Origin of the sequence: Streptomyces sp. NPDC059080, assembly GCF_042739975.1 — a bacterium.
Classification (GTDB): Bacteria; Actinomycetota; Actinomycetes; order Streptomycetales; family Streptomycetaceae; genus Streptomyces; species Streptomyces benahoarensis.
Map to the genome: position 1 here is coordinate 20,675 of NZ_JBHYGX010000030.1, position 47,009 is coordinate 67,683.

At 72.5% G+C, this 47,009-nt stretch carries 44 protein-coding genes; 18 read left to right on the plus strand and 26 right to left on the minus strand.

Going from position 1 to position 47,009, the window contains the following annotated elements; genetic code table 11:
* Nucleotides 1-3: 3 nt before the first annotated feature.
* The 4 genes from ACFWWQ_RS21785 to ACFWWQ_RS21800 form a co-directional block, all read right to left on the minus strand.
* Nucleotides 4-321: a hypothetical protein gene (locus ACFWWQ_RS21785; protein WP_384598566.1), complete on the minus strand. Its 318-nt coding sequence runs from the start codon at nucleotides 319-321 to the stop codon at nucleotides 4-6.
* Between the two features lie 191 nt (nucleotides 322-512).
* Nucleotides 513-698, minus strand: coding sequence for a hypothetical protein (locus tag ACFWWQ_RS21790; protein WP_384598568.1), 186 nt, complete (start codon nucleotides 696-698; stop codon nucleotides 513-515).
* Nucleotides 699-700: 2 nt separating this feature from the next.
* Entirely contained in the window at nucleotides 701-1,165 is a 465-nt protein-coding gene (locus ACFWWQ_RS21795) for a hypothetical protein (RefSeq protein ID WP_384598570.1), read from the minus strand.
* Nucleotides 1,162-1,419, minus strand: a complete 258-nt coding sequence (locus ACFWWQ_RS21800; RefSeq protein ID WP_384598572.1) for a hypothetical protein — start codon at nucleotides 1,417-1,419, stop codon at nucleotides 1,162-1,164. Before ACFWWQ_RS21800 ends, ACFWWQ_RS21795 begins: the two co-directional genes overlap by 4 nt.
* 105 nt (nucleotides 1,420-1,524) lie before the next feature.
* Here ACFWWQ_RS21800 and ACFWWQ_RS21805 point away from each other — a divergent pair, with 105 nt between their 5' ends.
* The 3 genes from ACFWWQ_RS21805 to ACFWWQ_RS21815 all read left to right on the plus strand — a co-directional run bounded on the left by ACFWWQ_RS21805 (nucleotide 1,525) and on the right by ACFWWQ_RS21815 (nucleotide 2,918).
* The gene (locus ACFWWQ_RS21805; protein WP_384598574.1) at nucleotides 1,525-2,355 is read left to right on the plus strand and encodes a helix-turn-helix domain-containing protein; all 831 of its coding nucleotides are present in this window, start codon (nucleotides 1,525-1,527) and stop codon (nucleotides 2,353-2,355) included.
* Complete coding sequence (locus ACFWWQ_RS21810) at nucleotides 2,352-2,564, plus strand: DUF397 domain-containing protein (protein WP_384598576.1); 213 nt, start codon at nucleotides 2,352-2,354, stop codon at nucleotides 2,562-2,564. The genes ACFWWQ_RS21805 and ACFWWQ_RS21810 overlap by 4 nt, the downstream gene beginning before the upstream one ends.
* Nucleotides 2,565-2,711: 147 nt before the next feature.
* On the plus strand, nucleotides 2,712-2,918 hold the full coding sequence (locus ACFWWQ_RS21815; protein ID WP_384598578.1) for a DUF397 domain-containing protein: 207 nt from the start codon (nucleotides 2,712-2,714) through the stop codon (nucleotides 2,916-2,918).
* 192 nt (nucleotides 2,919-3,110) lie between these two features.
* Here ACFWWQ_RS21815 and ACFWWQ_RS21820 read toward each other — a convergent pair whose 3' ends face one another.
* The 6 genes from ACFWWQ_RS21820 to ACFWWQ_RS21845 all read right to left on the minus strand — a co-directional run bounded on the left by ACFWWQ_RS21820 (nucleotide 3,111) and on the right by ACFWWQ_RS21845 (nucleotide 9,887).
* Nucleotides 3,111-5,411 carry an NACHT domain-containing protein gene (locus ACFWWQ_RS21820; RefSeq protein ID WP_384598580.1) on the minus strand — a complete coding sequence of 767 codons (2,301 nt, stop codon included), beginning with the start codon at nucleotides 5,409-5,411 and terminating at the stop codon, nucleotides 3,111-3,113.
* A 49-nt stretch (nucleotides 5,412-5,460) separates the two neighbouring features.
* On the minus strand, nucleotides 5,461-6,555 hold the full coding sequence (locus ACFWWQ_RS21825; RefSeq protein WP_384598582.1) for an alpha/beta hydrolase: 1,095 nt from the start codon (nucleotides 6,553-6,555) through the stop codon (nucleotides 5,461-5,463).
* 411 nt (nucleotides 6,556-6,966) lie between these two features.
* Nucleotides 6,967-7,317, minus strand: coding sequence for a hypothetical protein (locus tag ACFWWQ_RS21830; RefSeq protein WP_384598584.1), 351 nt, complete (start codon nucleotides 7,315-7,317; stop codon nucleotides 6,967-6,969).
* Nucleotides 7,318-7,586: 269 nt separating this feature from the next.
* On the minus strand, nucleotides 7,587-8,159 hold the full coding sequence (locus tag ACFWWQ_RS21835) for a PadR family transcriptional regulator (RefSeq protein WP_384598586.1): 573 nt from the start codon (nucleotides 8,157-8,159) through the stop codon (nucleotides 7,587-7,589).
* Between the two features lie 58 nt (nucleotides 8,160-8,217).
* Entirely contained in the window at nucleotides 8,218-8,427 is a 210-nt protein-coding gene (locus ACFWWQ_RS21840; RefSeq protein ID WP_384598587.1) for a ferredoxin, read from the minus strand.
* Nucleotides 8,428-8,636: 209 nt separating this feature from the next.
* The gene (locus ACFWWQ_RS21845; protein ID WP_384598589.1) at nucleotides 8,637-9,887 is read right to left on the minus strand and encodes a cytochrome P450; all 1,251 of its coding nucleotides are present in this window, start codon (nucleotides 9,885-9,887) and stop codon (nucleotides 8,637-8,639) included.
* Between the two features lie 317 nt (nucleotides 9,888-10,204).
* On the opposite strand from ACFWWQ_RS21845, the gene ACFWWQ_RS21850 reads away from it, so the two are divergent.
* Complete coding sequence (locus tag ACFWWQ_RS21850) at nucleotides 10,205-10,681, plus strand: MarR family winged helix-turn-helix transcriptional regulator (protein ID WP_384598591.1); 477 nt, start codon at nucleotides 10,205-10,207, stop codon at nucleotides 10,679-10,681.
* 195 nt (nucleotides 10,682-10,876) lie between these two features.
* Here the strand turns inward: ACFWWQ_RS21850 and ACFWWQ_RS21855 are convergent, their stop codons facing one another.
* From ACFWWQ_RS21855 to ACFWWQ_RS21875, 5 genes are all read right to left on the minus strand, one after another.
* The gene (locus tag ACFWWQ_RS21855; RefSeq protein WP_384598593.1) at nucleotides 10,877-12,055 is read right to left on the minus strand and encodes a flotillin family protein; all 1,179 of its coding nucleotides are present in this window, start codon (nucleotides 12,053-12,055) and stop codon (nucleotides 10,877-10,879) included.
* 75 nt (nucleotides 12,056-12,130) lie between these two features.
* The gene (locus ACFWWQ_RS21860; RefSeq protein WP_143944886.1) at nucleotides 12,131-12,364 is read right to left on the minus strand and encodes a hypothetical protein; all 234 of its coding nucleotides are present in this window, start codon (nucleotides 12,362-12,364) and stop codon (nucleotides 12,131-12,133) included.
* A gap of 324 nt (nucleotides 12,365-12,688) precedes the next feature.
* Nucleotides 12,689-13,927: an ornithine--oxo-acid transaminase gene (gene rocD, locus ACFWWQ_RS21865; protein WP_384598596.1), complete on the minus strand. Its 1,239-nt coding sequence runs from the start codon at nucleotides 13,925-13,927 to the stop codon at nucleotides 12,689-12,691.
* Nucleotides 13,924-14,697, minus strand: a complete 774-nt coding sequence (ddaH, locus tag ACFWWQ_RS21870; protein ID WP_384598650.1) for a dimethylargininase — start codon at nucleotides 14,695-14,697, stop codon at nucleotides 13,924-13,926. The genes rocD and ddaH overlap by 4 nt, the downstream gene beginning before the upstream one ends.
* 459 nt (nucleotides 14,698-15,156) lie before the next feature.
* Nucleotides 15,157-15,798 (minus strand): Lrp/AsnC family transcriptional regulator, encoded by a 642-nt coding sequence (locus ACFWWQ_RS21875; RefSeq protein WP_384598598.1) that lies wholly within the window; start codon nucleotides 15,796-15,798, stop codon nucleotides 15,157-15,159.
* Nucleotides 15,799-16,438: 640 nt separating this feature from the next.
* Here ACFWWQ_RS21875 and ACFWWQ_RS21880 point away from each other — a divergent pair.
* Nucleotides 16,439-17,239, plus strand: coding sequence for a RimK family alpha-L-glutamate ligase (locus ACFWWQ_RS21880; RefSeq protein WP_384598600.1), 801 nt, complete (start codon nucleotides 16,439-16,441; stop codon nucleotides 17,237-17,239).
* Between the two features lie 57 nt (nucleotides 17,240-17,296).
* On the opposite strand, the gene ACFWWQ_RS21885 is transcribed toward ACFWWQ_RS21880, so the two are convergent.
* Nucleotides 17,297-18,583 (minus strand): MFS transporter, encoded by a 1,287-nt coding sequence (locus ACFWWQ_RS21885; RefSeq protein WP_384598602.1) that lies wholly within the window; start codon nucleotides 18,581-18,583, stop codon nucleotides 17,297-17,299.
* A 66-nt stretch (nucleotides 18,584-18,649) separates the two neighbouring features.
* On the opposite strand from ACFWWQ_RS21885, the gene ACFWWQ_RS21890 reads away from it, so the two are divergent.
* Nucleotides 18,650-19,603 (plus strand): LysR family transcriptional regulator, encoded by a 954-nt coding sequence (locus ACFWWQ_RS21890; protein WP_384598604.1) that lies wholly within the window; start codon nucleotides 18,650-18,652, stop codon nucleotides 19,601-19,603.
* Between the two features lie 311 nt (nucleotides 19,604-19,914).
* On the opposite strand, the gene ACFWWQ_RS21895 is transcribed toward ACFWWQ_RS21890, so the two are convergent.
* The 6 genes from ACFWWQ_RS21895 to ACFWWQ_RS21920 form a co-directional block, all read right to left on the minus strand.
* Nucleotides 19,915-20,907, minus strand: coding sequence for an NUDIX domain-containing protein (locus tag ACFWWQ_RS21895; RefSeq protein ID WP_384598606.1), 993 nt, complete (start codon nucleotides 20,905-20,907; stop codon nucleotides 19,915-19,917).
* Nucleotides 20,907-21,485 (minus strand): hypothetical protein, encoded by a 579-nt coding sequence (locus tag ACFWWQ_RS21900; RefSeq protein WP_384598608.1) that lies wholly within the window; start codon nucleotides 21,483-21,485, stop codon nucleotides 20,907-20,909. The genes ACFWWQ_RS21895 and ACFWWQ_RS21900 overlap by 1 nt, the downstream gene beginning before the upstream one ends.
* Nucleotides 21,486-21,507: 22 nt before the next feature.
* Nucleotides 21,508-21,951 carry a hypothetical protein gene (locus tag ACFWWQ_RS21905; protein WP_384598610.1) on the minus strand — a complete coding sequence of 148 codons (444 nt, stop codon included), beginning with the start codon at nucleotides 21,949-21,951 and terminating at the stop codon, nucleotides 21,508-21,510.
* Nucleotides 21,942-22,466 carry a DUF6415 family natural product biosynthesis protein gene (locus ACFWWQ_RS21910; RefSeq protein ID WP_384598612.1) on the minus strand — a complete coding sequence of 175 codons (525 nt, stop codon included), beginning with the start codon at nucleotides 22,464-22,466 and terminating at the stop codon, nucleotides 21,942-21,944. The genes ACFWWQ_RS21905 and ACFWWQ_RS21910 overlap by 10 nt, the downstream gene beginning before the upstream one ends.
* A gap of 157 nt (nucleotides 22,467-22,623) precedes the next feature.
* The gene (locus ACFWWQ_RS21915) at nucleotides 22,624-23,880 is read right to left on the minus strand and encodes a multiprotein-bridging factor 1 family protein (RefSeq protein WP_384598614.1); all 1,257 of its coding nucleotides are present in this window, start codon (nucleotides 23,878-23,880) and stop codon (nucleotides 22,624-22,626) included.
* 528 nt (nucleotides 23,881-24,408) lie between these two features.
* Nucleotides 24,409-26,811 (minus strand): SpoIIE family protein phosphatase, encoded by a 2,403-nt coding sequence (locus ACFWWQ_RS21920; protein ID WP_384598616.1) that lies wholly within the window; start codon nucleotides 26,809-26,811, stop codon nucleotides 24,409-24,411.
* Nucleotides 26,812-27,096: 285 nt separating this feature from the next.
* Between ACFWWQ_RS21920 and ACFWWQ_RS21925 the strand changes: the two genes are divergently transcribed.
* Nucleotides 27,097-29,175, plus strand: a complete 2,079-nt coding sequence (locus ACFWWQ_RS21925) for an APC family permease (protein ID WP_384598618.1) — start codon at nucleotides 27,097-27,099, stop codon at nucleotides 29,173-29,175.
* On the opposite strand, the gene ACFWWQ_RS21930 is transcribed toward ACFWWQ_RS21925, so the two are convergent.
* Entirely contained in the window at nucleotides 29,153-29,713 is a 561-nt protein-coding gene (locus ACFWWQ_RS21930) for a hypothetical protein (protein ID WP_384598620.1), read from the minus strand. The genes ACFWWQ_RS21925 and ACFWWQ_RS21930 overlap by 23 nt on opposite strands.
* 355 nt (nucleotides 29,714-30,068) lie before the next feature.
* Between ACFWWQ_RS21930 and ACFWWQ_RS21935 the strand changes: the two genes are divergently transcribed.
* From ACFWWQ_RS21935 to ACFWWQ_RS21965, 7 genes are all read left to right on the plus strand, one after another.
* On the plus strand, nucleotides 30,069-30,242 hold the full coding sequence (locus ACFWWQ_RS21935; protein ID WP_384598622.1) for a hypothetical protein: 174 nt from the start codon (nucleotides 30,069-30,071) through the stop codon (nucleotides 30,240-30,242).
* Nucleotides 30,239-30,337 carry a K(+)-transporting ATPase subunit F gene (gene kdpF, locus ACFWWQ_RS21940; protein WP_384598624.1) on the plus strand — a complete coding sequence of 33 codons (99 nt, stop codon included), beginning with the start codon at nucleotides 30,239-30,241 and terminating at the stop codon, nucleotides 30,335-30,337. The genes ACFWWQ_RS21935 and kdpF overlap by 4 nt, the downstream gene beginning before the upstream one ends.
* Before the next feature lie 32 nt (nucleotides 30,338-30,369).
* Nucleotides 30,370-32,034, plus strand: coding sequence for a potassium-transporting ATPase subunit KdpA (gene kdpA / locus ACFWWQ_RS21945; protein WP_384598652.1), 1,665 nt, complete (start codon nucleotides 30,370-30,372; stop codon nucleotides 32,032-32,034).
* 104 nt (nucleotides 32,035-32,138) lie between these two features.
* Complete coding sequence (gene kdpB / locus ACFWWQ_RS21950) at nucleotides 32,139-34,259, plus strand: potassium-transporting ATPase subunit KdpB (RefSeq protein ID WP_384598654.1); 2,121 nt, start codon at nucleotides 32,139-32,141, stop codon at nucleotides 34,257-34,259.
* An 8-nt stretch (nucleotides 34,260-34,267) separates the two neighbouring features.
* Nucleotides 34,268-34,936 (plus strand): potassium-transporting ATPase subunit C, encoded by a 669-nt coding sequence (locus tag ACFWWQ_RS21955; RefSeq protein ID WP_384598626.1) that lies wholly within the window; start codon nucleotides 34,268-34,270, stop codon nucleotides 34,934-34,936.
* A 214-nt stretch (nucleotides 34,937-35,150) separates the two neighbouring features.
* The gene (locus ACFWWQ_RS21960; protein ID WP_384598629.1) at nucleotides 35,151-36,776 is read left to right on the plus strand and encodes a TIR domain-containing protein; all 1,626 of its coding nucleotides are present in this window, start codon (nucleotides 35,151-35,153) and stop codon (nucleotides 36,774-36,776) included.
* A gap of 269 nt (nucleotides 36,777-37,045) precedes the next feature.
* Entirely contained in the window at nucleotides 37,046-39,268 is a 2,223-nt protein-coding gene (locus ACFWWQ_RS21965) for a transporter substrate-binding domain-containing protein (RefSeq protein WP_384598631.1), read from the plus strand.
* Nucleotides 39,269-39,347: 79 nt separating this feature from the next.
* Here ACFWWQ_RS21965 and ACFWWQ_RS21970 read toward each other — a convergent pair whose 3' ends face one another.
* Entirely contained in the window at nucleotides 39,348-39,986 is a 639-nt protein-coding gene (locus ACFWWQ_RS21970) for an HD domain-containing protein (protein ID WP_384598633.1), read from the minus strand.
* A gap of 195 nt (nucleotides 39,987-40,181) precedes the next feature.
* On the opposite strand from ACFWWQ_RS21970, the gene ACFWWQ_RS21975 reads away from it, so the two are divergent.
* Together ACFWWQ_RS21975 and ACFWWQ_RS21980 are read left to right on the plus strand one after the other, a co-directional pair.
* The gene (locus ACFWWQ_RS21975; protein WP_384598635.1) at nucleotides 40,182-41,231 is read left to right on the plus strand and encodes a GlxA family transcriptional regulator; all 1,050 of its coding nucleotides are present in this window, start codon (nucleotides 40,182-40,184) and stop codon (nucleotides 41,229-41,231) included.
* A 234-nt stretch (nucleotides 41,232-41,465) separates the two neighbouring features.
* Complete coding sequence (locus tag ACFWWQ_RS21980) at nucleotides 41,466-42,152, plus strand: hypothetical protein (protein ID WP_384598637.1); 687 nt, start codon at nucleotides 41,466-41,468, stop codon at nucleotides 42,150-42,152.
* Nucleotides 42,153-42,269: 117 nt separating this feature from the next.
* Here ACFWWQ_RS21980 and ACFWWQ_RS21985 read toward each other — a convergent pair whose 3' ends face one another.
* Together ACFWWQ_RS21985 and ACFWWQ_RS21990 are read right to left on the minus strand one after the other, a co-directional pair.
* On the minus strand, nucleotides 42,270-42,911 hold the full coding sequence (locus ACFWWQ_RS21985) for a response regulator (protein WP_384598656.1): 642 nt from the start codon (nucleotides 42,909-42,911) through the stop codon (nucleotides 42,270-42,272).
* Between the two features lie 152 nt (nucleotides 42,912-43,063).
* Nucleotides 43,064-44,305, minus strand: a complete 1,242-nt coding sequence (locus tag ACFWWQ_RS21990) for a sensor histidine kinase (protein WP_384598639.1) — start codon at nucleotides 44,303-44,305, stop codon at nucleotides 43,064-43,066.
* A gap of 139 nt (nucleotides 44,306-44,444) precedes the next feature.
* Here ACFWWQ_RS21990 and ACFWWQ_RS21995 point away from each other — a divergent pair, with 139 nt between their 5' ends.
* Both ACFWWQ_RS21995 and ACFWWQ_RS22000 read left to right on the plus strand, forming a co-directional pair.
* On the plus strand, nucleotides 44,445-45,644 hold the full coding sequence (locus ACFWWQ_RS21995) for a serine hydrolase domain-containing protein (protein WP_384598641.1): 1,200 nt from the start codon (nucleotides 44,445-44,447) through the stop codon (nucleotides 45,642-45,644).
* A 62-nt stretch (nucleotides 45,645-45,706) separates the two neighbouring features.
* Nucleotides 45,707-46,876 carry a serine hydrolase domain-containing protein gene (locus tag ACFWWQ_RS22000; protein ID WP_384598658.1) on the plus strand — a complete coding sequence of 390 codons (1,170 nt, stop codon included), beginning with the start codon at nucleotides 45,707-45,709 and terminating at the stop codon, nucleotides 46,874-46,876.
* The last annotated feature ends 133 nt before the right edge of the window (nucleotides 46,877-47,009 follow it).

Below are 47,009 nucleotides of genomic sequence, written 5' to 3' on the forward strand. Positions count from 1 at the left end.
GTGTCACCCGCGGGTGGGGGTGGTGGCTTGGACAGGGGGGGTTTGGGTGCTGCCCGGGGGGGGGGGTGGCGGTAGGGGCGCGTCCGCGTCGCGACCGGGCATCGAGGGCACGGCGGTGGGCCGGTGGTCGCTCGGCGCGGTGACAGTGGGCTCGGGGCGGGTGGTCCGCGTGGAGTCGGTGTCGTCGGCGTACGCGGAACCGGCCGTGGAGAGGGCGGTGATCGCGCAGGCGGCCAGCAGCCCGGCGGTGGCGGCGCCGCGTATCCGGCGGCGCGCGGCAGGGGCGGGGGACTGCGTGGGGGCGGTGCGGAAGAGGTTCACGGGTACTGCTCCACGGTCGACGGGCGGCGCCCTGTGGCGCCCTCACCCTTCACGACGTGCGGCGGGGGTGGGGGTTGCCGGGGGTGGAGAAGTTTTTTTCGGAGCCGGGGAGATCGTGGTGCGCGCGGCCGTGCCGGGAGCGTCGGGGCTGGGGTCGGGGCCGGTCTCCCGGGGCACGCGCCGCCCGCTTGCTACCGGCAGTCCGGGTAGTTGACCGCCCGCAGCCATTCGTCGACAGGTTCGCCTTCTCCGGCGCCGCATTTGGGGCGGGGGTTGTCGGTGCCGACGAGTGCGTGGACGCGTAGGACGTCCTCGCCGACGGTGCCGGAGCGGGGTGGTGTGCGCGGAGTATCCCTGTGCTCAGGAAGGTCGTCCACGGCTACCTCCACGGGTCTTCGGCGAGGATGTGGAGCGGGTGGCCGAGTCCGCCGATGCGGTGCCGGAACGGCTCCGGTGGTGCCTGACCTGCGTCGCCGGGCGGCTGGCCGGGCCAGATGCTCAGCGTGTGGGTGCGGTCGGCGTCCGGGACGGTGACGAACAGCGCGTGCCCGCGCTTGATGTGCTCCCGCGCCGCCCGTTCCTCACCCGCGTCCCACGCCCACGCCCTCACCTTCGCGGCGTGATCCAGTACGTCGCCATCTGCTGCCCCGCGCGTCAGCCATGCCCACGGCGACCGCACCGGCTCGGGCTCGACCCGCTCCGCCAGGCGCAACGCCTGCCCACGCAGCCACCGCACGGCCAGGACGGGAGAGACGGTCCACAGCGCGCCGACGGCGTGTGCCGCCCCGCCCCCGGACGCCGACGTCCGCTTTTCGAGGCGGACTTCGGCGAGGTAACCGGTCACAGGATCTCCCCCCGGCTGCGCGCGTTGACCAGGGCGATCCCGGCGATCAGACGCTCGGCACGGGAGGCGCGGCGGATGTGCGCGGCGTCGGCGACCCACTCCACGCCACCCGTCACCGACCGCAGGGACCACGCCCCGCACCACTCCCCCTTGACGACGCCGAGACAGCGGCGGTCGGCATCCCCGACGAGTTCCCCGACCTCCGGCCGGTAAGGGACCTGATCGCGCGCCTCGGACCCACGTTCGACAGACACGATCGTTCCTCTCTGTAGCCATTCCACTACCAGGGGGATGCAGCGTGGCTTAGGCTGTGGCACATCTTCAACTTGCGTGATGTGAGCGGGGAGTTGAACTTCTGCATGGTGAACCGCAAGGACTTGGACCCCGAGAAGTCGCCCGGCGCGGCGTTCGGGCAGCGTTTGCGCATGTTGCGCGACGAGCGCGGCTGGACGCAGGACGAACTGGGCCAGCGGATGGGGTACTCGGGGACGCACGTATCCGCCGTGGAAACTGGTCGCAGATCTCCAACTACTCACTTTTCGCACAGTGCTGACAAGGTGTTTGGCACTGGTGATCTGCTTGAGCGGCAGGGGCGAGCGGTTCGACACACTGCGCTGCTGGAGGGGTTTCCGGAGTACGTCGGGTTCGAGGGGCGTGCGGTCGAGCTTCGACTGTTCCAGATCGGGATCGTTCCCGGTTTGCTTCAGACGCCGGAGTACGCCGAGGCCATCACGATGGGTGCAGTGCGACGTGGAGCGATCACGGAGCTGCAAGCCGAGGAGCGGCTGACGCTCCTCGCGCGGCGTCAGGAGTCCCTGAGGCGGGATCCTGTGCCGCTGATCTACGCCGTCCTCGATGAGAGCTGCATACGGCGTGTGGTCGGTGGCCCCGATGTCATGGCGGCGCAGCTGGACCAGCTCAAGGAGTTCGCTGCACTGCCTTCTAGTGTGCTTCAACTGGCCCCGTACGACCTCGGGGAGCGACGGGCATTCGACCTGCCCGTAACGCTGTTGATCCTCGCCGATCGGTCTCACATAGCGTATGCAGAGTCCGCCCAGCAGGGGCGGCTGGAGCGTGATACGCGGTACGTTCAGCCGATGATGACGGCCTACCATCAATTGCAGGCCGAAGCGCTGTCTCAAGCGGCGTCAGTGGCGATGATCGAGCAGTTGCGAAAGGGCTCCCCGTGACGACCGACTCCCTCCCCCTCACCTGGTTCAAGTCCTCGTACAGCAGCAACGGCGGCGACTGCATCGAGGTCGCCGCGAACCTCGTCGCCTCGCGCGGCACCGTGCCCGTCCGCGACTCGAAGGACCCGCAGGGCCCGGCGCTGAGCGTCGACGCCGCCGCATTCGAGTCCTTCGTGGCGGGCGTCAAGGCGGACACGTTCCGCGCCTGAGCTGGTCTGCGTACGGCGAAAGCCCCGTCCGTTCTTCCGCGTGGGAGGACGGGCGGGGCTTTTCCGGCCCTCTCGCCGTGCCACCGCCAGGGTCCTACCCTCGGACGGAACCATGAGCGCGCTGACAAGCCTGCGAAAGGGTATGCCGTGACGACCGAATCCCCCCGCTGGATCAAGTCCTCGTACAGCGACAACGGCGGCAACTGCATCGAGGTGACCGCCGTCCTCGTCGCCTCGCACGGCGTCGTGCCCGTCCGCGACTCCAAGGACCCCCACGGCCCCGCTCTGAGCGTTCCCGCCACCGCGTTCGCGTCCTTCGTGGCGGGCGTCAAGGCCGGCGAGTTCCGCGCCTGAGCCGGTTGTAGGTTCCCCAACGCTGTCCCCTCCACGGCCACCCCGGGCGAGCCGGGGGTGCGGGCGTTGGAACAGTGCGGCGGTCAGGCGGTCGACCTGGTCGATGTCTGAGGACCAGCAGGAGGGCATGACCTCGTCGGCGCCGATGCCGATGAAGGCGTCGCGGATGTTGTGCGGGCCTGCCACGCTGCCTCACGGAGGCGTCCGGAAGGCGCGGGTGAGGTGATCCTGGAGCCGGGCGTGGCGGAACTGGTAGACCGCGCCGGCCTGGCGCAGCACGCCTCGCCGATGGGCGTCCTTCAGGAAGGCGCTCACCGCCCAGGGCAGCCGCCCCGTCAGCGGCAGCCAGATGCGGGACAGAGCCACCCATTGCCCCCAGGCGGTCAGGCTGAGCCCGTACGCAAGCCCGCCTCCCAGCCCGCCCACGACGGCGATCGCGATCCAGTCAACGATCCTGGCCCGCTGCATCAGGCACAGAATCCCGCCCGCGGCTCCGACGGCGAGCCCGAACACGAACAGCTGGAAAAGCACAGTCGTGCGGTTGGTACTCAACAGCTCAGAGGGACTGACGGCGGTTTCGATGTCGATGGGGGCTTCGAGCCCGGCCATGAGCGCGTACACGAGCCCGGCAATGGGACCGATGCCGAGCGCGCCGAGGAGCCCCTGCTGCAGCCCGACATCGAGCCACGCCATGAAGCCAGGCTGGGCCCCCGAGGCGAGTCCGGCCACGACGGTGGATACGGCAGTGGCCAGGAACGTGAAGCCGAATCCGCCCACGAGTCCGACCACCAGTCTGGGGACGAACTTTCTGCGTATCTCCTTTGGGCTGCCGAGGAGTCGTACGCGGACGCGTGACGGCTCACCTGCTGCGTCCCCGTATCTGAGCCCGTACACGAGCGCGAAGACCAGCCCGGACGCGGATCCGAACGCGAGCCCGTTCACGAGGCCGTTGACGAGCCCGTTCCAAAGTCCTGACCCGAACCAGAGCCAGTTCATGAAGCACATGAAAAGCCCGTCCACGAGTCCGAAGGCCAGACCGGTCAGGAGCCCGATCACGCGCATGCGCGACGAACGGCGAAGCGTGCTGCCCAGCTGCCACCAGGCGAGGTCGCGGGTGCCGAGCTGGTTCAGGTGCTGGGCGAGGTAGCCGAGCCGGTGCGGGATGCGTTCGCGGAGAGCGGGGGGCTGGTCCCGGTAGACCGTGGAGACGAAGTTGTCCAGGAGGTGGTCTTCGAGAGCGTCGGGGGTGCTGAACCGGTCGGTGTCCAGCAGAGCCGACGGGTCGCGGTCCGAAGTGTCGCTGTAAATGGTGCGGACGAGCGCGACCATCAGCGGAGTCGTCAGCACTGTGGAGAGCTGGATGCTGGCCGGGTGCAGAGGACGGTCACGCAGGTGCTTCAGGACGGGGCTCCACACGGTCGCGCGGGTGGTGCCCGTGTCCTTGCCTTCGGAGGCCGCCTTGCGCGTGGTGGTGCGCGGCAGGTAGCTCTCCAGGTCGGTCAGGGAGAGGTTGGCCAGCTCAATACAAGCGGCGGAGGTCAGGACACGGGTGCACGGCACGGCGGCGGCGTATTCGGCGCGGCGGCTGGTCAGCAGCAGCGGCCTGGTGAAGTCGTTGAGCTTGTCCAGCGCGCCGCGGTGCAGGCCGTCGGCGATCTCGTCGAACCCGTCCAGGACGGGCAGGATGCGGTTGCCGTGTACCAGCGCCGCAGCCAGTGTCGGCCCATCGGGGCCGGGCTCCGCCAGGCCGGGATGGTCTCGCTCGAGTTGGCTGACCAGCCAGGCGCGCAGGGGGGTGGCAGGGTTCCACGATCCGAGACTGAAGATCACCGGCACGAGGGAGACGGAGGCGGTGGGAGGTCCCAGCAGGTCCAGCACGAACCGCATGGCCAGGACCGACTTTCCCGACCCCGCCCGGCCCAGCACCACCAGCCGTCCGGACGGTATCCGCAGGTAGACGTCCGCGATCTCGTCCAGCCGGCCGGCCAGGGCCGGCGGGCGGGAGACGGCCCCGTCCTGAGAGCGGCAGATGTTGGACCAGTGGTCCGTCAGGTCATCGGGCGCCGATTGCCAGCGGACCGGCAGCGGGATCGGGTCCTGTGTCCTCCGCTGTTCTTCCTCACACAGCCACTGCTTGCGGACCGACTCCGCAAGCCGTTGTGCGGCATCGTCCACCGTGTCCTTGAGACGTGGGGGAGCTCGGACCCCGATGTTCACTTGGCCGATCTTCCCAGCCTGGACCACCGAGCCGGTCGTACTGTCGCTCACCGTGTTGTACGTCGAGCCCGCGCGCAGCGTCCGTCCCCCGCCGGATCGGAGACGGTGCACCCCAACGATGACGACCGCCGTCGCCAGCCCGATGACCACGCCCCGGGCCCACGGTGCGTACCCGCCCGGTACCAGACCGCCGCCCGTCGCCGCACCACTGGCCAGCACCAGCACGACGGGGACGATCTTGCCGAGGGCCGTCCTGACCGACGACGGCCGCCTCACGCCGCGGCTCCTCCGTCATCGAGCGCCGCCGGGCTGCCTGCCGTCACGGTCATGGGTGCCGCAGCCGCTTCATGATCAACTTCACGAAGTCGTTCATGTCGGCCTGCAGGCAGACGTCCTGGCTGTGTTTGCCATGACAGCCCTTGGCCCACGTGCTGCCGTCGCCGTAGTCGGCGAAGCGGTACGGAATGCCTGCCGTCCTGAGATGGTCCGCGGTCGTCACGGCCGTCTGGCGGTCCAACCTCTCGGCCACCGCCAGGACCGGGTCGACCGTCAGATCGCCGCCGTTACCGGCATACATCGCGACGCCCATGCCGCGCAGCGTTCCAACGTTTTGGGCGGGGCTCGCCTTGTTCCATGCCTGATCCAGGGGCCACACCGGCGGCCCGAAGATCGCGTCGGGCGCGGCGAGCGGCGTACCGATCGTCGGCAGGAGCCCGCTGCCGACAACGGCGGCGCGCATCAGCGGATTCTGGAGGTCGAGGACGCCGGAGAAGCTGCCCACGTAGCTGAAGAGGCCCGGCCGGTCCTCGGCGTAGTGGAACGCGCCGAAGCCGCCCATCGAGTGGCCGGTGATCGCCCGGCCCGCCCTGGCCGGGATGGTCTTCAGGTTGGTGTCGATGAACGGGATCAGCTCATCGAGGTGGAACGTCTCCCAGTTCTGGCGGCCCCGGGAGTCGGGGTGCACCCAATTGGTGTACCAGCCGTGCCCGCTGCCGTTCGGCGCCACGGTGATCAGCGGGACGCCCTTGGTCGACCGCTCGGCGAGGGTCTGGTTCCGGGGGGAGTTCGGGTACTCCGGGCTGCCGTGCAGGTAGTAGAGCACCGGGTAGCGGGTGCCGGCGGTGCCGTCGTACCCCCTCGGCAGGGTGACCATGATGACGTGCTCGTCGGAGACCTGGTCCTGCATCACATCGTAGGCCGGGACCTGAGCGGACTTCACGGTGACGACGAACGTGCGCTCGTTGACGTCCGCCCACTTCGGCTGGCTGACTACGGTGAGGCCGAAACCGTTGGTGAAGTGCGGTGGTGCGGTCGCGGCATGCGCGGCGGTCGCGGCCGGTCCAAGCATTCCGAGCGTTGCGACAAGGCCGACGAGTGTGGCGGCCCAGCCGCGTAACACGGCCCTGGGCAGGATCTTCATCTGACTTCTCCCCGTTTTCGGCGTCGGGCCCACTGTGATCTGAGCGAGCGGGTTACGGCTGAACGCACGCTCCAGCGTGGAGCGTCCGTAAACGCCGGCGGTGCGGCGTTGTGCGGTAGTCCGGTGGCCGACGCGACCTGGCTTCAGAGCGTGAAGCGACCGGTTGGGGGTGTCAACACCGCCTTGTCTGCGGGGGTGGCCTTAGCGACGGCGGCGTGGTGTCTCGCAGAGTGGAAGATCTTGCTCGTCGGCCGCCCGAACGCCTGGAATAACCACAGGTCACTTGAGGCCCACTGGACTCGACCTGGGAGAACCTGCACCGGTCCGCGTACGGCGAAAGCCCCGTCTGTTCCTCAGTGTTGGGGCCGGGCGGGGCTTTCGCGTCGTAAGGCACCGGTGGCGGCGTCCGCCTCAGTGGAAGAAGAGCACCGAGCGGAGCTTCAGCCGGTCGGTGGCGTGGCCGCCGTCCGGGCGGAGGGTGAAGGAGTCGCCGTCGCAGCCCGGGCCGGTGAACGCCGTCACGAAGTCGCCGGTGTCGTTGCGCGGGGTGTGCGCGGGCGCCACCCAGTCCTGCGCCACCTCGGGCAGCGTCATGCAGATGCCGCTCGGCGGATCTGCCAGGGTCCCTACGTGTACGGCGCCGTCCTGGGCGTCGATGAGGTACGTGAACGAGCCGGTGGCCGCCTGGGCGGACGAGGCGGGCAGGGCGACGGCGAGCGCGAGGGCACCGAGAGCGGCGGCCACGGTGTGGCGAAGGCGCATGGGTGTTTCCTTCCAGGAGCGAAACGCGCCCCGTAGCGGGGCCCGTGCCGGGAGGAACTGCCCATCCCGTACGGCGTGATGTGCGCCGCCGGGGCGCATCACACGAAGGAGTGCGGGGGGCGGAAGGCCGTACGGGGGCGGGCCCGGCCGGTGGGGCGAGGGCGCCCGGCGGCCCGTACAGCGGCGGGCCCGGCCCGTACGGCGGCGGGCCCGGCAGCTCGTACGGTGGCGGCGCCCCGACTGCGGGGCGGGACGCCGTCGTTCCGTCCTCACGTCACCGACCGCGCCGCCGTCTCCCGGCTGCGCAGCACCGCCGCGATCCGTTCGCACCAGGCGCGGGTCTCGCGTTCGAAGGTGAGGCCGCGCAGGCAGGTCAGATACGGGCCGATGCGGGTGGAGCGGACGAGGAAGGTGGCCTCGTCGAGGTCGCCGCGGAGCCGTTCCAGGACCCGGCCGAAGATCTCGGTTCGCCCGTCGGCGATCCGGGCCCGCTCGGTGAGCTGGGCGATCACCGGGGCGGCCGGGAGTTGGTCCACGGCCTGCACCTTGACCAGCAGGTCGTCGCGGAGGAACGACGGCCGGACGGTGGCGGCGGCGAACCGCTGGAGCTCGCCGATGCCCGCCTCGGTGACCGTGAACAGCCGCTTGTTGGGGCGCATCTCCTGCACCACCTGGCGGCCGGTGACCAGTCCGTCCCGCTCCAGCCCGGACAGTTCGGTGTAGAGCTGCTGCGGGCGGGCGTACCAGAAGTTGGCGACGCGGGCGTCGAACTCCTTGGCCAGTTCGTAGCCGCTGCACTCCCCGTCCAGCAGCGCGGCGAGCACGGCGTGCCGCAGGGTCATCGCGACTCCTCTCCGATGCGGCGGGGCGGGCCGAGGCCGTGCGGCCCGCCCCGCCCGGTCAGACGCGTTCGGTGGCCTCCTCCAGGGCGATGGCGGCCGCGGGGCAGACGGAGGCGGCCTCGCGGACCGCCTCGTGCAGCTCGGCGGGCGGCCGGGCGTCGAGGAGGACCACGATGCCGTCCTCGTCGCGCTGGTCGAAGACGTCCGGTGCGGACAGCACACAGCTGCCGGCGCCGCAGCACTTGTCCTGGTCGACGGTGACTCGCATGACATTGCTCCTCGGGTGGGGCCGGGCGGCGGGCCGCCCGGTGCCGGTGATGGCGCGGCGTCTCGGACCGGCCGCCGTGCCGGTGGGTGGATCGGTGGTACGACGAGCCGAAGTGCCGTACGCGGTCGCGGGGTTGGCGGGGCATGGGGCCTCGGCCGGGACGGGTGGGGCGGCCGGTACCGGAGGCCGGTGCGGGGGAGGTGGGCCGGTCACCAGCCGACCGGGAGGGCGTGGACACCGTAGATGCCCATGTCGTGGCGGAACGGGACCTCCTCGAAGGGGACCGCGAGGTGCAGGTCCGGCAGGCGGCGCAGCAGCGTCTCCAGGGCGATCTGCATCTCGATCCGGGCCAGCGGCTGGCCCAGGCACTGGTGGATGCCGAAGCCGAACGCGACATGGCGGCGGGCGTCCCGGGTCACGTCGAGGGCGTCGCCACTGGGGAAGACGGCCTCGTCGCGGTTGGCGGCGTTCAGGGTGCAGAGCACGCCCTCGCCCGCCCGGATGGTGGTCCCGCCGACCGTGACGTCTTCGGTGGCGGCGCGCGGTACACCGTTGTGGACGATCGTCAGGTAGCGCAGCAACTCTTCCACCGCGCCCTTGATCAGGGAGGGTTCGGCGCGCAGCCGCTCCAGTTGGGACGGGTTGCGCAGCAGCGCGAGGGTGCCGAGGGCCGTCATGTTCGCGGTGGTCTCGTGCCCGGCGATCAGCAGCAGCCGGCCCATCCCGGCGATGTCCTCGTCGGAGAGTTCGCCGCGCGCGGCCAGGCGGCTGATGATCCCGTCGTCCGGCTCCCGGCGCTTCTTCGCCGCCAGCCGCTCCAGGTAGTCGAGGAGTTCGTTCTGCGAGGCGCGGACCTCCTCGGGGGTGGAGCGGAGGGAGAGCAGGACGCGGCTGCGGTCCTGGAAGAAGGTGTGGTCCTCGTACGGGACGCCGAGCAGCAGGCAGATCACCAGGGACGGCAGCGGCAGCGCGAACTCCGCGACGAGGTCGGCGGAGGCGCGGCCGTCGGTCATCCGGTCCAGGAGGCCGTCGGCGATCTCCTGTACCTGCGGCCGCATCGCCTCCACCTTTTTGATCATGAAGTCGGCGGTCAGCATGCGGCGCAGCCGGGCGTGCTCCGGATCGTCCTTGCGGATGAAGCTGAACGAACGGTCCTCGGCGAGGACCCGGGCACCGGCGGTGAGGAACGGGAACCCGGGGCGCCGGGCGTCGGCGCTGAACCGCGGGTCGCCCAGCACGTCCCGGACGTCCTGGTACCGGGTGACCAGCCAGACGGGCGAGCCGTCCCACAGGGTGGCCCGCACGACCGGCGCCTCCTCGCGGGCGCGGTCGACGGCGGGCGCCGGGTCGAAGGGGCAGCCGGGCGCGCGGGTGGCGGGGACGGCGACGGGGTGCGGTGCGGTGGTTGTGGGGTCGGTGTGCGGTGCGGTGTGCGGTGCGGTGTGCGGTGCGGTCGTCATGGCGGGTCCTTCCACGTTCGGGCACGGGGCGCCGCGGTGAACGGTGCGGGTGACGCCGTCGGCGCGCGGGCGGTACCGGGTGACCGGTATCCGACTGCCGACTGCCGACTGTTCTCTGACGTGAGTTACCTGGCTCGGCTCTTACCGGCTGCCTGGCTCGGCTCTTACCGGCTCGACTGTTACCTGACTAAAGCAACTATCGGGGCTCACGCTAACTCTCCCTCGTCGGGGGCGTAAGGGCACATTCCGGCCGCTTCGGCGGTGGCCGATTCCCGTTCCGTAAGGGGTCGTTGGCGGGGGACGGTTAGGGTTCCTGCATGTCGGAGCCCGTGCCGGACCAGGAGCCCATCGTCGCGCTGCAACGGGCGCTGGTCACGCTGTCCTACCTGCTCACCCGCTCGCAGGCGCACGAACGCCTCGCCGAGCGGGCCGGGGTCTCGGCCCGGCGGTCGGACCTGTGGCTGCTGATGGCGCTGGAGGGCGTCGGGGGCGTCAGCCGGGTCGGCGATCTGGCGGAGCACCTGATGGTCGAGCCGTCCCACGTCACCCGCCAGATCGGCCGGCTGGCGGCGGAACGCCTCGTCGAACGCACCCCGGACCCGCGCGACCGGCGGGCCCGCCAGGTGGCCATCACCCCGCACGGCCGCACCGTCCTCGGCCGCCTCCAGGACGCCCGCCAACTCACCCTCCACCAGGCCCTCGAAGGCTTCGACGCCCGCGATGTGGCGATCACGGCCGAGCTGCTGAACCGGCTGACGGAGCATGTGCGGGAGCGGGAGGCGGGGGAGGGGTGAGGGCGCCCCCCCGGGCGGGCCCGTTCCCGTACGGGGCGGGGTCTGCGCGAGGCCCGTTCCCGTACGGGGCGGGGTCCGTACGAGGCCCGTTCCCGTACGGGCCCCGTAAGCGGACCGGCCCCGCCCAGCCTCCGTCGAACGGGGCCGGACGGGGCCGAACGGGGCCGGACGAGGCCGAACAGGGCAGGTCGGCGGCTACTCGACCCCGATCCGGCCGTCGTCCCCCGGACGCCGGGAGTCGGCCGACGCGCCCGTCCGGGGCTCGGCGTCCCCGGCCTGCTCCCCGGTGGCGTCGGACGCGCCCAGGTTGCGGCGGACCGAGTCGAGGATGGTCAGGCCCTGGCCGACCAGACCGGCGGCGATCTCGCCGAGGCCGTCCGCGCCGTTGAGGACGTTGACGTTGGCGCCGGACAGGCCCGCCGACGCCTCCTTCACGATCTGCGGCAGCTGGTCGATCAGCATCCGGTCCAGCGCCACCCGGTCGTACGACGCCGCCGCCTCCGCCTGGATCTTCATCCGCTCCGCATCGGCCAGCGCCAGCAGCCGGATCCGCTCGGCCTCCGCCTCGGCGGGCCTGACGACCTCCGCGACCAGCTCCTGCCGGCGCAGCGACGCGGCCCGCTCGGCCAGCTCCGTACGGGCGGCCAAAACCTCCTGCTGGGCGTGGGCATTGGCCAGCGGACCCGCCTGCGCGGCCTGCGCCTGGGCCCGGTCGACCTCGGCGCTGTACTGCGCCTGGACCACCGCCGTCTGCCGCGAGTACTCGGCCTGGTTCCGCGCCGCCTCCTGCTGCGCCTCGGCCGACGCCTGGGTGGCCCGCGCCTGTGCGATCTGCGCCTGCCGCTGGATGGCGGCCTTGTGCGGCGCGGACATCGCCTCGATGTAGCCGGTGTCGCCGTCGTCGATCGACTGGATCTGCAACGAGTCGACGATCAGGCCGATCTTCGCCATCTCCGTCTTGGAGGTCTCCAGCACCTCGGTGGCGAGTTTCTGCCGTTCGGTGACGATCTCCTCGACGGTCATCGAGCCGATGATGGACCGCAGATGACCGGCGAAGATCCGCCCGGTCAGCACGGACATCTGGTCTTGGTCGGACAGGAAGCGCTGTCCGGCGTTGACGATCGACTCGGTGTCGTTGCCGACCTTGAACGCGATCACGGCGCGCACGGTCAGCGCGATGCCCTGCTTCGTCACGCAGGTCTCCGCGACCTCCGACTCGCACATCGCCAACGTCAGGAACCGGGTCTTGCGGAAGACCGGCAGCACGAACTTGCCGTGGCCGATCACCACGCGGAACGGGGCGTCGCCGTGCCCCCGCCGGCCGCCCGAGATCAACATGGCCTCATCCGGGGCCGGTACGCGGTAACCGAACATCTCTCGTCTCCTCAACCGGCGCCGCCGGTCCAAGGGGTGGTTCGCGGCGCGTGGCGCACGCGAAGGGAGGCCCCTCTAACCGTTCAGCGCGTCCAACGGATCGGACCAGGCGAGGACGTCCACCTGCCGGGTGCCGCGCGAGGCGATCACCAGCACCTCCGTGCCGGTCGCCAGCGGCTCCGCCGACCAGGCCAGAAACGTCTCGGACCCGCCCCTGACCCGCACCTGGACCTCGCCGGGCCCGGCCTCGCCCCGGGTGCCGATGAGCAGCACCCCGGTGCAGCCGATCACGGCCTCGTCCCGCGCCATCGACGGCTTCCCCCTCGCCTTGGTGGTTCTGCTGCCGACCTTAGCCTCCGGCCAGGGGCTTCACCCATGGGGGAGCGGGGCGCGGGGCGGGCATTACCTGACTGTGACGTGGGAGGGGCGGGTGTGCGGCGTCAGGGCGGCGGCTCCGTCACTGCCCGGTCAGATGCCCACGCGGCCTGAGCGCCGGAACGCCCGCGCCACGGAGCGCCACGGAGTGCTGCGGGGGGGGGCTGAACGCGGCTCCGGCGCCAGGCCGGGGCGCGGGAGCCGGTACGGCCCGGCGGAGATCACCCGCCGGGCCGCGTCCGTTCGTACGAACCGGGGTCAGCCCAGCACCTTCCCCAGCGACGCCAGCGCCCCCTCCAGGTCCTCCCGGGTGATCGTCAGGGGTGGGGCGAGGCGGATGGTGGAGCCGTGGGTGTCCTTGACGAGGATGCCTTCGGCCATGAGGAGTTCGCTGATGTGGCGGCCGGTGCCGAGGGACGGGTCGATGTCGATGCCCGCCCACAGGCCGCGGGAGCGGAACGCGACGACGCCGCGGCCGGTGAGGGCGGACAGCCCTTCGCGCAGCACCTCGCCCAGTTCCGCGGCGCGGCGCTGGTACTCGCCGGTGGCCAGCAGGTCCACAACGGCCGAACCGACCGCGGCGGCCAGCGGGTTGCCGCCGAACGTCGAGCCGTGTTCGCCGGGGCGCAGCACCTCCATCACGTCGCGGCGGGCGACGACGGCGGAGACCGGGACGATGCCGCCGCCGAGCGCCTTGCCCAGCAGCAGCACGTCGGGGACGACGTCCTCGTGGTCGACGGCGAGGGTGCGGCCGGTGCGGCCGAGGCCGGACTGGATCTCGTCGGCGATGAAGAGGCACCCGGCGCGGCGGGTCGCCTCACGGACGCCGGTGAGGTAGCCGTCGTCGGGGATCACGACGCCCGCCTCGCCCTGGATCGGCTCGATCAGCACGGCGGCGGTGGTCTCGTCGATCGCCGCTTCGAGGGCGGGGAGGTCGTTGTACGGGACGATGCGGAAGCCCGGCGTGAACGGGCCGAAGCCGTCGCGGGCGACCGGGTCGGTGGAGAAGCTGACCAGGGTGGTGGTGCGGCCGTGGAAGTTGTCCGCGGCCACCACGATCGTCGCCCGGTCCGCCGGGACGCCCTTGACCTCGTACGCCCACTTGCGGGCCAGTTTGATGCCGCTCTCCACCGCCTCGGCGCCGGTGTTCATCGGCAGGACCATGTCCAGGCCGGTGAGGCGGGCCAGCCCGGCGGCGAAGGAGGCGAGCTTGTCGTGGTGGAAGGCGCGGGAGGTCAGCGTCAGCGCGTCGAGCTGGCGGTGGGCGGCCGCGGTCAGCACCGGGTGGCGGTGGCCGAAGTTGAGGGCGGAATAACCGGCCAGCATGTCGAGGTACCGGCGGCCCTCGACGTCCTCGACCCAGACGTCCTCCGCACGCGCCACGACCACCGGCAGCGGGTGGTAGTTGTGGGCGAGGACGGGCGTCTCGGCGGCGATGACGGACGCCGAAGAGGGGGCGGCACCGGACGCGGGGCCGGTCTGTGCGGGAGCGGTCATGAGCGGATCTCCTGGGTGCAGCATTTGATGCCGCCGCCGGCCTTGTGGAACTCCGACAGGTCGACGGGGACGGGGACATAGCCCTCCTGGGCCAGCCGGCCGATGAGCCCGGTGGCCTGCGGGGCGACGAAGACATGACGGCCGTCGGAGACGGAGTTGAGGCCGAACGCCAGCGCGTCGTCGCGGGTGGCGTGCACCGCCCGCGGGAACAGCCGCTCCAGCACCTGACGGCTGCCCGCCGAGAACGCCTCCGGGTGGTACGCGACGTTCTCGTCGTCGAGGGCGAACAGTGCGGTGTCGAGGTGGTAGAAGTACGGGTCGGTCAGGTGCAGGGCGATCGTCGGGACGCCGAAGAACTCCTGGATCTCGGCGTGCGCCGCGCGGCTGGTGCGGAAGCCCGTACCGGCCAGGATCAGGCCGCCGACCGGCACCAGATCGCCCTCGCCCTCGCACGACGACTCCGGGCGGCGCACCGCGTGGCCGTCCGCCGCGAACCACTTCTCGTACGCGGCGGACTCCGGGCGGCGCTCCGGGGCGTGGAACGACGAGCCGAAGACCTTGCCGTGCAGGCAGAGCGCCGCGTTGGCGGCGAAGACCATGTCCGGCAGGTCCGGTTCGGGCGCCACGGTCTCGACGGTGTGGCCGCGCGCCCGGTAGGCGGCGGCCAGTGCCTCCCACTGCCGGGCGGCGCGCGCGGCGTCGACGGGCGCGTCGCCGCTCATCCAGGGGTTGATGGCGTAGCGGACGTCGAAGTGCTCGGGCGGGCACATCAGGAAGCGGCGCGGGCGGGCGGTGCGGCGGGGGGCGGGGAGCGCGTCCACGGTGGCGCGCAGCGTGGCGTCACCGGACAGTGCGGTGTCACCGCGCAACGTGGCGTCACCGGACAGCGTGGTGCCACTGCGCAACGTGGTGTCACCGGCCGGGCCGAGGGTGCTGGTGGGGCCGGTGCCGGTGGGACCAGTGCTGGTGGGGCCGGTAAGGCTGGTGGGGCCGGTGGGGTGCGTCGCCACGGCCATCCCGGTGGCGGGGTCGGGCGGTGCGGGCTCGTGGCTCTTCGGGGCGGGCGCATGACTCGTCGGCACGGCAGGAACCTCCGCTTCCTACGGGGCACAGCCGGTCGGCCCGCGGCGGGCGGCCGCGGGACTGCCGGATACGTCTCCACGGTAGGGAGCGCCCGACGCGCGGGACAAGCCGAACATGCTGCGCAACGACGCAGCATCGCTGCGTGATCAGGCCCCTCTGGGCAGGATCGTTGCGTCGGCCGGCGGGTCGTCGGGGGCGGCCTGCCGGGCGCCCGCCTCCGGGGAGTCGGGCAGCAGATGGGACAGCACGAGGTAGCTGATCGTCTTCCGGATGAAGGGTTCGTCGCGGATCCGCTCCAGCACCTCCTCGAAGTGCGCGACGTCGGTGGCCCGGACGTGCAGCAGCGCGTCGGCGGCGCCGGTGACGGTCATCGCGGCGGCGATCTCGGGGTGGTTGCGGACCACCTCGGCCAGCCGTCGGGGCGGCGCGGCGCTGTCGCAGTACACCTCGACGTACGCCTCGGTCCGCCAGCCCAGCGCCGAGGGCCGCACGGTCGCGGTGAACCCGGTGATCACCTCGGCGTCACGGAGCCGGTCTACGCGCCGCTTGACCGCGGTGGCGGAGAGGCCGATCGCCGTACCGATCTCCGCGAAGCTGGTCCGGGCGTTGTCGATGAGGGCGGCGACGATCTTCCGGTCGAGCTCGTCGAAGGAGGCGGGGCGGGGGGTGGCGCCTGGGGGCTTCCTGGCGCTCGTGGCGGCGCCGCGTGTGGCGTCGCGTGTGGTGCCGTGTGTGGTGTCGTGTGTGGTGGTGTGGGGCGTGCCGTTTCTTGTGGGCTTGCTGGTCACGGGGCCTCCCGGTGGGTGGTGTCGGGGCACGGTATCGAGAGGGGCGGGGCGGGGCCTTGCGCGGAGGGTTCGTACAGGGAAGCTTCCTGTGCATTCCGCGGCGTGCGGCCTTCCGGGACGCTGCGTGGGCGGCTTCGTACAGGAAGGCTTCCTGTACGTTCCGCGGCGTGGATGCGTGAGGACGAGGAGACGGGCCGGCGCGCTGCGTGGCGGCGGGTTTCGGAGGGATGAGGTGCGGGATGGGGCGGGGCTTGCGGGTGGCGGGGCGGGTTCGGCGTGACGGCATGCCGTGGGGCGCGGTGCGGCGATCGGGCGAGGGGCGCCGCCGGGGGGACGTTGTCCGGCCGGGCCGGCCGTGGAGGCGGCGGCGGGTGGCCGGGCCCGCGCCCGTAGGGGGTGCCCGGTGAGGGTCTGTCTGCTCACGGATAAGCCGGGCCATCCGTTGTTGGCGGCGGCGTCGGCGTTGTGGGCCGAGCGGGGCACGGTGGTGGCGTACGACCCGGATGCGGAGGCCGTATCCGTACCTGTCCCCGTATCCGTCCCCGCACCCGAACCCGTAGCCGTACCTGGCCCCGTACCCGTACCCGTACTCGTACCGGATGAGGGCGCCGCGAGGTCGGGGGCGTCGGAGGGGGCGAAGGTGGACGGCGAGGTCCCGGTGGCGGACGGGGTGCCCGCCGCCGACGTCTACCTCCTCAAGGCCCACACGCCCCGTGCGCTGGCGCTCGCCGCGCGGCTGGAGGAGGGCGGCGCCGCGGTGGTCAACTCCGCGGCGGCGACCGCGTTGTGCCAGGACCGTACGGAGATGGCGGCGGTGGCGCGGACGGCGGGGCTGCCGTTCGCGGCCACCCGGACGCTGGACCGGCTCGGGCCGTTGGCGGCGGCCGGGGAGCCATCCGTTCCGCTGGTCGTCAAGAGCCGCCGCAGCCGTCGCGGCGACCTCGTCGCCCGCGCCGATACCGCCGCCGACCTGCGTGCGCTCGCCGCGGCCTGGCCCGATGAGCCCGTCGTCGTCCAGGAGTTCACGCCGAACGGCGGCTGGGACCACAAGCTGTGGGCGATCGACGGGCAGCTCTTCGCCGCCGTCCGCCGCTCCGAGCTGGCACCTGGCGGCCGCGGCGGCACCACCACCGTCGGTCTGAGCGAACTGCCCGCCGGCTGGGCCGAGTTGGTGCACCGGGTCGGTGAGGTCTTCGCCCTCGACGTCTACGGCGTCGACCTCCTGGACGCGGGCGACGGGACCCCGGTCATCGTGGACATCAACGCCTTCCCTGGTGTCCGCGGCCAGGCGGGTGCCCCGGAGGCGTTGGCGGCGCTGGCGCTACGGGCGGCGGCGGGAGCGCGGGCGGTGCGGGCACCGGGGCGCGCGGCTCGTGGACCGGCGACGACCGGTACGCGACCCCCAAGTGCGACCGCTGACGCCCGCGCCCGCCATGGCTGAACGCCGTCCGCATCTCGCCTCCCTCGACGGGCGCGCGGCTTCGCGAAGCGCGGCCCCTCAGGCGCCCCGCCCCGCCTCCGGTTCCGTCGTCGCGGCCGTCCCGGGTGCCGCCCGCTCCCCGGCGGGCTCCGGCCCGGCGGCCGGCCGGAGGCGCCGCAGCGTGACCGCGCTGACCAGGGCCAGCGTGATCAGGGCGAGGCAGTACAGCGTGACGCCCGGCCAGGCGGCGGCCGCATAGGCGACGCCGCCGACCGTGCCGCCGACGGCGCTGCCGATGTAATAGAAGAAGAGATAGACGGCGGCGCCCTGCGCGCCCAGGGCGGTGGCCCGGCCGCCGACCCAGCCGCTGGCCACCGCGTGCGCCGCGAAGAACCCGACGGTGAAGACCACCAGCCCCGGGACGACCGCGCCCAGCTGCGGTACGAGCATCACCACCAGCCCCGCGACGGTGGTCAGCAGCGCCGGGATCAGCACCCGCGGGCGGCCGAACCGGTCGACGAGACGGCCCGCCGCCGCCGACGAGAACGACCCGGCCGCATACGCCACGAAGAGCAGTCCGGCGGCGGTCTGGGAGAGGTGGAACGGCGCCGCGATGAGGCGGAAGCCCAGGTAGTTGTAGACGGTGACGAACGCGGCCATGGCGACGAAACCGATGAGGTACAGGCGCAGCAGTCCGCTGTCCGGCAGCGCCCGGCCGATCCCGGCGGCCAGCGTGCGCGGGCGCGGCTCGCGGCGGACGAAGCGGACCGACGCCGGGATGGTCAGCCGGAAGACGACCGCGCAGACCGCCGCGGCCACCCCGACCGCGCCGATCGCCCATCGCCAGCTGCCGGTCACCTCCAGCACCCCGTCGGCGACGAGCCGCCCCGCCATGCCGCCGATGCCGTTGCCCGCGACGTACAGGCCCATCGCCTGGCCCAGCGACGCGCGGTCCACCTCCTCGGCGAGGTACGACATCGCGGTGGCCTGGAGCCCGGCGAGGGAGAGGCCCTGGAGGACGCGGATCACCAGCAGCGCCGGGAAGGTGGGGGCGAAGGCGGCGGCGATGCCGAGGAGGGCGGCGCAGCTCAGCGCGAGCGTCATCATGCCCGTACGGCTCCAGGCGTCGGAGACCGCGGTCAGCGGCACCACGGCGAGCGCCATCGACGCGGTCGAGACGGAGACGGTCAGCGACGACGCGGCGGGGGAGAGGTGCAGGTCGAAGGAGAGGGCGGGCAGCAGCGCCTGGACGCAGTAGAGCGTCATGAAGGTGGTCAGCCCGGCCGCGAAGAGCGCACCGGTGGCGCGCCGGAAGCCGGGGGTGCCTCGGGTGTGTGCGGCGGGTATCGGGGCGGCGTCGGTCACCCGGCGACGGTAGGCACGGGGTAAATGATGCGTCCAATGCATGGATCGGCGAGGTATGTTCCGGATATGGAACAGATGAGCGAGTGGGGTGGCGGGGTGTCGGCCGGGCCGCTGGCGGCGGTCTGCCCGGACCTCGTGCGGTTCGTGGCGGTCGCCCGGCTGGAACATCTCTCGGCCGCCGCCGACGAGCTGGACGCGCCGCAGTCGACGGTCAGCCGCGGCATCGCCCGGCTGGAGGCGGCCGTCGGCACCCCGCTCTTCGACCGCGAGGGGCGCGGGCTGCGGCTGACCCGGCACGGCCGGGCGTTCCTCGCCCGTGTCCAGCGGGGCCTGGCGGAGATCGCCACCGGCTGCGAGGAGTTGCGGCTCGCCACCGACGTGCCCGGCACCGTCGCCCTCGGCTTCCTGCCCGCGCTCGGCGCCGCGCCCGTTCCGCTGCTGGTCAGCTGGTTTCGGGAGCGGCATCCGCAGGCCCGGTTCCAGCTGGTGCAGGACAACGCCGAGGGGCTGCTGGCGCGGCTGCGCGCCGGTGAGGTCGATCTCTGCCTGACGTCACCGCTGCCCGACGAGGCGGGCATCACCACCCTCCCGGTCGCCCGCGAACCGCTCCGCCTGGTCGTCCCCGCCGGTCACCGCCTGGCCGCGCGCGAACGGGTCCGCCTCACCGACGCCGCCGACGAGGATTTCGTCATGGCCACCTCGGGCTACGGCCTGCGCCGCCTGGTCAACGGCCTCTGCGCGGACGCCGGGTTCACGCCCCGGGTGGCGTTCGAGGGCGCCGAGATCGCCACCATCCGCGGCTTCGTCGCGGCGGGCCTGGGCGTCGCGGTGCTGCCGCCGTCCCCGGTGCCCGTGCCCGGCCTCGTCGACCTCCCGATGGACGAACCGTCCGCGCACCGCACCGTCGGCCTGACCCGCGTCACGGCCCGTACGCCGACGCCCGCCGTCGCGGACTTCATCGCGCTGCTGGAGGCGCGGGCGCAGGAGTGTTTCGGGGTGGGGGCGGGCGTACAGGGGTGAGGGTGGCCCGGGTGTCCTCGGCCTGGAGACACCAGTGGCGCACCGTGACCGGCCGGTCGGCACTCAGCTCGCGGCCCGGCCGGACGCTCCGGGTGCCCGGCGGTCCCGAGCTGCTGGGCAAGGCCGTAAGGCGGTGGCCGTGGTGGCTGCGCGTCCGACCAGGAGGTTCAGCCGTCGCATCTGGTCCGTCGCCTCCGTCGTCGGCGCACAGGGCGATCAGCCACGCCACCGGGTGGTGAGGGGAGTGATGAGGCGGCGTGCGGGGCGCAGCCCTACGCGCGCGGTGCGCGTATCACCGTGCCCCGCTGGTGTCAGGCGGGGCCTTGCCAGCCGTGTTCTGACAGCGGGGCTGCGTCGGCGAGGTACCCGTCGATGCCTTCCTTGGGGTACTCGATGATGTCGTCGGGCAGCTCGTGCACGGAGAACCATTCGAGGCTCATGCACTTCTCGGGCTCCCGGTTCACCGGCTCTCCGATCCACGCTGTGGCCTCGAAGAAGAACCCGATGCGCTCGACGGTGGCGCTCTGCTTGTGGTGCACCACCTGCACGAGGCGCAGGTCCCCGGGGCCGACGTGGATACCGGTTTCCGCGAACAGCTCGCGAACGGCTCCGACGGTCAGCGGTTCACCCTTGTCGAGCTTGCCCGACGGAACGTGCCACCGGCCGTGGCCGTAGGGCCCGCCGCGCTGGGAGAAGAGGATCTTGTCACCGTCCCGGAGGATGACGTGGGTGTCGATCACGGGCTGCGCTGGTTCGGGGCTCATGGTTCCTGCTGTGTCGTCGGTGCGTCGGGGCTTGACGGTACAGGCGGCTCGGGCAGGGCGTCGCGATGGCGGGAGGGGCGAACGGGTAGGGGGGAGCCCGCGGTGGTAGCGGATGTTCAGCTGCCGGGCGCGGGTGATGAGGTGCGCGGCGGAGGCGGCGCCGGTGGACTCGCACAGTGCGCGGATGTCCTGCTCGACCTTGATGACCGGCACGTGGGAGCGTTTCGATATGCCCGAGGCGGTCGCCCCCAGGGAGATCAACCAGATCAATGCGACCTGAGAGGTGGAGATCCGCAGGGCGACCTGGCGTGAGGCCGGTTCCGGCATGGGGTTGGGCAGGGCACCGGTGACGTAGGCACGCTCGACGGCCGCGGCATCCGTCATAGCGCGGCAGGTCAGCTTGTCCTTGGCGCTGGACAGCAGGACTCGGACCGTCTTGAGCCGCATGGCGGCCTGCGTCGCGACCTCCTCCACGGACATGCCGTAGGCGACGCCCAGCAGGACCTTCACCTCCAGGCCCGACAACTCGACCCCGGCCATCAGGCGTCGCCTCCCGCGGGCTTCGCCCTGCGGATCAGGGCCCCGGTGAGACGGCGTACGACGTCGGGTTCCAGCGGCAGGTAGCGCAGTCCGGCGTCTCGGTCACAACCGACGCAGTACGGGATCAGATCGCCGCGGATCCCGTGGCCGATGGCGTCCTTGCTCGCCGCTTCGAGGCGGCGGCACACGTCATGTGCTTCGGGCCATCCCGGGTAGTCGGTGTCGACCAGGCCCGGCTGCGCAGGCGCGCCCAGGGCGAGGGCGAGAGCGTCGACCTGCGCGAGGGACCACTCGCCGAGACGGACCCGCCCGTACTCCACGACGGGCCTGGTACGGATCCCATGAGCCGTCAGCGCCACGCACAGCTCCTCCACCACCGAAACGAGGCCGTCGTGCAGGCGGTTGGCGAGCAACTGCACGTCGTCCAGGGTCAGACGGCTCAGCGTGATCTCGCCATCCGCGCTGATGGACGCCTCCGCGGGGATGCCCGCGGCGCGGAGCCCGTCGGTCAGCAGGTCGGTGGCGAGAGACGGGAGGGGCGCCGCAATGTTAGCCAGGTTGAAGGCGGGCTTCGGCATCAGAAGATCCGTTCAAAGTGGGTTAGTTGGTCACGGTCGAGGGAAGAACGCGGCGCCGTACCGGGCCCGCCGAGTCGCAGCAGTGGGAGGACGGCAGTGAAGCGGGGCACCGCCCGGCGAGGGGCAGGAGAGCGCCGACCGGCGCGGCGCTCCAGGACCAGCGGCCGGACGGTGTCGTCACGGCGAAGCGCACGGGGCGCCCCTGGAAGAGACCGGCCGCGGAGGCGTCGGCGGCACGGTGATTCCCCAGCCATCCCCACGCGCAGTCGAAACCGGCGCGGTCGAGGTCGAGCAGGGCCCCGCGGACGGATTCGCGCATCCACTCCAGGGCCACGTCGGGGCTCGACGCCACGAAGCTGTGCGGGGCGGGCCGACCCTCGGAGTCGATGCCGACGGCCTGGCCGTCGGCATCGATGTGGTCCAGGTGCGCCCAGTAGGCGGGCGGCAGCGGCGGAATCATGCGCACCGCAGCTCCCGGGGGAGTGGCTCGAACGTGGGCAACGGCGCGGCGTCGTCCGGCTCCAGGTGGTCGAGGAGGTCTTGGGCCGCCATCGCCATCCGACGGACGTGCGCCTCATCGGTGCTGACAGCAGCGGCTGTGCCGGTGCGGAGGCGGTCGGCGCGGTCGATGGCCGTGGAGAACCCCGGTCCGGGGCGGCCACCGGCCCGTGCGCGAGCGATGTTGATGAGCTGCGCCAGGAGGCGGTCCAACCGCCTCGCGCGTCCGGAGATCGCCACCACGTCGAGGGACGGTGCCTGACTGGGCGGAGAGCCGAGGGGGCGACGACGAAGTCCCGGAAGCAGTCGCCTCCGCTGGGGAGGGCGAGCTCCCGCGATGCCCTCCGGCCCTGCGGCAGCCCCGAGTACGGCGTCCAGGTCGTCGTCGTACTCCCCGAGATAGGCGTCGTGGAGCCTCCCCAGGAGCTGCCGCATCGTCGCCGCGCTGCTGTCGACGTCGATGGGTGGGAACGCGCTGCTCATGCCCTTACCTTCTGAGCAGGGGGCGCAACGGCAGCGGTCAGGATCTGCAGGAGCGCGTCGGCAGTGACGCGCGCCTTTACCAGTGCACGCTCGATGTCCATGAGAAGACGGTAGGAGCGTGTTCAGAGAAAGTGGGACACAGATTGTGTCCCCTTGCTCAGGTCCTCAAGAGGCCAATTCGGGCGGCGAGTTCGCACGCACGTCGGCGACGCGCCGGGGCCTTGGCTTCGGTCTCCTCCAGGACGATCCGGCGGGCGTAGCCGTTGTACTGGATGGTCTCCGGTGCTGCCTCGTACGCGTGGGCCAGCGTGGCGAGGGCGACGTCGGGTTGGCCGTCGAGGTGGTATCCACGGGCTTGCTCGATGCGGTGTCGTGCTCGGCGGGGCCTTGACGGGATCGCTGCGGCTTCAGCTTGTGCCGCTTGTCGCACGGATTCGGTGCCGGAGTGCAGCTCGACGGCGATCGTGACGGCGTGTGCACCCATGATTGCTCGGGAGAACGAGGTCACGGGATGGTAGTAGTCGGCGGGTAGAGCTTCGGCGATCTCGCGGGCCGAATCCCAATAGCGCCATGCGGTCCCGGTTTCCCCGCGACGTGCCGCCGTGTATCCCACCTCAAATTGAAGTGCGCCCGTGATGGCGCGAACGTCGTCTGCCGCTTCGTTCAACATGGGTTCGAGGAACCGGAGCGTGGCCAGGTTCACTTCGTCGGCGGCGTCGTAGTGGTGCGGTCCGGAATCCCGGTGCGCTTGGCCCGTGAGCCAGGCCGCTACCCCGATGGTGTGGGGGTCTTCGGATTCCTGGGCCGCGACGATCCCTCTCTCGGCCACCCTCCACAGGAGGGACGCGTCCGGTTGGTAAGCGAGGAAGAACTGACTGAGGCTGTACACCTCGGACAGGCTTGCCTGCGCGGCGCGGCGTTGGACGGCGGAGTTCGCCTGCCTGACGGAGAGTTGGGCGTCGGTGATGAGGCCCGGAAGCAAGGACCCGATGACTTCCCTGTGGTTGGGGGCTGAATGCCGTGCCGCCCATGCTCGCGCGAGTCGGGCACGGATGTGCGTGGGGGACGGGGCAGGAGCGGACTGTGAGCCCACAGGGAAACGGTTCACGGCGTCGGCTACGGCTGCGAGTCGTGGGTGGCCAGGGCCCGTGAACAGGGCGATGGGCATGGATTTGCGTCCTGTGAGTTCCGCGAGGTTGCTTACGCGCAAGACCTCGGCGATTTGGAGGATCATGTCCAGGCCGGGGGTCTGAAGCTGCCCGTTCTCCACCCGTTTCACCCAGGATGCTGACATGGCGACCAGCCCTGCGAGCACCTGTCGTGACATGCCTCTGCGCTCCCGGAGGATTTGCAGCCTCTGGCCGAAAACCAATGGTGTGGCGTACGGGTCCGGGGCGGCATCTTCACTGGACACGGCCTTGTCCCTCCCTACGACTCGACATGGTCAGAGTATGGGCAAGGGCGATTCCGTGACCACCGTTCCGTTGTTAAATCCCCTGTTCGGTAACGGTCTTGGCCTCGGATGCAGTGCGCAGCTTCGGCGCAGTCGCCATACCTGTGTACGCGGCTGTCCCTGATCTGGGAGCCGCCGCCGGGCGGTGCCGGCCACGCCAGGCCAGGGTCACTCCCTATGTATCCGGTCAGCCGTTGTGGTAGCCGTGTGGAGTTGCGAGAACTCACGGACCGCGATGTTGACGCGGTGTGCGCGATCCATGGAAGCGGCAAGGCGTTGGCTTTGGGGTCGGCGGCGTCCTCGGATTGCATCGAATCTGGGACGCCGGATAACCGCTAAGAATTCTCGAATACGAGTGGAGTGGTATGAGCAGCGGAGAGTGAGTGGATTCCGAATTCCCTGGAAGGATCGGGGAGGATCTCGGAACTGCCCACGGTGCCTTCCTGGCCTTCCGCCACCCGGCCCGTGTCGATGCCGTCCCCGGCCCGCTCACCCCTCCACCCCTTCGAGCGCCTGCTCCGTCCACACCGTCTTGCCGGTCTGCCCGTAGCGGCTGCCCCAGCGGGTGGTGAGCTGGGCGACGAGGAAGAGGCCGCGGCCGCCCTCGTCGGTGTCGCGGGCCTGGCGGAGCCGCGGCTGACTGTTGGACGAGTCGGTGACCTCGCAGACCAGCACCTGGTCGCGGACCAGCCGGACACCGATCGGGCCGCGCGCGTACCGCAGCGCGTTGGTGACCAGTTCGCTGATGACCAGTTCGGTGCTGAACACCAGCGCGTCCAGGCCCCACTCCTGCAACTGCTCGGTGGCCAGCTCCCGGGCGAGCGCCACTGCCGTGGGCCGGGCGGGGAACTGCCAGGCGGCCACCGAGGTCGCCGGGATCGCGCGGGTGCGGGCCAGCAGCACCGTGATGTCGTCCGGCCGGTGCGGCGCCGCCCGGACCGATGCCACCAGCTCCTCCCCGATGGCGTCCAGCGACCGCTCGGGGCCCGCCGCCTCGGCCAGCCGCCGCAGCACCGCCGCCTCCGCCTCCTCGTGCGACGCGGACGTGCCCCGGCGCTCCGCCTCGATCAGCCCGTTGGTGTACAGCGCCAGCACACTGCCCGGCGGGATCTCCACCTCCGTCACCTCGAACGGCATCCCGCCGACGCCCAGCCCGGGCCCCGTCGCCACATCGATGAACCGGGCCGTGCCGTCCGGATGCACCACCGCGGGCATCAGATGCCCGGCGCTCGCCACCCGGCACCGGCGGTCCACCGGGTCGTACACCGTGTACAGGCACGATGCGCCCATCGTGTCCGGATGCTCGGCCTCCTCCGCCATCCGGTGCACCAGGTCGTCCAGCCGGGTCAGCAGCTCGTCCGGGCCCAGATCGAGGTCGGAGAGGGTATGCACGGCGGTGCGCAGCCGCGCCATGGTGGCGGTCGCGCTCAGCCCGTGGCCGATGACGTCGCCGACCACCAGCGCGGTCCGCAGTGACGACAGCGGTACCGCGTCGAACCAGTCGCCGCCCACCCCGGCGTCGCCCTCCGCCGACAGGTAGATGCCCGCGGACTCCGCCGCCGCCGTGGAGCGTGACACCGGCGGCAGCAGGCTGTTCTGCAGCATCACCGACATCCGGTGCTCGCGGGTGTAGCGGCGGGCGTTGTCCATGCCGAGCGCGACGCGGCTGACGATCTCCTGGAGCAGCTTGGCGTCCTGCCCGTCGAACGGGGCGCTCTGCCGGGCGCGGTACACCTGGACGTAGCCGAGCACCAGGCCCCGGGCGACCAGCGCCGCCCCGATGGACGCGCTCAGCCCCTCCGGCACCATCCGCGCCGCCGCCGGGCCGGCGCCGAGGATCGCCGCGTACGCGTCCGGGTCGTTGACGACCAGCACCTTGCCCCGCTCCAGATCGCGGAAGCCGGGCCCGTTGGGGATGTCGGGCAGCATCTCGCCCGCCTGGATCAGCCCCTCCGGCCAGGGACCGTGCGCATGCTTGACGGCCAGCCGCCGGAAGTCACCGTGCACGCCCTCCACGCTGCGCGGCGGCTCGCCCCCGCGCAGCGTCGCCTCCGCGATCTCCACCGACGCCAGGTCGCCCATCGACGGCACCAGCAGATCGACGAGGTCCTGCGCGGTGCGCTCCACCTCCAGGCTGCCGCTGATGGACCGCGTCGCCCGGTAGACGAGGTCGAGGCGGCGCGCGGAGCGGTACCGCTCGGTGACGTCGACGAGCGAGGTCAGCGCGCCGTTCGGGCGGCCCCACAGGTCGTGCAGCGGCGCCGCGGTCAGCGAATACACCAGGTCGTGGCGCCCGGGCGACGCGGCGCGCAGCACCCCCGACGCGTCCACCACCGGCTCGCCGCTCTCCATCACGTGCCGCAGCAGCTCCGCGCCGGTCCGGCCACCCTCCAGGCCCGGCATCGCGCACAGCGGATCGTGGCCGTCGGCGGTCAGCCGCCCGGCCCGGCCGACCGCCGGGCTGGCCTGCCGGATGCGCAGGTCCAAGCCGTGCACGGCCAGCTGCCACAGGTCCTGGGAGAGCAGCGCCCGGCCCACCGCCGTCTCGTCGTCCCACGCCGCGAGCGCCGCCGCGGGCAGCCCCAGGGCGAGCACCCCCGCACCGGCCAGCGGCAGCAGCCGCACCCATACGGGGACGGCGTGTCCGTCACGGTGGCGCAGCGGGAGGACGCGGCCGCCGGGGGCGCCGGACAGTTCGCCCGTACGGGGGACGGGCCGCGCGGACCGCGGCATGACCAGCGCGCGGGCGGGCGTGCCGAGCACCGCGTCCGGCTCATGGCCCAGCAGCTGCGCGGCGGACCGCGTCCAGTGCGTGACCAGGCCGTTCTCGTCGATCACGACCGCGACGACGCCATTCATCGGCGCCGGCGGCTCCGGTCGTGGCACGGCCATGGGGACACTCCGTACGTCGAACGGACCGATCACCTCAGTGTGCCCTCCTCCCACGGATCGAACGAGTGCTGGCAGCCGGTCGGGAACGCGCCGGGGCCCGGCGGGCTGCCGCCCGCCCCCGGCGCGCGGGGCTTGGGCGCGCGCCCCTGGCCGCCCGGCGTGCGGAGCCGCGGCCCGCGCCCCCGCCGCCTGCCGTGCGCCGTCCGCCCCGCCGCACTGCTCCATCCGCCGTCCCCCTGCCCGCGCCGCCGTTGCCAGGGGCGTGCCGCTGCCTACGCTCGGCCCGTGGCCACCGTGACCGGACTGTTCAAGCGCCTTCTCCTCGGCCGGGCCCGGCGTAGTGAGGAGCTGGGCGAGACGCTGTTGCCCAAGCGGCTCGCGCTGCCGGTCTTCGCCTCCGACCCGCTGTCGTCGGTCGCGTACGCCACGCAGGAGATCCTGCTGGTCCTCACCCTCGGCGGGCTCGCCTACGTGTACGTCACGCCGTGGCTCGCCGTCGCCGTCATCTGCCTGATGACCGTGGTCGTCCTCTCATACCGGCAGGTCGTGTACGCCTATCCGAGCGGCGGCGGCTCGTACGAGGTGGTCTCCACCAACCTGGGGCCGTCGGCGGGGCTGGTGGTGGCCGCGTCGCTGCTGGTCGACTACGTCATGACGGTGGCGGTGTCGGTCGCCTCCGGTGTCGACAACGTCATCTCCGCGCTGCCGGCGCTCGCCGGTCACCGGGTGCTGCTGGCGCTCTGCTTCGTGGCGCTGCTCACCGCCGCGAACCTGCGCGGCGTCCGCGAGTCCGGCCGCGCCTTCGCCGCCCCCACGTACCTCTTCGTCGGCGCCGTCCTGATCATGGTGGGGACGGGCCTGATCCGGTACCTCATGGGGGACGCGCCGGTCGCCGAGAGCGCCCGCTACGGCATCGAACCCACCCCCGGCTCGGCTCAGCTGACCGGCCTCGCCCTCATCATGCTGGTGCTGCGCGCGTTCTCCTCCGGCTGCACCGCGCTGACCGGCGTCGAAGCGATCTCCAACGGCGTCCCGGCGTTCCGCCGCCCCAAGCCGAAAAACGCGGCGGCCACGCTGGCGGCGATGGGCGCCATCGCCGTGGCGATGTTCGCGGGGGTCACCACCCTCGCGATCGTCGCGAAGGTCCATATCGTGCAGGATCCCTGCCGGTTGATCGGCCTCGCCGACTGCGCCGGATACACCCAGCGCACCGTCATCGCCCAGCTGGCCTCGTCGGTCTTCGGCGGGCCGGACTCCGTCGGCTTCTTCGTCGTGCAGACGGCCACCGCGCTGGTCCTGATCCTCGCCGCCAACACCGCGTTCAACGGGTTCCCGCTGCTCGCCTCGATCCTGGCGCAGGACCGCTACCTGCCGCGCCAGCTGCACAGCCGCGGCGACCGGCTGGTGTACTCCAACGGCATCCTCGTGCTGGCCGTCGTCGCCGGACTGCTGCTGTTCGGCTTCAAGGCGGACGTCACCAGCCTCATCCACCTCTACATCCTCGGGGTGTTCACCTCCTTCACGCTCTCCCAGACCGGCATGGTCCGGCACTGGAACCGCTGGCTGCGCACCGACCCGGACCCGGCGCTGCGCCGCCGCCGTCACCTGGCGCGGGCGGTCAACGCCTCCGGGGCGCTCGTCACCGGTCTGGTGCTGGTCGTCGTGCTGGCGACGAAGTTCCTCGAAGGCGCCTGGCTCGCCGTCCTCGCGGCGGTGGTGCTGTGGCTGATGATGCGCGCCATCCGCCGCCACTACGACGCCGTCGCCGCGGAGCTGACCGTCACCGATCCGCGCGCCGACCTCACCCCGCCGCCCCGGGTGCTGGCGCTCGTCCTCGTCTCCACCGTCCACAAGCCGACGCTGCGTGCCCTCGCCTACGCCCGTGCCTTCCACCCCGACCGGCTCCAGGCCCTCACCGTCGACGTGGACCGCGCCGCCACCGCCCGCCTGAAGGAGCAGTGGCAGCGCCTCGACACGGACGTCCCGCTGACCGTCATCGACTCGCCGTACCGGGAGATCACCGGCCCGGTCATCGAGTACGTCCGCCACGCCCGCCGCACCAGCCCCCGGGACGTCATCGGCGTCTTCATCCCCGAGTACGTCGTGGGCCGCTGGTGGGAGAACCTGCTGCACAACCAGACGGCGCTGTGGCTCAAGAGCCGGCTGCTGTTCACGCCCGGCGTGATGGTCACGTCCGTCCCCTGGCAGCTGACGTCCTCGGCGCGGGCCCGCCCCGCCGTCCGGGGCGCGGGCGCGGTGCGCCGCGGGGCGCCCGCCCTGGGGCAGGGCACCATCCACCTGCCCCGCGACTCCGGACCGGGACCGGGCCCGGGCCCGGAGGCTACGCCGAACCGTTCCCCGTGAGCAGCGTCCGCGCGGTCCGTTCCTCGGCGCGCTCGGTCAGCTGCCGCAGCGCCGTCGCGCCGCACCGCAACACGCCGGATTCCTGCGCGTTGCGGGCGCCGGTCGCGAAGAGGTGCCACAGCGCCGGGTTGGCGAGCAGCACCCGCGGGTCGAGGACCACCCGCCGCCCCGCGTCGTCGCGCAGCACCAGCCGCTGCGCGACCCCCTCGGACCAGCGCACCGACACCAGCCGGTCGGTACGGACCGTCCGCCGCCGCAGCGGCCCGCGGGCCGCCAGCCAGCCCTGACCGGCGGTCACCCGCGGCGGCAGCAACAGCCCGAACAGCGCCACCGCGAGTGCCGCCCACAGTCCGCCGCGGAGCGCGTCGAGGCTCCCGGCGGCGGCGTCCAGGGCGACCAGCGCCGTCAGCAACAGCACCCCGCTCACCGCGGCTTCGCGCAGCGCGGCGGGCCAGTCCTCGTCGGATGCGGTGCGCTCCGGGCGCCGTACGGTAACGGCCGCCGCGCGCGCGGCGGCGCGTGTGCCACGTAGTCCCATGCCGCCGACGCTAGGCCCGACACCGCTTGCCGGACGGGCCGTTGACACGGTGCTGACGGGCCGGGGGCGCGCCTTGACGGACCTCATACGGGCCGCCGACCGGCCACCGGGACGGGCCACCCCACCGGCCCCGGTACGGCCACCCCGCCGGCCCCGGGCCAGGACCGCCCCACCGGCCCCGCGCCCCGGTGGCTCCGGCGCCCGGCCCCCGCCGGGGGCGCGCGCTTCACGCCTCTTACCGCGCCCCCGGACCGCCCCCGCCCGCACCCCGGACCCTCCGTGGCCGAAGGTGGCGTACGGGACGCGTAAAGAGCGAGCCCGGGGCCGTAAGGGACCCGTCAACGGGCTACGGCGGATGGCCGAAAAGGGGTTTCGTCGAGGAGTCCACACGGCCGGGTCCTCGTACCCGGTCGTCCCTCTTGTCCCTTCCTCCCAGGAGTTCACGATGGCCGACGTGGCCTTCGTCGTCACCACGCTCGCGGTCTTCGCGCTGGTGGCCGTCATCGCCAGGGGGGTGGCGAAGCTGTGAGCGACCGGAGCATCGAGAACGTGATCGGGCTGCTCGTGGCCGTCGCCCTGCTCGGCTATCTCGTCCTCGCCCTCATCAAGCCGGAGAGGTTCTGACGGTGAACTCCCTCGCTGCCGCCTCCGGTGCGCTGAGCCCCGCCGTCGCCGCGGTGCTCCAGCTGCTCGCCCTCATAGCGGCGCTCGCGCTCGCCTACCGCCCGCTCGGCGACCACATGGCCCGCGTCTACTCCTCCGGCCGGCATCTGCGCGTCGAGAAGTGGATCTACAAGGCCATCGGAGCCGACCCCCACACCGAGATGCGCTGGCCCGCCTATCTGCGCGGCGTCCTCGCCTTCTCCGCCGTCAGCCTCCTCTTCCTCTACCTGCTCCAGCGGCTCCAGGGCAGCCTGCCCGGCTCCCTCGGCTTCGCCTCCATCGACCCGGACCAGGCGTTCAACACCGCCGCGTCGTTCGTCGCCAACACCAACTGGCAGTCGTACGCCGGTGAGCAGGCCATGGGCCACGTCGTGCAGACGGCCGGGCTCGCGGTGCAGAACTTCGTGTCCGCGGCAGTCGGCATCGCCGTCGCCGTCGCGCTGGTCCGCGGCTTCGCCAGGTCCCGTACCGGCGAACTCGGCAACTTCTGGGCCGACCTGGTCCGCGGCACCGTCCGGGTGCTGCTGCCGATCTCCGTCGTCGGCGCGCTGGTCCTCGTCGCATGCGGCGCGATCCAGAACTTCTCCGGCATCCACGAGGTGGGCCAGTTCCTCGGCGGGCACCAGCAGATGAACGGCGGCGCCGTCGCCTCCCAGGAGGTCATCAAGGAGCTGGGCACCAACGGCGGCGGCTACTTCAACGCCAACTCCGCCCACCCCTTCGAGAACCCCGACGGCTTCACCAACCTCTTCGAGATCTTCCTGATCCTGGTGATCCCGTTCGCGCTGACCCGCACCTTCGGCCGGCTGACCGGCTCCCTCAAGCAGGGCTACGCAATCCTCGGCGCCATGGCCGTCATCTGGATCGGCTTCACCGTGCTGATGTGGGCGGCCGAATTCGGCGGCCACGGGCGGGCGTTCGAGCTGGCCGGGGGCGCCCTGGAGGGCAAGGAGACCCGCTTCGGCATCGGCGGTTCGTCGCTCTTCGCCGTCGCCACCACCCTCACCTCCACCGGCGCCGTGGACAGCTTCCACTCCTCGTACACCGGGCTCGGCGGCGGGCTGACGATGCTGGGCATGCAGCTCGGCGAGCTCGCGCCCGGCGGCGTCGGCTCCGGCCTCTACGGCATGCTGATCATGGCGGTCATCGCGGTGTTCCTCGCCGGACTGATGGTCGGCCGGACGCCGGAGTTCCTCGGCAAGAAGATCGGCACCCGCGAGATCAAGCTCGCCGCCTGCTACATCCTCGTCACCCCGGCGCTGGTGCTCTGCTTCACCGCCGCGTCGCTGGTGCTGCCCACCCCGCCGCACTCGATGCTCAACTCCGGCGCGCACGGCTTCTCCGAGATCCTCTACGCATACACCTCCGGCGCCAACAACAACGGCAGCGCCTTCGCCGGACTCTCCGCCGACACCCCGTGGTTCAACACCACCATCGGCCTCGCGATGCTGCTGGGCCGCTTCGTCCCGATGGTCTTCGTGCTGGCGCTCGCCGGCTCGCTCGCCGAGCAGCAGCCCGTACCGAAAACCGCAGGGACCCTGCGTACGGAAAAGCCGCTGTTCTCCGGCCTGTTGGTCGGCACGATCCTGATCGTCGCCGGTCTGACCTACTTCCCCGCCCTGGCACTGGGCCCGCTCGCCGAGGGGCTGGCGTCATGACCACCGGTACGAAGAGACCCACCGGTACGCCGCCACCCACCGGTACGCCGCCACCCTCGGGCGCGCAGGCGCCCACCCCCTCCGAGAAGCACGAGGACGACGCGATGTCCACCGTCACCCAGGACCGGGCGCCGCACCAGGACGCGCCCGCCCCCGCCCATCCCGAAGGCGGCCGAGTCGGCGGCGGCCTCTTCGACCCCAAGCAGCTGGTGCGCTCGCTGCCCGACGCGTTCCGCAAGCTCGACCCCCGGGTGATGATCAAGTCCCCGGTGATGTTCGTGGTGCTGGTCGGCTCGGTGCTCACCACCGTGCTGGCGCTGCTCCACCCCGGCGCGTGGTTCGGCTGGGCGATCACCGCCTGGCTCTGGCTGACCACCCTCTTCGCCAACCTCGCCGAGGCGGTCGCCGAGGGCCGCGGCAAGGCGCAGGCCGACACCCTGCGCAAGGCCAAGACCGACACCGTCGCCCGCCGCCTGACCGGCACCACCGAGGAGAGCGTCCCCGGCGCCGACCTGCGCATCGGCGACCTGGTGGTCTGCGAGGCAGGCGACGTCATACCCGGTGACGGCGACGTCGTCGAGGGCGTCGCCAGCGTGGACGAGTCCGCCATCACCGGCGAATCGGCGCCGGTCATCCGCGAATCGGGCGGCGACCGCTCGGCCGTCACCGGCGGCACCAAGGTCCTCTCCGACCGCATCGTCATCAAGATCACCACCAAGCCCGGCGAGACCTTCATCGACCGGATGATCAACCTGGTGGAGGGCGCCGCCCGGCAGAAGACGCCCAACGAGATCGCCCTCAATATTCTGTTGGCCTCCCTGACCATTGTTTTCCTGCTGGCCGTGGTCACCCTCCAGCCGTTCGCCGTCTACGCAGGCGCCGAACAGTCCATGATCGTCCTGACGGCGCTGCTGGTCTGCCTCATCCCCACCACCATCGGCGCGCTGCTCTCCGCCATCGGCATCGCCGGGATGGACCGGCTCGTGCAGCGCAACGTCCTGGCGATGTCCGGCCGCGCCGTCGAGGCGGCGGGCGACGTCTCCACCCTCCTCCTCGACAAGACCGGCACCATCACCTACGGCAACCGCCGGGCCGCCGAGTTCGTCCCCGTCCCCGGCGTCACCGAGACCGCACTCGCCGACGCCGCGCAGCTCTCCTCCCTCGCCGACGAGACCCCCGAGGGACGCTCCGTCATCGACCTCGCCGAGGAGACGTACGGCCTCGCCGCCCGGCAGCAGAACCAGCTGACCGGCGCCGAGTGGATCGAGTTCACCGCGCAGACCCGGATGTCCGGCGTCGACCTCCCCGCGGACGGCGCCGCGGGCCCCGCCCGTAAGGTCCGCAAGGGCGCCACCGCCTCCGTCGCCGCGTGGGTGACCGAGCGCGGCGGCACCGTCGCCGCCGACGTCGACCGGATCGCGACCGCCATCGCGGAGGCGGGCGGCACCCCGCTGCCCGTCGCGGTCGACGACGCGGAGGGCGCCCGCGTCCTGGGCGTCATCCACCTCAAGGACGTCGTCAAGGACGGCATGCGGGAGCGCTTCGACGAGCTGCGCCGGATGGGCATCAAAACCATCATGATCACCGGCGACAACCCGCTCACCGCCAAGGCCATCGCCGCGGAGGCGGGCGTCGACGACTTCCTCGCCGAGGCCACCCCCGAGGACAAGATGGCCCTCATCAAACGGGAGCAGGCGGGCGGCAAACTCGTCGCGATGACCGGCGACGGCACCAACGACGCCCCGGCCCTCGCCCAGGCGGACGTCGGCGTCGCCATGAACACCGGCACCTCCGCCGCCAAAGAGGCCGGAAACATGGTCGACCTCGACTCCGACCCCACCAAACTCATCGAAATCGTCGAGATCGGCAAACAACTCCTCATCACCCGCGGCGCCCTGACGACGTTCTCCATCGCCAACGACGTCGCCAAATACTTCGCGATCATCCCCGCGATGTTCGCGGTGGTGTACCCGGGCCTGAACAAGCTCAACGTCATGGGCCTGACGTCCCCGCAGTCCGCGATCCTGTCGGCCGTCATCTTCAACGCCCTCGTCATCGTCGCGCTGGTCCCGCTCGCCCTGAAGGGCGTCCGCTACCGCCCGATGAGCGCGGACCGCATGCTCCGCCGCAACCTCGCCCTCTACGGCCTCGGCGGCCTCATCATGCCCTTCCTCGGCATCAAGCTCATCGACCTGCTTCTGACCCTCATCCCTGGCATCGGGTGACGCCCACCATGAACACCTCCCTGGCCAACACGGCCCGCCTCACCGGCGCCGCACTCCGCGCCCTCCTCGCCCTGACCGTCCTGTGCGGCGTCCTCTACCCCCTCGCCGTCACCGGCCTCGCCCAGGGCCTCTTCCCCCACCAGGCGAACGGTTCCGAACTCCGCAGCAACGGCCAGGCCGTCGGCTCGTCCCTCATCGGCCAGCGCTACGACCTGCCGCTGAAGAAGGGCGAGTCCACCCCCGCCCCCGACCTCCGCTGGTTCCAGCCCCGGCCGTCCGGCGGCCTCACCGAGAACACCGTGAACACGCAGTACAAGCTGCTGGTCTCCGGCGCCACCAACCGCGCCGGCGACAGCCCCGACCTCATCAAGGCGGTCAAGGCCGCCAAGGCCGCCGTCCTCGCCGACAACACCGTGCCGGGCTACACCCCCAAGCCGTCGGACATCCCCGCCGACGCGGTGACCTCCTCCGGATCAGGCATGGACCCTGATATTTCCCCTGCCTATGCCCGCCTTCAGATCCACCGGGTCGCGGCGCGCAACCACCTCTCCGCGACGGAGGTCAGCCGCCTCGTCGCCGCCCACACGACGGGCCGCACCCTCGGCTTCATGGGGGAGCCCCGGGTGAACGTGCTGGAACTGAACGTGGCGTTGAGGGAGGCGGCGCGGAAGGGGTGAGCCGTTGAGCGTTGCTCGTTGCTCGTTGCTCGTTGCTCGTCGCACGTCGCACGTTGCGCGTCGCCCGTCCGGCCGAGGTGGTGCCGGGCGGGCGCGGTGGGGTTCGGGGGGTGGCGGTGAGCATCTGAACTCCGCGCTTTCCCCGGCCCGTTCACGTTCCGATCTGCCGATCCCGTAGTGGATCGCTCCTGAGCGGAACGAAGGGGAACCCACCGTGCCCGACGTCTTCATCAACTACCGCACCGGCGACGAGGAGGCCACCGCAACCCTGCTCGAACGCGAGCTGTCCCGGCGCTTCGGAACCGAACGGATCTTCCGCGCGAGCAAGTCCATCGGAGCGGGTCAGAATTTCCCGCAGGCGCTGCTCACGGCCGTCCGGCGGTGTCACGTCCTGCTGGCGGTGATCGGTCCGCGCTGGGCGGACGCGCGCACCGGCGACGGCCGCAGAGCGCTGGGCGATCCCGGGGACTGGACGCGACGGGAGCTCCTGGAGGCGACCGGATCGGCCACGCGGATCATTCCGGTGCTGGTCGGCCCGACCGCCCGGCTCCGTCGCGCCGAGCTGCCCGAAGCGCTTGCCGGACTCGCGGACCTCCAGTACCGGCGGCTCAATCACCGCAACGCTGACGCCGACCTCCGGCGCATCGCCGACGACCTGGCCGCGCTGGTCCCGTCACTCGCCGCCGTCGACCGGCTCCGGGCCGGGGAGAGAACGCGGCACCCCGCCGTCATGACAAGCGGCCCGTGCGCCGCCCCGCTCCTCCCGACCGGCCCCGCGCTCCCGGCCAAACGGCCCCTCAGGGAACGCCGGTTGGAGGGCATACGTCTGGACAGTGCCCGGCCCGACTATCCGTTCCTGTTCTCGGCCACCGTGCGGTGGCGCCCCACCGGTGGCGAAGCGGAACCCGCGCACCCGGGCCTCGCCGACCTCGCCGTGTCCACCGTGGTGTCGCGGGCCCAGGTCGTCGTCGGCCAGGAGGCCCCCGAGCGCTGGGAGGCGGTTCGCCTACGGCTCCGGGGCGAGCTCGGCTGCCGGTACACCGACCCCTCGGCCCGGGTCACCGTCCTCGCGGAGGACATGGACCTGACCCTGAACGAGGACGACCGCGCCCGGCTGGCGCAGCTGTCCCGGCTCCGGAAGGAGGAGGACGCCTGGGAACGTCACCGCCACTTCGAACGGAACCGGCGCGCCTACCTGGGCGACGAGGTGCTCAAGACCCCCGGCAGCGCCGTCGTGTGGTGGCTGGCCCGCCACGGTGAACGGGTCGAGGATGCGGTGAGGATGATCGGCCCGCTCGCCCAGCTGTCGGCCGCCGCCAACGACGCCGAGATCCCCGAAGCGTTCCGGCACCCCGGCGCCGAGTGTCCCGCCCGCGCGCCTTTCCCCGCCGCGGCCTGCGCGCGCGATGTGCCGTACGGGACGGCTGCCCCGGGCCACGGGGCACCCGCACCGGAACCACAGGGCCCGCCGTCCGGGCGCACCGGCACCCGGCCCTTCCCCGGCGGCACGCAGGTCGATGGCACGTTCGACACACCGGCCCCGTCGACCCGTCAGGGCCCCACCCCGACGGACCCGTACGACGAGGCGGCTGAGCACGTCGTCCGGCTGCTCGACGAACTCGGCCTGGCGGAGGGTTCCCCGGAACGCGCGGCCTATGTGGAACGCCTCGCCCGTTCCACCGATGAGGTCGGCCGGAGCGCTGCCGCGGCAAGGATCCGGCAGCGTTTTGCCACCCGCCGGTGGGCCTCACCCGAGGCGGAAGGGCCGCCCGTACCGGGCCACCCGGAGGGGCCCGTGTCCCCTCCCGCTTCCGAAGGTGGTGCGTTCGGCGCCGGGTGACGCCAGCCGCCGGTCCCTCGACGGCGGCGCTCACACCCCAGGCTTCTGATGACCCACACCCGTGCCCCCCAAGGGGCACCACGGCCGACGGAAGCCACGACGGGCCCCACCGACTGCGGTGGGGCCCGTCCCCGTCCGTCCCGGCCCATGCCGTGGCACGCCGCCCGGCGCGGGCCAGGACCTTGAGGCGTCAGCGCCCCGGCACCGCCCCCGACCCGCCCCGTCCGCGATACTGCCTACGCAACTGACGCCACAGGCAGGGGGACACGGTGCGTCCGCTGGGCAAGGGGGACCCGCAGCAGATCGGGCCGTTCCGGATCGTCGGGCTGCTCGGGGGCGGCGGGATGGGGCGGGTCTATCTGGGGCGCGGGGCGGACGGGCGGGCGGTGGCGGTGAAGACCGCGCGGGCCGAACTCGCCGACGACCATGGGTTCCGCAAGCGGTTCGCCCGTGAGGTGGCTGCCGCCCGGCGGGTCGGCGGGCCGTTCGTGGCGCCCGTCGTCGACGCGGCGCCGCACGACGAGATCCCCTGGATGGCGACCGAGTACGTGCCGGGCGTCTCGCTCAGCGACGCCGTGCACGACACCGGGCCGCTGCCGGTGCCCACGGTGCGGGCGCTGACGGCCGGGTTGCTTCAGGCGCTCGCCGCGGTCCATGCGCAGGGCCTCGTCCACCGGGACCTCAAACCGTCGAACATCCTGCTCACCGCCGAGGGCCCCCGCGTCATCGACTTCGGCATCGCCCACTCCACCACCGACACCGCCCTGACCGCCACCGGCACCGCCCTCGGCACCCCGGGCTTCATGGCACCCGAACAGCTCACCCTCTCCGGCGGCGACCTCACCGCCGCCGCCGACGTCTTCGCCCTCGGCGGCGTACTCGTCCACGCGGCGACCGGCAGCGGCCCGTACGGCAACGCCGAACCGCAGATCCTCATGTACCGCACCGTCCACGAGCAGCCACGGCTCGGCGAACTGCCGCATGCGGTACGGGCGTTGGCGGCACCATGCCTGGCGAAGGAGCCGGAGCGGCGGCCCGCGGTGGCGGACCTCGCGGCCCGGGTGGGGGCACCGGGCCCGTACGGGGACTGGCTTCCGGAACCGGTGACGGCGCAACTGCGCGGTCTGTCCGAGCGGTTGCGGGATCCGAGGAAGCCGGGGGTGGGCCTGCGGGGTCCGGACGGTGCGGACGGCTCGGGCCGGACTCCGGACGGTGCGGACGGCTCGGGCCGGACTCCGGAAGGTACGGGCCCGAAGCCGGAAGGTACGGGCCCGAGGCCGGACGGTACGGAGGGCACGGACCGCTCGCCGGACGGTACGGACGGTACGGACGGTACGGACGGGACGCCGGGCCCGCTCGCCCCGGGCGCCGGCACCGCGGCCACGGCCTCCCCGGGCGCCGCCACCCCGCAGACCCCGTCTGTCGTGCCCCCGCACCACGCGTTGCCGACCGCGCCGTCGCACGGCCGGTACCCGGCCGCCCCGGCCCCCGGCCGGCTCCCCGCCACCCCGCCCGGCCTCGCGGCCACCCCGCAGGGGCAGTACGGCCCGGCCCCCGTCATGCCGTCCCAGGAGACGGCCGCCCCGGTGCGGACCGGCGGCGGGACGACCCGGCGCCGGGCGCTGACCGGGGCGCTCTCCGCCGCCGGGGCCGGCGCGCTGGCGTGGTTCCTGTGGCCGGACGGGGGCGACGGTGGCCGCGACCCCTCCGTCGGCGCCACACCACCCGCCCGGAAGTCGTCCCCCGGCGGGTCCCGGCCCGTCGCGCTACCGGCCGACATCCGCGCCCGGGGCAGCCTCACCGTCGGTTCCGACCTCAGCTACGCGCCGATGGAGTTCGTCCAGAGCGGCAGGCCCGCCGGTCTCGACATCGAGCTGGTGCAGGCCCTCGGCCGGGACCTGGGCGTCGGCGTCAAGATCGTGAACGGCACCTTGGGCGAGCTCCTCCCCGGCCTCGCCTCGGGCCGCTACGACCTGGTTCTCTCCGCCCTCACCGACACCGCGGAACGGCAGCGCGTAGTCGATTTGATCGACTACTTCCGCTCCGGCTTCGCCCTCGTCGTCCACCGCACCGACCGCATGACGATCAAGGGGCTCGGCGACCTGACCGGCAAGGTGGTCGCCGTACAGCAGGGCACGGCCGCCCGCGACCATCTGGCCGGCCTCGGCCCGCAGAAGCCCAAGATCCGCGCGTTCGCCACCGCCGACGAGGTCTACGCCGACGTCGCCAAGGGCGGCTCCGACGCCTGCCTCGACGACTACCCCGTCGCCGTCCGCACCGTCGCCGGCCACTCCGCCCTCGTCGTTGCCGACCAGCAGATCGCCCCGCGCCCCTGCGGCATCGCCGTCGCCAAGAGCAAACCGGCCCTCCGCGACGCCGTCCGCGCCTCCCTGGACCGCCTCATCATGGAGGGTTCCTACAAGAAGATCCTCGGCAAGTGGGGAGTGACGGCGGGCGCGGTGACACGGGCGAAGACCAACGGAGGAAGCTGAACGGGCGAAGACCAACGGAGAAAAGCTGAACGGGCGAAGACCAACGGAGGAAGCTGAACGGAGGAAGCTGAGCAGGCCCTCACTCCGGCCAGTCGGAGCCCTTGATCACCTCTACGAAGTCCCCCCGCACGAACCCGGGCACGTAATGGGCCAGCACATCCGCCTTCACGTTGCCGAACGTCGTCTCCGGACGGTCCTTGATGCCCTCCGTGAACGCGGCGAGGATGCCGTTCTTGAAATCCGGCCGGGGATGCGCCGCGACCACGGCGGCCCGCTGCTCGTCGGAGACCGCGTGGTAGCCGATGCCCAGCACATCCAGCTCCACACCCCGGGTGACCAGCGCGATCTCCGGCGCCATATGGAGCGGGATCTCGGGCGTGGTGTGCAGCGCGATGGCCGTCCAGACGCGGTCGGCCGGTTCGCCGGTGATGCCGTGGGCGTGCAGGAACCGGCGGGCCTCGTCGGCACCGTCGATCTCGAACCGCTGATCCGTCCGGCGGAACCACCCGGTCAGCCCCAGGTCGTGGAACATCGCCCCGACGTAGAGCAACTCGGGATCGAAGTCGAGGCCCAGCTCACGGCCGCGCAGCGCCCCCCACAGGAACACCCGCCGCGAATGGTCGAAGAGCAGCGGCGCCGCCGCCTCCCGCACCAACTCGGTGGCCTCCCGCGCCAGGGCACTGTCCGGGATCTCCACTCCTGCGATCGATGCACTCATGGGTACGTCCTCTCGGGTCGGATGGGAGGGGAACGGGTGGGACCGGTACGGTGCGCGGGCACCGCGCCGGAGGCCGGTCGCCCAGGCGGTTGCCCGCGGCCGGTTGCCCGCGGCCGGTCGACGGCGGCCGGTCGACGGTGGCCGCCGCGCCCGCTGTGCTTCCCCCAGGTTCGCCCGGGTGTCTACCCTGATGCCATGTCCTCACGGCCGGATGAACCACAGATCCGGACATCACGGCGGAGCGCCGGCGGGGCACCCCCAGGCGCGGCCGGGCCCTCCCGGGTGGCCCTCGTCGTCTTCGACGGCGTGACCCTCCTCGACGTCAGTGGCCCGTCGGAGGTACTCCACCAGGCGGGCCGCTTCGGGTACCCGTACGAGCTGGTGCTGGTCTCGCCCGGGGGCGGGCCGGTCACCACCGCCGCCGGACCGGCCCTGACCGGCACCGTCACGGCGGATGCGGCCGGGCCCGTCGACACCGTGCTGGTCGCCGGCGGTGACCGCCTCGCCGAGCGGCCGCCCGACGACGCCCTCCTGGCGGCCGTCCGCACACTCGCCCCCGGGGCGGCACGCATCGCGTCCGTCTGCACCGGCGCCTTCGTCCTCGCCGCGCTCGGCCTGCTGGACGGCCGCCGCGCGACCACCCACTGGCGGCACGCCGCCACCCTCGCCCGCCGTCACCCGCGGGTACGCGTCGAGCCGGACGCCCTCCACCTCCGCGACGGCCGGTACGTCACGTCGGCGGGCATCAGCGCGGGCATCGACCTGACGCTCGCCCTGGTGGAGGACGATCACGGGGCGGATGCGGCCCGCGACATCGCCCGGGAAATGGTCGTCTTCCTGCACCGGCCCGGCGGCCAGTCGCAGTTCTCCACGGCGCTCGACACCCCGCCCGCCCGCGGTGGCCTGCTCCGCCCGGTCCTGGAATCCGTCCTCGCCGACCCGGCCGCCGACCACAGCCTCCCGGCGCTGGCCGCCACCGCGGCCGTCAGCCCCCGCCATCTGACCCGCCGCTTCCGCGCCGAACTCGGCACCACCCCCGCCCGCTGGGTCGAACGCGTCCGCCTCGACCGCGCCCGGCAACTCCTCCTCGACGGCCACAGCGTCACCGCCGCCGCCCGCCACAGCGGCCTGGGCACCGACGAATCCCTCCGCCGCGCCTTCGCCCGCCACCTGGGCACCACCCCGACCCACTACCGCCAACGCTTCGCCAGCACCCGGCGGGCCGAGGCCCCTGAGAGTCCCTAGGGGGCGCCTGCACTGGCCTTGAGCAGGGCGTCCTGGAGGTGGCGCACGGCCCCTGAGAGCCCCTAGGGGGCGCCCGCACCCCACTGCCGCAGCGGAGTCCGGGCCCCGGCAGACGGCCACCACCCCCGCATTAGCCGGGTGTTAGCGAGGGTGCAGCCTCGCGGTAGCGGCCCCGAGCAGAGTGGGTGACGTACCGGGGAGACCACGACACCAACCGCCCAGGGGGAACCCGACATGAGCTCCAGCACCACCGCCCGCACCCCGCGCCGCCGCACCCTGCGCGTCGCCCTCGCCGCGCTGACCGTCGTCGCCGGCCTCACCCTGACCGCCTGCTCCGGCGCGGACGCCTCCGGCACGAAGCCCGCGGGCCACGCGGCCGCCGCCGGAGTCCAGGGATCCCACGCCAAGGCGGGCACCGACGCCAAGGCCGAAGGCAAGGCGGAAACCAATTCCGACGTCGAGGGCGAGCAGTCGGGCGGCGCGTCCGACGCCACGGGCGAGGCGGACTCCCCGGACAACACCGTGACCCTGGAGGACGGCAGCGAGGCCGAGATCTACGACCTCGGCGACCAGAACTACCGCGCCAGGATCGTCCACGACGGTGAGGTCCTGGCCACGCTGGAAACGAAGGGCCAGGACGACGCGGCTGCCCTCAACGGCATGTACGTCCTGCTCACGATGGGCGGCGAGGTCCACTCCTGGATGGGCGGCGCACAGACCGGCCCAGGCACCTTCACCCTCGCGGGCGGCTGGCAGGCCAAGGTCACCAAGCTCGGCGAACTCCACTACCGCGCCGAGATCATCGGCCACGAAGGTTCGGTGGACGCCACGCTGGAGGCGGACGAACACGACGCCGGCGTCGACGCCAACGGCGTCTCCATCGTGCTCACTTCCGGGGGCGAGATCAGCGCCCACGAGTAACGGCCTGGGGAGCAACTGCCGGATCGCTCGGCAACCGGCTCGATCTCCTGAGGATGCCCCCCGGCCCGGCCCGGCCTCCGCCCCCGCTCCCGGGGGCGGAGGAGGAGCGGAAGCCGGTCAGCCGGCGAAGCCCGGGACCATCAGGCCGGACTCGTACGCGATCACCACCGCATGGGTCCGGTTCTGCGCGCCGAGCTTGGTCAGCACGTTTCCGACGTGGGTCTTGACCGTCTCCAGGCTCACCGTGAGGGACTCCGCGATCTCCGGATTGGAGAGCCCGGTGGCCATCAGGCGCAGCACCTCCTCCTCCCGGCCGGTCAGGTCGGCCTGCGGCAGGGCCTCGGCGGAGCCCAGCGGGCGGGCGGCGACCATCCGGCCCAGTGCGGCCGGGAAGAGGAGCGCTTCGCCCGCCGCGACCACCCGGACCGCCTCCGCGATCTGACGGACCGGGAGGCGCTTGAGGACGAAGCCGCTGGCGCCCGCGCTGAGGGCGGCGGTGACGTAGCCGTCGTTCTCGAAGGTGGTGATCACCACGACCTTCGGCGGGCAGGCCACTTCGGCCAGCAGCTGGCGGGTGGCCTCGATCCCGTTGCGACGCGGCATCCGCACGTCCATCAGGACCACGTCCGGCCGCAGGCTCCGCGCCCGTTCGACCGCCTCGACGCCGTCGGCGGCCTCGCCGACCACCGTGATCCCCGGCTGCGCGGCGAGCAGCATGCGCAGGCCGCTGCGGGTCACCTCGTCGTCGTCCGCGATCAGGAGAGTGACATCGGGGTGCGTGACATCGGGGTGCGTGACGGTGGGGTGCGTGACGGCGGGGAGGGCCGCGCCTTCGCCCGTACCTTTGCCCGCGCCTCCGCCCGCGCCTCCGCCCGCGCCTCCGCCCGCGCCTCCGCCCGCGTCGGATTCCCTCACGCCGACACCGGTACCGGCAGCCGGACGGTCAGCCGCCAGTTCTGCGTCCCGTCCGGGCCGGCCCGGAACTCACCGTGCAGCAGCCGGACGCGCTCGGCCAGTCCGGGCAGACCGTGGCCGGAGGTCGGGAAGGTCCCCGGGCCCGGGCCCGTCCGTGCCCCGGTCCGGTTGACCACCGTGAGATCCAGCCCGTCCGGCCCGGCCGCCACCTTGAGGGTGATCGGGCCGCCCGCCCCGTGGCGCAGCGCGTTCGTCAGCCCCTCCTGGAGGATCCGGTACGCCGCCCGGGAGACGGTCCCCTGCACCTGCGCCGGCTCGCCCGACAGCTCCGGTTCGACCACCGCCCCCGCGTGCCGCAGGCGGTCCAGCAGCTCGGGGAGGTCGGCCAGGGTCCGGGCCGGCGCCGTCCCCGACTGTTCCTCGCGCAGCACTCCGAGTACGTAGTCCAGGTCCTCCAGCGCGGCCCGCGTCGACTCCTCGATGCTGCGCATGGCGGCCCGCGCCGCCGCCGGGTCGGCGGAGAGCATCTCGCCCGCCACCGCCGCCTGGATGGTGGCCGCCGTCAGCGTGTGCCCGATCGAGTCGTGCAACTCGTGGGCCACCCGGTTGCGTTCGGCCAGCAGCAGTTCCCGTTCGGCGGCCAGCGCGAGCCGTTCGGCCGCCGACGGCCCCAGCAGCCGCGGCGCCGACCACCGCAGGGTCTTCGTCACCACGACGCAGACGGTCATCGCCAGCAGCAGGCACCCGGCCGCCACCACCCAGCTCCACCCGCCCGACACCCGGACCGACATGCCGAACAGGCTCGCCCGCACCTCGCCGCCGAGCCAGTTCCCCGGCAGGGAGAGGCCCATGACGAACAGCACCGCGCTCGCCAGCGCCCCCGTCCACCCGACGGCCACGTGCAGCACCAGCCAGAGCGGGGTTCGCCAGCGGTCGAGGCCGGGTGCACCGGAAGTCCGGCGACCGGCCACCGGATTCGGCAGCGGCACCCGCAGCAGCCGGCGGGCGGACGCGACCAGCGCCCGCCGTACGGGGCGCGCCAGCCCGGCCACGCCGACCAGTACCGCCCACACCAGCAGGACGAGGACGATCTGCACGCTCTCGGGTGCGGACCGCCACGACAGCGCCGGCAACAGGGCGACAGGCAGCAGCGGAAGGCTCGCCAGCGCGCCGCAATAGGCGAACAGCGCACCCGCATACGTGGAGCCGCGCAGCAGCGGCCCAATTCCCCTGATCATGGGCGTCAGTATCACCGGCCGGCCCACCGGCGGCCTCCCTCGATCGGGGGAGTGAGATCTCCCGCCTTCCCGTGATGCGCCCGCAGGGCCCCGGAAACCAGGATCGTGCCCTGACCACACGACCCCCAGGAGTTGACTGATGCGTGCTCAGGCCCGGCAGGGCTTTCGTTCCTCGCCCCGACGGCAGGGCGGCAGGCGGCGACGAGCCGTGCCGGCCGCGGTCGTGGCGGCCCTCGGCATCGTGACGCTGGGCGCCCTCGTCCCGGCCGTCGCCTCCGCCTCCGATTCCGCCTCCGATTCCGCCGCCTCCGCCAAGCCGGACGGCGTCCAGCAGGCCCTGAACGTGCTGGTGCGCGACGGCGGGGTGCCCGCCGCGCTGGCGAGCGTCGAGGACCGTGACGGCCGCACCCGCACCTACACGGCGGGAGTCGGCGACCTGACCACCGGCTCGAAGGTGCCCAGGGACGGCCGGATACGGATCGGCAGTAACACCAAGGCGTTCACCGCGGTCGTGGTGCTGCAACTGGTCGGCGAGGGGAAGATCGGCCTCGACGCCACCGTCGACAGCTACCTGCCCGGACTCGTCCGCGGCAAGGGGATCGACGGGCGCCGCATCACCGTCCGCCAGCTCCTCCAGCACACCAGCGGACTCCCCGAGTACGGCATCCACCTCGACGACGACGAGATCAAGCACCGGTACTTCGAGCCCCGCGAACTGCTCGACATCGCCCTCCGGTACAAGGCCGACGCGGCCCCGGGGAAGAAGTGGGGGTACAGCAACACCAACTACGTCCTGGCCGGCCTGATCGTCCAGAAGGTCACCGGCCGCCCCCTGGCCGAGGAGATCGACCGGCGCATCATCAAGCGCATCGGGCTGCGCCACACCTCCTTCCCCACCCCCGGCGACAGGACCATCAGGGGGCCGCACCCCCACGGCTACCACCGCAACCCGGCGGACGGACCACTGCGCGACTTCACGGAGGTGGACCCCTCCGCAGGCTGGGCGGCAGGCCAGTTGATCTCCACCAACTCCGACCTCAACCGCTTCTTCACCGCGCTCCTGGCCGGCCGTCTCCTCCCGGCGGCCCAGCTCGCCGAGATGCGCACGACCGTCCCCGCCGGGACCTCCGGCCTCCGCTACGGGCTGGGGCTCACGAGCAGGCCACTGTCGTGCGGCGGCGTCTACTGGGGCCACGGCGGCGACATCCCGGGGTACGAGACCCGGGGCGGGGTCACCGACGACGGCCGCGCCGCCAACGTCGCGGTCACCAGCATCCCGACGGACGAGGCGGCCGCGCAGCACGTGAAGGACGCCGTGGACAAGGCCCTGTGCGGATGACCCACGCACCCGGCAACCGGGCAACCCGCACCACGATCCGACGATTCCCCAGGAGGTGGCCCCTGCGTGGGCAGACGCCGCAAGGGCTCCGCACGCCGGGCCGGAGGCACGGCACCCGGCGCCAGGCCCTGGCCGCCGCGACCGCCGCGGCCATCGGCGTCATGACACTGGGCGCCCTCGCCCCGCCCGCCGCCTCCGCCGCCACCAGGCCGGACGCCGTCCGGCAGAGCCTGAACGCGCTGGTGCGCGACGGCGGGGTGCCCGCCGCGCTGGCGAGCGTCGAGGACCGTGACGGCCGCACCCGCACCTACACCGCGGGAGTCGGCGACCTGGCCACCGGAGCCCCGGTACCCGTCGACGGGCAGGTACGGATCGGCAGCAACACCAAGACCTTCGTCGCGGTCGTCGTCCTCCAGCTCGTCGCGGAGCGGAGAGTGGACCTGGACGCCACCGTCGACAGCTACCTGCCCGGACTCGTCCGCGGCAAGGGGATCGACGGGCGCCGCATCACCGTCCGCCAGCTCCTCCAGCAGACCACCGGACTCCCCAACTACACCGACCACCTCGGGGACGACGTCCGGTACTACACCCCCCGCGAACTGCTCGACATCGCCCTCCGGCACCCGGCCGACTTCGCCCCCGGGACGAGGTGGAAGTACAGCAACACCAACTACGTGCTCGCCGGCCTGATCGTCCAGAAGGTCACCGGCCGCCCCCTGGCCGAGGAGATCGACCGGCGCATCATCAAGCGCATCGGACTGCGCCACACCTCCTTCCCCACCCCTGGTGACGCGCGCATCCGGGAGCCCCATCCCCATGGCTACTACCAGGAATCGGCGAACGGGCCGCTGCGCGACATCACGGAGACCGACCCCTCCTGGGGCTGGGCGGCAGGCCAGATGATCTCCACCAACTCCGACCTCAACCGCTTCTTCACCGCGCTCCTGGCCGGCCGCCTCCTGCCCCCGGCCCAGCTCGCCCAGATGCGCTCCACCGTCCCCGCCGAAGAGACCTTCGGCCCCGGCGCCCGCTACGGACTCGGACTCGTCAGCAGGCCACTGCCGTGCGGCGGCCTCTCCTGGGGCCACGGCGGCAGCTTCCCGGGGTACGAGACCCGGGGCGGCGCCACCGACGACGGCCGCGCCGCCCACGTCGCGGTCACCCTGCAGCTCACCGACGAGGCGGCCCGGAGGAACCTCGAACGCACCGTGGACACCGCCCTGTGCCGCTGAACCACGCCGAGCGCATGTGGGAAAACGACCGGAGCGCCCGACCTGACGCCGGGCGCTCCGACTCGTTGAGACCACGATGTTGAAGGGGCCCACCGCGAAGCGTGGGGGCCTTCATCCTCGGGCCCGGTGAGGG

Bases quoted from the DNA above. Each gene is read 5' to 3' on its own strand.
- ACFWWQ_RS21805 (WP_384598574.1), top strand. From the start codon at position 1,525: ATGGTGAACCGCAAGGACTTGGACCCCGAGAAGTCGCCCGGCGCGGCG.
- ACFWWQ_RS21825 (WP_384598582.1), bottom strand. From the start codon at position 6,555: ATGAAGATCCTGCCCAGGGCCGTGTTACGCGGCTGGGCCGCCACACTC.
- ACFWWQ_RS21830 (WP_384598584.1), bottom strand. From the start codon at position 7,317: ATGCGCCTTCGCCACACCGTGGCCGCCGCTCTCGGTGCCCTCGCGCTC.
- ACFWWQ_RS21835 (WP_384598586.1), bottom strand. From the start codon at position 8,159: ATGACCCTGCGGCACGCCGTGCTCGCCGCGCTGCTGGACGGGGAGTGC.
- ACFWWQ_RS21840 (WP_384598587.1), bottom strand. From the start codon at position 8,427: ATGCGAGTCACCGTCGACCAGGACAAGTGCTGCGGCGCCGGCAGCTGT.
- ACFWWQ_RS21845 (WP_384598589.1), bottom strand. From the start codon at position 9,887: ATGACGACCGCACCGCACACCGCACCGCACACCGCACCGCACACCGAC.
- ACFWWQ_RS21850 (WP_384598591.1), top strand. From the start codon at position 10,205: ATGTCGGAGCCCGTGCCGGACCAGGAGCCCATCGTCGCGCTGCAACGG.
- ACFWWQ_RS21855 (WP_384598593.1), bottom strand. From the start codon at position 12,055: ATGTTCGGTTACCGCGTACCGGCCCCGGATGAGGCCATGTTGATCTCG.
- ACFWWQ_RS21860 (WP_143944886.1), bottom strand. From the start codon at position 12,364: ATGGCGCGGGACGAGGCCGTGATCGGCTGCACCGGGGTGCTGCTCATC.
- rocD (WP_384598596.1), bottom strand. From the start codon at position 13,927: ATGACCGCTCCCGCACAGACCGGCCCCGCGTCCGGTGCCGCCCCCTCT.
- ddaH (WP_384598650.1), bottom strand. From the start codon at position 14,697: ATGTGCCCGCCCGAGCACTTCGACGTCCGCTACGCCATCAACCCCTGG.
- ACFWWQ_RS21890 (WP_384598604.1), top strand. From the start codon at position 18,650: ATGGAACAGATGAGCGAGTGGGGTGGCGGGGTGTCGGCCGGGCCGCTG.
- ACFWWQ_RS21895 (WP_384598606.1), bottom strand. From the start codon at position 20,907: ATGGCCGGGGTCGAGTTGTCGGGCCTGGAGGTGAAGGTCCTGCTGGGC.
- ACFWWQ_RS21900 (WP_384598608.1), bottom strand. From the start codon at position 21,485: ATGCCGAAGCCCGCCTTCAACCTGGCTAACATTGCGGCGCCCCTCCCG.
- ACFWWQ_RS21910 (WP_384598612.1), bottom strand. From the start codon at position 22,466: ATGAGCAGCGCGTTCCCACCCATCGACGTCGACAGCAGCGCGGCGACG.
- ACFWWQ_RS21920 (WP_384598616.1), bottom strand. From the start codon at position 26,811: ATGGCCGTGCCACGACCGGAGCCGCCGGCGCCGATGAATGGCGTCGTC.
- ACFWWQ_RS21930 (WP_384598620.1), bottom strand. From the start codon at position 29,713: ATGGGACTACGTGGCACACGCGCCGCCGCGCGCGCGGCGGCCGTTACC.
- ACFWWQ_RS21935 (WP_384598622.1), top strand. From the start codon at position 30,069: ATGGCCGAAAAGGGGTTTCGTCGAGGAGTCCACACGGCCGGGTCCTCG.
- kdpB (WP_384598654.1), top strand. From the start codon at position 32,139: ATGTCCACCGTCACCCAGGACCGGGCGCCGCACCAGGACGCGCCCGCC.
- ACFWWQ_RS21955 (WP_384598626.1), top strand. From the start codon at position 34,268: ATGAACACCTCCCTGGCCAACACGGCCCGCCTCACCGGCGCCGCACTC.
- ACFWWQ_RS21970 (WP_384598633.1), bottom strand. From the start codon at position 39,986: ATGAGTGCATCGATCGCAGGAGTGGAGATCCCGGACAGTGCCCTGGCG.
- ACFWWQ_RS21975 (WP_384598635.1), top strand. From the start codon at position 40,182: ATGTCCTCACGGCCGGATGAACCACAGATCCGGACATCACGGCGGAGC.
- ACFWWQ_RS21980 (WP_384598637.1), top strand. From the start codon at position 41,466: ATGAGCTCCAGCACCACCGCCCGCACCCCGCGCCGCCGCACCCTGCGC.
- ACFWWQ_RS21990 (WP_384598639.1), bottom strand. From the start codon at position 44,305: ATGATCAGGGGAATTGGGCCGCTGCTGCGCGGCTCCACGTATGCGGGT.
- ACFWWQ_RS21995 (WP_384598641.1), top strand. From the start codon at position 44,445: ATGCGTGCTCAGGCCCGGCAGGGCTTTCGTTCCTCGCCCCGACGGCAG.